Source organism: Phycisphaerales bacterium (assembly GCA_035627955.1).
Taxonomy (GTDB): Bacteria; Planctomycetota; Phycisphaerae; order Phycisphaerales; family UBA1924; genus JAEYTB01.
The window spans coordinates 1-57,671 of the sequence record DASPKU010000014.1 but is presented as its reverse complement, the minus strand read 5'-3'; the positions used below and the strand labels follow the sequence as shown (position 1 = coordinate 57,671).

The 57,671-nt window shown below is 67.6% G+C and carries 49 protein-coding genes and 1 tRNA gene (1 of these 50 running past the window's edge); 27 read left to right on the top strand and 23 right to left on the bottom strand.

The window, feature by feature from the left end:
- Positions 1–670, bottom strand: the 5' end (the start) of a protein-coding gene (locus VD997_12650; protein HYE62837.1) for a hypothetical protein. It extends 935 nt beyond the left edge of the window; the window shows 670 of its 1,605 coding nt (coding positions 1–670); it begins with the start codon at positions 668–670; the stop codon falls past the left edge of the window.
- A gap of 539 nt (positions 671–1,209) precedes the next feature.
- Positions 1,210–2,655, bottom strand: coding sequence for a kelch repeat-containing protein (locus tag VD997_12645; protein ID HYE62836.1), 1,446 nt, complete (start codon positions 2,653–2,655; stop codon positions 1,210–1,212).
- 271 nt (positions 2,656–2,926) lie between these two features.
- On the opposite strand from VD997_12645, the gene raiA reads away from it, so the two are divergent.
- The 5 genes from raiA (at position 2,927) to VD997_12620 (ending at position 5,464) form a co-directional block, all read left to right on the top strand.
- Positions 2,927–3,235 (top strand): ribosome-associated translation inhibitor RaiA, encoded by a 309-nt coding sequence (gene raiA / locus VD997_12640; protein HYE62835.1) that lies wholly within the window; start codon positions 2,927–2,929, stop codon positions 3,233–3,235.
- Positions 3,236–3,364: 129 nt separating this feature from the next.
- Entirely contained in the window at positions 3,365–3,841 is a 477-nt protein-coding gene (locus VD997_12635) for a PTS sugar transporter subunit IIA (GenBank protein HYE62834.1), read from the top strand.
- A 21-nt stretch (positions 3,842–3,862) separates the two neighbouring features.
- Positions 3,863–4,138, top strand: a complete 276-nt coding sequence (locus VD997_12630) for an HPr family phosphocarrier protein (protein HYE62833.1) — start codon at positions 3,863–3,865, stop codon at positions 4,136–4,138.
- A 33-nt stretch (positions 4,139–4,171) separates the two neighbouring features.
- Positions 4,172–4,897, top strand: coding sequence for a hypothetical protein (locus tag VD997_12625; protein HYE62832.1), 726 nt, complete (start codon positions 4,172–4,174; stop codon positions 4,895–4,897).
- A gap of 186 nt (positions 4,898–5,083) precedes the next feature.
- Positions 5,084–5,464, top strand: a complete 381-nt coding sequence (locus tag VD997_12620; protein HYE62831.1) for a DUF3606 domain-containing protein — start codon at positions 5,084–5,086, stop codon at positions 5,462–5,464.
- Between the two features lie 101 nt (positions 5,465–5,565).
- On the opposite strand, the gene VD997_12615 is transcribed toward VD997_12620, so the two are convergent.
- Positions 5,566–5,639, bottom strand: a tRNA-Ile gene (locus VD997_12615).
- A gap of 61 nt (positions 5,640–5,700) precedes the next feature.
- Positions 5,701–6,999 (bottom strand): MFS transporter, encoded by a 1,299-nt coding sequence (locus VD997_12610; protein ID HYE62830.1) that lies wholly within the window; start codon positions 6,997–6,999, stop codon positions 5,701–5,703.
- 49 nt (positions 7,000–7,048) lie between these two features.
- Between VD997_12610 and VD997_12605 the strand changes: the two genes are divergently transcribed.
- A complete protein-coding gene (locus VD997_12605) occupies positions 7,049–7,648 on the top strand; it encodes a hypothetical protein (protein ID HYE62829.1) in 600 nt (199 codons plus the stop codon).
- A 2-nt stretch (positions 7,649–7,650) separates the two neighbouring features.
- Here VD997_12605 and dut read toward each other — a convergent pair whose 3' ends face one another.
- From dut to VD997_12590, 3 genes are all read right to left on the bottom strand, one after another.
- Positions 7,651–8,154 (bottom strand): dUTP diphosphatase, encoded by a 504-nt coding sequence (dut, locus tag VD997_12600; protein ID HYE62828.1) that lies wholly within the window; start codon positions 8,152–8,154, stop codon positions 7,651–7,653.
- Between the two features lie 7 nt (positions 8,155–8,161).
- Positions 8,162–8,455 (bottom strand): hypothetical protein, encoded by a 294-nt coding sequence (locus tag VD997_12595; protein ID HYE62827.1) that lies wholly within the window; start codon positions 8,453–8,455, stop codon positions 8,162–8,164.
- A gap of 75 nt (positions 8,456–8,530) precedes the next feature.
- Positions 8,531–10,102 (bottom strand): polysaccharide biosynthesis protein, encoded by a 1,572-nt coding sequence (locus VD997_12590; protein HYE62826.1) that lies wholly within the window; start codon positions 10,100–10,102, stop codon positions 8,531–8,533.
- An 88-nt stretch (positions 10,103–10,190) separates the two neighbouring features.
- Between VD997_12590 and ruvA the strand changes: the two genes are divergently transcribed.
- On the top strand, positions 10,191–10,853 hold the full coding sequence (ruvA, locus tag VD997_12585) for a Holliday junction branch migration protein RuvA (protein HYE62825.1): 663 nt from the start codon (positions 10,191–10,193) through the stop codon (positions 10,851–10,853).
- 46 nt (positions 10,854–10,899) lie between these two features.
- Positions 10,900–12,066, top strand: coding sequence for a mannose-1-phosphate guanylyltransferase (locus tag VD997_12580; GenBank protein ID HYE62824.1), 1,167 nt, complete (start codon positions 10,900–10,902; stop codon positions 12,064–12,066).
- Between the two features lie 66 nt (positions 12,067–12,132).
- Here VD997_12580 and ftsH read toward each other — a convergent pair whose 3' ends face one another.
- The 3 genes from ftsH to bamD all read right to left on the bottom strand — a co-directional run bounded on the left by ftsH (position 12,133) and on the right by bamD (position 16,001).
- The gene (gene ftsH, locus VD997_12575) at positions 12,133–14,184 is read right to left on the bottom strand and encodes an ATP-dependent zinc metalloprotease FtsH (GenBank protein HYE62823.1); all 2,052 of its coding nucleotides are present in this window, start codon (positions 14,182–14,184) and stop codon (positions 12,133–12,135) included.
- 224 nt (positions 14,185–14,408) lie between these two features.
- The gene (gene lptE, locus VD997_12570; GenBank protein ID HYE62822.1) at positions 14,409–14,972 is read right to left on the bottom strand and encodes an LPS assembly lipoprotein LptE; all 564 of its coding nucleotides are present in this window, start codon (positions 14,970–14,972) and stop codon (positions 14,409–14,411) included.
- Between the two features lie 12 nt (positions 14,973–14,984).
- Complete coding sequence (bamD, locus tag VD997_12565; GenBank protein ID HYE62821.1) at positions 14,985–16,001, bottom strand: outer membrane protein assembly factor BamD; 1,017 nt, start codon at positions 15,999–16,001, stop codon at positions 14,985–14,987.
- A gap of 258 nt (positions 16,002–16,259) precedes the next feature.
- Between bamD and VD997_12560 the strand changes: the two genes are divergently transcribed.
- From VD997_12560 to VD997_12540, 5 genes are all read left to right on the top strand, one after another.
- The gene (locus tag VD997_12560) at positions 16,260–17,630 is read left to right on the top strand and encodes an efflux RND transporter periplasmic adaptor subunit (GenBank protein HYE62820.1); all 1,371 of its coding nucleotides are present in this window, start codon (positions 16,260–16,262) and stop codon (positions 17,628–17,630) included.
- Positions 17,627–18,331, top strand: coding sequence for an ABC transporter ATP-binding protein (locus VD997_12555; GenBank protein ID HYE62819.1), 705 nt, complete (start codon positions 17,627–17,629; stop codon positions 18,329–18,331). Before VD997_12560 ends, VD997_12555 begins: the two co-directional genes overlap by 4 nt.
- Positions 18,328–19,536, top strand: a complete 1,209-nt coding sequence (locus tag VD997_12550) for an ABC transporter permease (protein HYE62818.1) — start codon at positions 18,328–18,330, stop codon at positions 19,534–19,536. Before VD997_12555 ends, VD997_12550 begins: the two co-directional genes overlap by 4 nt.
- Positions 19,529–20,911, top strand: a complete 1,383-nt coding sequence (locus VD997_12545) for a TolC family protein (GenBank protein ID HYE62817.1) — start codon at positions 19,529–19,531, stop codon at positions 20,909–20,911. Before VD997_12550 ends, VD997_12545 begins: the two co-directional genes overlap by 8 nt.
- Positions 20,912–21,028: 117 nt before the next feature.
- Positions 21,029–21,721 carry a hypothetical protein gene (locus VD997_12540; protein ID HYE62816.1) on the top strand — a complete coding sequence of 231 codons (693 nt, stop codon included), beginning with the start codon at positions 21,029–21,031 and terminating at the stop codon, positions 21,719–21,721.
- 123 nt (positions 21,722–21,844) lie between these two features.
- On the opposite strand, the gene VD997_12535 is transcribed toward VD997_12540, so the two are convergent.
- Both VD997_12535 and VD997_12530 read right to left on the bottom strand, forming a co-directional pair.
- Positions 21,845–22,441 (bottom strand): hypothetical protein, encoded by a 597-nt coding sequence (locus VD997_12535; protein ID HYE62815.1) that lies wholly within the window; start codon positions 22,439–22,441, stop codon positions 21,845–21,847.
- Positions 22,442–22,480: 39 nt separating this feature from the next.
- Entirely contained in the window at positions 22,481–23,035 is a 555-nt protein-coding gene (locus VD997_12530; GenBank protein HYE62814.1) for a DUF1801 domain-containing protein, read from the bottom strand.
- A gap of 130 nt (positions 23,036–23,165) precedes the next feature.
- Here VD997_12530 and VD997_12525 point away from each other — a divergent pair, with 130 nt between their 5' ends.
- Positions 23,166–23,453 carry a hypothetical protein gene (locus VD997_12525; protein ID HYE62813.1) on the top strand — a complete coding sequence of 96 codons (288 nt, stop codon included), beginning with the start codon at positions 23,166–23,168 and terminating at the stop codon, positions 23,451–23,453.
- 102 nt (positions 23,454–23,555) lie between these two features.
- On the opposite strand, the gene VD997_12520 is transcribed toward VD997_12525, so the two are convergent.
- Entirely contained in the window at positions 23,556–24,176 is a 621-nt protein-coding gene (locus VD997_12520; GenBank protein ID HYE62812.1) for a DUF642 domain-containing protein, read from the bottom strand.
- 288 nt (positions 24,177–24,464) lie between these two features.
- On the opposite strand from VD997_12520, the gene VD997_12515 reads away from it, so the two are divergent.
- Together VD997_12515 and VD997_12510 are read left to right on the top strand one after the other, a co-directional pair.
- Positions 24,465–25,934, top strand: a complete 1,470-nt coding sequence (locus VD997_12515; GenBank protein HYE62811.1) for a hypothetical protein — start codon at positions 24,465–24,467, stop codon at positions 25,932–25,934.
- 154 nt (positions 25,935–26,088) lie between these two features.
- Positions 26,089–27,744, top strand: coding sequence for a hypothetical protein (locus tag VD997_12510; GenBank protein HYE62810.1), 1,656 nt, complete (start codon positions 26,089–26,091; stop codon positions 27,742–27,744).
- On the opposite strand, the gene VD997_12505 is transcribed toward VD997_12510, so the two are convergent.
- On the bottom strand, positions 27,718–28,086 hold the full coding sequence (locus tag VD997_12505; protein ID HYE62809.1) for a hypothetical protein: 369 nt from the start codon (positions 28,084–28,086) through the stop codon (positions 27,718–27,720). The genes VD997_12510 and VD997_12505 overlap by 27 nt on opposite strands.
- A 68-nt stretch (positions 28,087–28,154) precedes the next feature.
- On the opposite strand from VD997_12505, the gene VD997_12500 reads away from it, so the two are divergent.
- From VD997_12500 to VD997_12480, 5 genes are all read left to right on the top strand, one after another.
- On the top strand, positions 28,155–29,018 hold the full coding sequence (locus VD997_12500) for a site-specific DNA-methyltransferase (GenBank protein ID HYE62808.1): 864 nt from the start codon (positions 28,155–28,157) through the stop codon (positions 29,016–29,018).
- 185 nt (positions 29,019–29,203) lie between these two features.
- A complete protein-coding gene (locus VD997_12495; protein HYE62807.1) occupies positions 29,204–30,607 on the top strand; it encodes a S1 RNA-binding domain-containing protein in 1,404 nt (467 codons plus the stop codon).
- 146 nt (positions 30,608–30,753) lie between these two features.
- Entirely contained in the window at positions 30,754–31,749 is a 996-nt protein-coding gene (locus VD997_12490; protein ID HYE62806.1) for a hypothetical protein, read from the top strand.
- Positions 31,750–31,856: 107 nt separating this feature from the next.
- Entirely contained in the window at positions 31,857–33,200 is a 1,344-nt protein-coding gene (locus VD997_12485; protein HYE62805.1) for a glycosyltransferase, read from the top strand.
- 34 nt (positions 33,201–33,234) lie between these two features.
- Positions 33,235–34,434: a metallophosphoesterase gene (locus VD997_12480; GenBank protein HYE62804.1), complete on the top strand. Its 1,200-nt coding sequence runs from the start codon at positions 33,235–33,237 to the stop codon at positions 34,432–34,434.
- Positions 34,435–34,546: 112 nt separating this feature from the next.
- On the opposite strand, the gene VD997_12475 is transcribed toward VD997_12480, so the two are convergent.
- Both VD997_12475 and VD997_12470 read right to left on the bottom strand, forming a co-directional pair.
- Complete coding sequence (locus VD997_12475; GenBank protein HYE62803.1) at positions 34,547–34,870, bottom strand: hypothetical protein; 324 nt, start codon at positions 34,868–34,870, stop codon at positions 34,547–34,549.
- Positions 34,871–34,873: 3 nt separating this feature from the next.
- Entirely contained in the window at positions 34,874–35,842 is a 969-nt protein-coding gene (locus tag VD997_12470) for a hypothetical protein (GenBank protein ID HYE62802.1), read from the bottom strand.
- A gap of 107 nt (positions 35,843–35,949) precedes the next feature.
- Here VD997_12470 and VD997_12465 point away from each other — a divergent pair, with 107 nt between their 5' ends.
- Positions 35,950–36,210 (top strand): hypothetical protein, encoded by a 261-nt coding sequence (locus VD997_12465; protein HYE62801.1) that lies wholly within the window; start codon positions 35,950–35,952, stop codon positions 36,208–36,210.
- On the opposite strand, the gene VD997_12460 is transcribed toward VD997_12465, so the two are convergent.
- The 3 genes from VD997_12460 to VD997_12450 all read right to left on the bottom strand — a co-directional run bounded on the left by VD997_12460 (position 36,200) and on the right by VD997_12450 (position 38,420).
- On the bottom strand, positions 36,200–37,516 hold the full coding sequence (locus VD997_12460) for an amidohydrolase family protein (protein ID HYE62800.1): 1,317 nt from the start codon (positions 37,514–37,516) through the stop codon (positions 36,200–36,202). The two genes, VD997_12465 and VD997_12460, sit on opposite strands and share 11 nt — an antisense overlap.
- Positions 37,513–38,109: a hypothetical protein gene (locus tag VD997_12455; GenBank protein ID HYE62799.1), complete on the bottom strand. Its 597-nt coding sequence runs from the start codon at positions 38,107–38,109 to the stop codon at positions 37,513–37,515. The genes VD997_12460 and VD997_12455 overlap by 4 nt, the downstream gene beginning before the upstream one ends.
- A 188-nt stretch (positions 38,110–38,297) precedes the next feature.
- Positions 38,298–38,420, bottom strand: coding sequence for a hypothetical protein (locus tag VD997_12450; protein HYE62798.1), 123 nt, complete (start codon positions 38,418–38,420; stop codon positions 38,298–38,300).
- 419 nt (positions 38,421–38,839) lie between these two features.
- Between VD997_12450 and VD997_12445 the strand changes: the two genes are divergently transcribed.
- Positions 38,840–40,084: a pitrilysin family protein gene (locus tag VD997_12445; protein ID HYE62797.1), complete on the top strand. Its 1,245-nt coding sequence runs from the start codon at positions 38,840–38,842 to the stop codon at positions 40,082–40,084.
- Positions 40,085–40,122: 38 nt separating this feature from the next.
- Here VD997_12445 and VD997_12440 read toward each other — a convergent pair whose 3' ends face one another.
- Complete coding sequence (locus tag VD997_12440) at positions 40,123–42,603, bottom strand: serine/threonine-protein kinase (GenBank protein ID HYE62796.1); 2,481 nt, start codon at positions 42,601–42,603, stop codon at positions 40,123–40,125.
- 3 nt (positions 42,604–42,606) lie between these two features.
- Positions 42,607–43,242 (bottom strand): sigma-70 family RNA polymerase sigma factor, encoded by a 636-nt coding sequence (locus VD997_12435; protein ID HYE62795.1) that lies wholly within the window; start codon positions 43,240–43,242, stop codon positions 42,607–42,609.
- 215 nt (positions 43,243–43,457) lie between these two features.
- Between VD997_12435 and dnaB the strand changes: the two genes are divergently transcribed.
- The gene (dnaB, locus tag VD997_12430) at positions 43,458–45,209 is read left to right on the top strand and encodes a replicative DNA helicase (GenBank protein HYE62794.1); all 1,752 of its coding nucleotides are present in this window, start codon (positions 43,458–43,460) and stop codon (positions 45,207–45,209) included.
- Positions 45,210–45,331: 122 nt separating this feature from the next.
- Here dnaB and VD997_12425 read toward each other — a convergent pair whose 3' ends face one another.
- Positions 45,332–45,604, bottom strand: coding sequence for a hypothetical protein (locus VD997_12425; GenBank protein HYE62793.1), 273 nt, complete (start codon positions 45,602–45,604; stop codon positions 45,332–45,334).
- 139 nt (positions 45,605–45,743) lie between these two features.
- On the bottom strand, positions 45,744–46,295 hold the full coding sequence (locus VD997_12420) for a hypothetical protein (protein HYE62792.1): 552 nt from the start codon (positions 46,293–46,295) through the stop codon (positions 45,744–45,746).
- Between the two features lie 577 nt (positions 46,296–46,872).
- Between VD997_12420 and VD997_12415 the strand changes: the two genes are divergently transcribed.
- From VD997_12415 to VD997_12405, 3 genes are all read left to right on the top strand, one after another.
- Positions 46,873–49,974, top strand: coding sequence for a right-handed parallel beta-helix repeat-containing protein (locus VD997_12415; protein ID HYE62791.1), 3,102 nt, complete (start codon positions 46,873–46,875; stop codon positions 49,972–49,974).
- Positions 49,975–50,141: 167 nt separating this feature from the next.
- A complete protein-coding gene (locus tag VD997_12410; GenBank protein ID HYE62790.1) occupies positions 50,142–51,392 on the top strand; it encodes a DVUA0089 family protein in 1,251 nt (416 codons plus the stop codon).
- A 248-nt stretch (positions 51,393–51,640) separates the two neighbouring features.
- Positions 51,641–57,671: HAMP domain-containing protein (locus VD997_12405; GenBank protein HYE62789.1), on the top strand; the 6,031-nt coding region annotated here is incomplete at its 3' end.

The following is a 57,671-nucleotide window of genomic DNA, read 5'->3' as shown; positions in this document are numbered from 1 at the left end:
CCGAAGCCCCCAGCGGCGGGGCGAACTCGGTCATCGCCGCCCACGGGTACGAAATATCGCCGCCCACGTCCAGCCCCAGCCGCACGCCCAGCGCGCGCCCGGTGTTGTCGGCCATTGCGTAGTACTCGACGCTCTCCACCGCCCGCCCCTGCGAGGGGTCGCCCCGAAAGAAGGTCCCGCCCGGGGCGCCCTGCGCGTTGCTATGCATCCAGCCCCCCGAGGTGCTGGCCACCACCGCCATGAACCCGGTCCACAGGTTCATGTCTGTCCCGGGCAGCACCCATTGCTCCGCGATGGAGTTGGGGAACCGGTTCATCCACCCCGCCCCCGGGACAACCGCCCCCGGCGGCGTCGAGCTCCGCTGAACATCCTGGAGCCCCAGCATCACCTGCCCGATGCCGTCCTCGGTCATCACGTTGCTCTGGTTGCCCTCGAACGCCAAGGCCGCCCACTGCACGTCCCACTGGCGGAAGATCCCGCCCGGCACCCGGTGGCGGGCCCACGCGCTGCGGGAGTCGCCGTAGATGACGATCCCGACGGTCCCGGTCTGCGAGTGCGCAAGCAAGTCCTTGACGGCGTGGAGGTTAGCGTGCTCGGTTGGCTGCGCAGAGAGGGGCCGAGCAGCCACGCAGGCCGCAAGGCCGGACAAAACGAGATGGATGTGCTTCATGGCCGCACGTTACTGTTGCGGGCGGCGGTGGTTGCAAGTGCATCGAAATATCTTTTGAGTGTATTGTGGGCGTTTGTTCTCGGACGTGAAACAGTAGCGTGCGATTCCGCAGACTTCACTTGGGGCGCGCCTACGAGAGGCACTCTGGCCGCGGTCTCTCGGCGTCGCACTCAGTAGCTCGGCGATCGGCGGCGTCCCCACGCGAGAGCGTTCGAACTTCACGGTTGCACCCTCGCACGCTTGCGTCCGGGCGGGTCGGGCAGACGTGCCGTCCGCAGGACCGGCGAGCCCTGCCACCAGCGATACCCAATGCGCAGTACGCTCCTGTGATGCAGCGGCGCTCGCGTCAGAAAGGCTGGAGCGCCGCGGCGGCGCAGTGGCCGCTGCCTCCCGTGCGGTTATGACCGGGGCGGGCTCGCGGGTGCTTCGCGGGCGTGCCCGGAGTGCGGAGCGGTCACCCGCGCGGAGGCATAGCGACGAGGACGTCGCCATGGCACGCAAGGAAAGCCTCCGAGATGTCGCCATCTCCGTGGCACGGCTCAGCAGGGGTTGCCGCCCAGCACTCGGAAGAAGCTCTCGATGTCCTGGTCGGTGCCGGCGTCGCCGTCGTTGTTGAAGTCTGAGCCCCCGGGGTGGCAGGTGTCGCAGCAGGTGCCGCCCAGGCAGGCGAAGAAGGCCTCGATGTCCTGGTCGGTGCCGATGTCGCCGTCGCCGTTGTAGTCGGAGGTTCCGCAGGCGGGGACGATGGTGAGCACGGCCGCGGGGCTGGGCAGCGGACCGCAGGCGGTCATGGCAACGACGTCGTACACGCCCTGGTCGGCGGCGGTGACGGGGTCGATGAGGAGACTGCTGGAGGTGGCGCCGGAGACGCGGGCGTCGTTGCTGATGGGCGCGCCGTCGCGGCGCCACTGCCACCCGCTCACGGCGCCGCTGACGCTGGCGGTCAAGGTGACGGACAGGCCCTCGTTCACCTGCTGTGACCCGGGGCCGCTGGTGAAGGCCACGCCCGGGGCGAGCAGCCACGCCTCAGTGAGGAGGCCGCCTGAGGCTGCTGACCCGCCAGCCACGACGAAGCGGCCGAGCCCAGCGTGCCAGACCATGCAGCCGGCGCGGCGGGCGGGCGGGTTGCCTGTGGTCGCAGTCGTGCTCCAGCCTTGCGGGGTTAGCGCCGACGTGGTGGTGATAGGGCCCAGGCTGTCGAAGCCGCCGGTGAGCACGAGCCGCTGGGCCGCGGGCGACCACGCCATGGCTCCGCCGCTGCGGGCGGGCGGATTGCCGCTTGCCCCCGGGGGCACTTCGGTCCACGTGGTGCCGTCCCACGCCCATGTCATGGTCCCGTACTGAACGGGGTCGAGCCAGGTGGCGCCGCCGAAGAGGATGACCTTCTGGCGGCTGGGGTCGTAGGCGATGGAGTGCTGACAGCGGGCGCCAGCGCCGCCGGCGCTGCGCTGGGTCCACGTGACGCCGTTGTATTCCCAGGTGTCGGCGACAAGTCCATCGGCAGCGAGGCCCCCGTGCATGACGACGACCTGCCGCAGCGGGTCATAGGTCATGGCGTGCCACCGGCGCGCGGGAGGACTGGCGGGCGTGGGCACAACGCGCCACGTGGTGCCGTCAAACTCGTAGGTGGTGCTGCTGGGTGCTTGCGGCGCGCCGGTGAGGCCGCCGAAGAGGACGATCACGCCGCGGGTGGAGTCGTACGCCATCGCATGCCCCGTGCGCCGCGGCAGGGGTCCGGAGGGCGACTTGAGCTGCCATGCGGCGCCGTCGAACTCGATGGTGGCATTGGAGACGGTACCGTCGGCGAGGGTGCCCCCGACCAGAACCGCGCACCCTCGGCCGCTGTCGTAGGCCATGGCGGCGCCCGAACGAGGGCTGGGGAGGGGGGCGCCGATGGTCCACGCCCAGCCGCACTGCGCGGCCGCCGGCGCGCTCGCAATGAGCGGAATCACCAGCCCGACCATGCCTGCTGTCCACGCGTGCATCGCTCGTGCCCCTGGAGCCCGGACCTTTGGGGCACCAGCGTACAGGACGGGCGCTGCGTTTGGAAGGGGTTCTTCGGGATGTCCGTGAGCGGGTTCATCGCGGCAGGTGGCCGCTCTTTACGTGCTGCCGCAGCGAGCGGAGCGTGGCACTGTCCGGGCTTCGGTGCTGCGAATCAGGCGGAGTGACGGGCCCTACCATCGCCCGCCGGGGTGTGGGGACCCGTGGCGGGGCTGCTACTACGATGGCCCCGGTCCAAGGAGGGTTTACAGCATGCGGATCAACGTGGTCGGGAAGAACCTGGAAGTGACGGACGCGATCCGGCAGTACGCGGAGACCAAGGTCGACCGGCTGACGAAGTACTTTGACGGGGTGCAGCAGATCAACGTGACGCTGACGGGGGCCAACGGGCACGGCACCAACGAGTTCGGGGTGGAGTTCGTGGTCGATGTGGAGAAGCACGCGGACTTCGTGTCGCACGTCTCCGACAAGGACCTTTACGCGGGCATCGACCGGGCGATGGAGAAGGCCGAGCGGCAGCTGCGGGACTTCAAGGAAAAGCTGAAGCTGGGGAAGCATTGAGGCAATAGTGGCGAAGTGGCAGAGTGGCAAAGTGGCAGAGTGCGCAAGCGGCTTCGGACGCGTGCTTTCTCACTTTGCCACTCCGCCACTTTGCCACTTTGCCACTTTCTTCCGGAGGAGTTCGTCTTGGTGAAGCTGACGGAGATCGTCGCGGAGGGGGCCATCGTCCCCGTGCTCAAGGCCACCGACCGCGACGGGGTGATCCTGGAGCTGGTGGACGCGCTGGTGAGCAGCGGCTCGGCCCCCGCGTCCATCCGCGACGAGCTGGCCTCCAAGGTGCTCGAGCGCGAGAAGCGCGGCAGCACCGGGTTCGGGCGGGGCGTGGCGGTGCCGCACGTCAAGAGCCGCGGGGTCAGCAAGATGGCCGCGGCCATCGGGCTCTCGACCCGGGGTGTGGACTTCAACGCCCTGGACAAGCAGCCGGTGTACTCGATCGTGCTGCTGCTGAGCCCGGAGGACAAGCCCGAGGAGCACCTGCAGGCGATGGAGGTCATCTTCAAGAACCTCAGCAAGGACACCTTCCGGCGCTTCCTGCGGCAGGCGGGCAGCGTGCAGGAGGTGCGGACGCTGCTGCAGGAGGCCGACGGCCAGCACCTGCCCGGTTGAGCGGGCGAGAAGGAACCGCGGTTGTCGGACACCTGCACCATCAAGGTCATGATCGTGAACCGGCTGGGCCTGCACGCGCGGCCCGCGATGACGTTCGTTGACCTCGCGACAACCTTCCCCTGCGAGGTCAAGGTGCGCAAGGGCGACACCGAGGTCGACGGCAAGTCGATCATGCAGATGATGATGCTGGCCGCGAGCAAGGGCAGCGAGCTGGAGATCACCTGCACCGGCGAGCAGGCGGAAAAGGCGGGCGCCGCCCTCAAGGCCTTGGTAGACGGCGGGTTCGAGGAAGAGTGACCGGTTGCGGGCGCGGCGCGGTAGGCTGGGGCGATGGCGCGGCGGTCATCACGGGCGAAGATGCTGGTGTTCGTGGTGCTCGCGCTCGTTGCGGGCGCGTCGCTCACATGGATGATCGCGTGGGGGTGTGCGCTGTGGGCCCCGGCGCCGACGCTGGCGGCGGGTCCGGGTTTGCGCGTGCGGATCGGCGCCACCACGTCGGCCGAAGAGGTGTGGCCGGCGGGCTGGCCGGCGATGCCGTCGGGGAGCTACCTCGACAATGAGTGGCGGTGGGAAGCGGAGTACGCGGCCTTCCAATGGCAGGGTCCCGGCTACGCAGCCACGCGCACGTGCACACTCGAGGTGGAGCTGTACGGCTGGCCGCTGCGCACCATGCGCCGCGCCGTGGCAGCTGACACCGGGTGGGTGCCGACCGCGCCGCCTCCGCCACCACCGAACCTGCCGCCGCTGCTGCCCTCGCCTCCGCAGCCCCCGCCGCCGCCCGCGCCGGTGCCGTCCACACCGGTCATGCGCTCGCTGGCCGCGCCCGCGTGGCTGCGCCCATCGCCCGCGTGCACGGGGCTTCCCACAGATGTGCTGTGGGGGCCCTTCATTACCAGCAGCGTCGCGATCGGTGCAGTGGTGCTGATGCTTGGGGCTGTTGCGCTGGCGGGCGCACGCCGTGCCCTCCGCCACATGCAGCGCTGCCCGGGCTGCGGCTACGACCGCGCGGGGCTGGGCGCCGGCCCGGCGTGCCCCGGGTGCGGACGCGCAGCGTGAGGCGGGAGAACACGCGGTGAGCTGGTCCGAGCCGGTGCAAGCCGGTCAGCCGCCGTTGACGCGGGATTTCAGCCCCTTCCACACGGTGAGTGGATGATTGTCACATGCATTCTCCGCGCGAGGCGCTGGCACGGTTGGTGGGGTTTGAGCGGGCGGGCGAAGTGCTCGATGTGATGGAGCAGGCGGTTGGCCGCGGGGCCGACCGCGAGGACGCTTCAGTCGCTCTCGAATATCGAGCTGAGCGGGCTCGCAACCGTGCACGGGCTGAGCGTGAACAGCCCGGACCGGCGCGAGCTGCTCGACCGGCTGACTGACTGCGCGGGGGCGATGGCGGCACGACGCCGCCTGCGTATCGCACGTTACGGAAAGGAGCACGGCATGAGCGACGACCTGAGCAAACGCGGCCGGCAGGACCGCGAGCGGATCAACGTCAATGAAGAGCACGAGCTGCGCCGCTGGAGCGACCGCTACGGCGTCAGCCCCGACAAGCTGCGCGAGACCGTGCAGCGGGTGGGCCCGATGGCCAAGGACGTGGAGCAGGCCCTTGGGCGCGGCGGGGGCAGCTAGTTCTGGGAGCGCGGGGAGGGGTGACCGCCGCCTACCGCTGGATCGAACAGGGTGCAAAAACAACGCAGGCCGGGCAAGCTGCCCGGCCTTTGTCATGGGAATGGGCCCGATTGGAGTCGAACCAACGACCTCACCCTTATCAGGGGTGCGCTCTAGCCAACTGAGCTACGAGCCCGCTCAGCCCTCCAGACCTATCGGCCGGAGGCAGGGGTGAGTATAGGCGGCTGTCCCGGCAGTCAACGGGTGGCACCGGTCTCCCGACCGGTGCTGGAGGGAGCGTCCGGGTGCCGCACCCCCGCGCCCAGCACCACCGCGACCAGCAGAACAGCCCCGACCGCGACGAAGCTCCAGGTCAGCCCCGCCCGCAGGTAGAGCTGCTGGGCGAGGGCAGGGCCGATCGCGGCGATCGCCCACGCCCCGCCCATCATCAGGCCGCTGGCCAGGCTGGTGCGGTGGGGGAGCAGCCGCTGGGCCATCGAGATGGTGATGGGAACGACGCCGGCGTAGCCGATGCCGCCCAGGACGGAGAACACGAAGGCCATTGGCACGCCGCCCAGCGGGCCATCGAGGCTGGTGACGAACGGGAACGCGGCGATGCACGCGGCCCCGGCGGCGGGCATCCACACCAGCAGCGGCTTTTCCATGCGGGGCTTCACGATGAGGCCGACGACCACGCCGGCGATGAGCATGCCGATGGACATGGCCGCCTGGAGCGGGCCATTGATCTCGCTGGCCTCGTGCCGGAGATCGGGGGTGAGGGCCCCGGCCGCGTGGTCGGCGAGCACGCGGGCCTCGCTCCAGCGGATGAGCAGCTGCACCAGCATCATGTTGACGACGAAGCGCACGACGTTGCTGGCGTAGAGCAGGCCGATGTCGACCCAGCGGCGGCGGCGGACATCGGCGGGGAGCGCGCGGTGCTCATCGCGCGCGGTGGCGTGCCGGTGCGGCACCCCGTGGATCGCCCACGCCAGGCCGATGCACGTGAGCAGGCCGGGGATCATGAGCCATGCGACGTTCTTGAGGCCCAGGTGCGTGACGAACTGGGGCATGATGAACCCAGCCCCGATCGCGCCGAGCATGCCCGCGGAGTAGAACATCGCGACGCCGCGAGCGCGACGGGCGCCGGAGAGGTGCCCCACGGCCGCGGCGGCGACAGGGTGGAACGCGCCCACGCCCGCCGAGCCGATGCCCTGGAGCACGAGCAGCATCCAGAACTCATCGACGTAGCCGATGAGGGTCATGGCGATGGCGGCGACCGCGGCCCCGGCGGTGCCCAGCCAGCGGGTGTCGTGCTTGTCGCTCCACAGGGCGGTGAGGGGCTGGATGACGCCGCTGGCGATGGAGCCAAGCCCGAGCAGGAGCGCGTCTTCCTTCGGCGTGAAGTAAGCGCTGAGCTGCAGGACGGTCACCAGCGGGATGATGATGTACGAGAAGAAGTCGACGACGCAGTGGGCGATAGAGACCCACCAGAGGCGTGCACCAGCCTGTGGTACGCTCTGAAAATCAGCATTCGATCGCACGGAGGGTCTGGACAAGGGGGACAACCATAGTCCCTGTATCTTCGCCTTTGATGTGAGCAGTCGCGTGGGCAGCGGTCAGAACCTCAATCTCTCGATTGCGACTCGTGTGGATTCAGGACCGTTTCAGCTGCGCCATCGCGTCAGCCCGATGTCTCACCACCCTCCGCGTATTGAACAGCGGCCCGATGGAACTGTCGTTCTCAGCCGAACGCATGCGGGCCAGTACTTCGTGCAGTTGGTGGCCTGCAGTGCATTGTTCATCGCTGGCCTCGTGGTCATTCTGCTCGACCCCACCGCAAGGCGTTTCAGCACCATCGACCTCACGACCAAGCTGACCGCGGGTGCCGGACTGCTGCTGCTTTGGTACTGCCGATACTGGTTTAGGGTCTCGCGTGTGGTAGTTCAGGAGGGGAGAGCATGGTTCCCTCCCAGCGAGGAGCGGCTCCCCTATCGGCTGATCGCCCACGAAGTGACGTCGAGGTTTGGTTTGCGCCGGATCACAACGTCCGTCGTGGTTCTCTACACCGAAAAGGGACGGTTCGTGGTCGCGAATGGCGAAACGGGTGAGCAGCTCGGAGAGTGCTTCCGAGCTGTCGAGTTTCTTGCGACCGATGAGGTTGAAACAGGCGCTGATCTCTTGGAGCGATATGGTCCGCTGATCTAGCGTCAGTGCTTGCCCGTGGACCCAAACCCACCGCTGCCGCGGACCGTCTCGTCCAGTTCGTTCACCTCGACCACGCCCACCTGCACGACGGGGGCGATCACCATCTGGGCGATGCGCATGCCGTGGGTGATGGCGAAGGGCTCGCGACCGTGGTTGATCAGGGGGACGATGACCTCGCCGCGGTAGTCGCTGTCGATGGTGCCCGGTGAGTTCACCGGCGTGAGGCCGTGGGTGGAGGAGAGGCCCGAGCGGGCGCGGATCTGGGCCTCGTACCCCAGCGGCACCGCCATGGCGAAGCCCAGCGGCACCTTGACGATCTGGCGGGGCTCGATGGTGATCGAGGCGATGGCCTCGGGCAGGCAGGCCGAGAGGTCCATGCCCGCGGCGCCGACGGTCTGGTAGCGGGGCAGCACGGCCCGGGGGTCGAGGCGCTTGATCCGAAGCGGGACCGACCCGGCCGCGACGGAAGGGGCCGGGAGCTTGATTTCGATGGTGTCGGTCGTCATGTGGGGGTCATGCCCTGGCGGCTCCGGTCGCGAGCTGCCCGGGGCGGGTGATGACCTCGGCGGGTCCTTCGTACCCCTTCTCCAGCTGCGCGATGAGCCGCTCGTACGCGTCGATGGAGCGGCGGGTTTCGGCGATGGCGTTGTCCAGGCTGCTGGCGCCGGTCACCCGCTTGTACAGGTCGCCCTTGGGCGAGGGGGTGGACTCGATGGTCTTCTTGGACTCCAGAAGCGCGCCGAGGAGCGCGGCCGCCTTGTCGCGGGCGGCGAGAGTGTCCTGAAGCAGCCGTGCTCGGTCGGTCATGGCCAAGGACAAGTATAAGGAACGCGCGAAGGGCAGTCTGCCGCCCAGGACCCGAACCTGGGGGAGAAGGCGCGGTCAGGCGGCCTTGGTCCGAGAATCACCGCCTTGGGGCGATTCAGGTGCCATTTCGGGCACGTGCCGCCGGATGGCCGAGAGCACCGACGCCTTGTCCACATGGCTCCGCATGCCCGAGAACTCGGCGATCATGGTCGTGACGTCGAAGTCGGCCCCCACGCTCGAGGCCAGGGCCATGATGCCGGGGTAGGGGGTGGGCAGGAGGGCTTCGGAGCCGTAGCTGAGCTCCTCGTGCAGCTTCTCGCCGGGGCGGGCGCCGGTGAAGATGATGTCGATGGCGCTGCGCCCGGTGTCATCGGCGGGCGGGTGGTCGGGGAGGCGGGGCTGGTAGCCGCTGAGGTGCACAAAGCGGCGGGCGAGGTCCGCAATCTTGATGGGGCTGCCCATGTCGAGCACGTAGATGGAGGGTGCCTGAGCGCCCTGCGGCTCGATTGCGGAGGCCTGGATCACGAGGGTGGCCGCCTCGTTGATGGTCATGAAGTACCGCGTCATGCGCGGGTCGGTGACGGTTATCGGGCCGCCCTCGGCGAGCTGGTTGCTCCAGATCGGCAGGACAGAGCAGGCCGAGCCCAGGACGTTGCCGAAGCGGACCATGCTGAAGGAAGTGCCGGGGCGGCCGGCGCGGGTTGAGCCGTGGGACTGCACGCCCAGGTGCTGCACGTACATCTCGGCGAGGCGCTTGGTCGCGCCCATCACGCTGGTGGGGTTCACAGCCTTGTCGGAGGAGATCATCACGAAGCGCTCGGCCCCGACGGCGAGGGCGGCGTCGGCGATGCTCTTGGTGCCGAAGAGGTTGTTCGTGACGGCGTGGGAGGGGTGGTCCTCCATGAGCGGCACGTGCTTGTGGGCCGCGGCGTGGAAGATGGCGTGGGGTTTCAGGGCGACCAGGTGCCGCAGGGTCTGCTCCGCGTCGACGACGTCGTGGAGGATGGCCTTGCGCTTGACCTCGGGGAAGCGGCGCCCGATCTGACGGTCGATCTCGAAGAGGGCGTTCTCGGAACGCTCCATCATGATGATCATCTCGGGCCGGAAGGTGCAGGCGATGCGGCAGAGCTCGCTGCCGATGGAGCCGCCGGAGCCGGTGACGAGCACGCGTTTGCCCGCGAGCACGCGTTCCACGGCCCGCCGGTCGATGCCGTAGGGGGTGCGGCCGATGAGCTCGACGAGGTCGATGTCGCCGGCGTTGGCCTTGGAGGCGGTGGGGGAGGCGAGCATGTCGCCAAGGGTGGGCACGAAACGCTCAACGATACCGCAGGCGCGAAGGATGGAGCGGACCTTGAGGATCACGGCGCCCTCGTTGGCGGGCAGGCTGACGATGGCGACCGAGAAGGGGTCAATGGCCTGAAGCGTGGGGAGTGAGTCGAGTGTGCCGAGGCTGCGGACGGAATCCTCGCGGAGGTCGGGGTGGTCGGTGAAGAGGTAGCCGACGGGGGTGATGCCGAGGGCGGTGATCTGGTCCCACAGCAGCGGCAGGGTGGCGGCGGTGCCGATGAGGATGGGGCGACGCCAGAGCGACTGCTCGCTGAGGGTGCGGTCGTGGGTGGCAGTGGGGGTGGGCGCAGCGGGGGTCATCAGGTCCAAACGGGCCTCCTTCCCCTGTATCGGCCGGGGCCTGCGTGGCCCGTGCATGATCGTGTTCTGCTTCTGCTACCCTGCGGCCATGATCTGCCGGATTACGGGGACGCTGGAACACGTGGATGGGCTTGGGCTTCGCATCGCGCCGGCGGGGTCGCCGTTTGCGTACGAGGTGCTTGCGCCGGCGTTTCTGGCCGAGCGGCTGAGGGCGCAAGTCGGGAAGCCGGTGACGCTTACGACCTTCGAGTACCTGGAGAGCCAGGGGCAGGGGACGAGCTTTATCCCGCGGCTGATCGGGTTCCAGGGGGCGCCGGAGCGGGACTTTTTCGAGCTGTTCACGACGGTGAAGGGGATCGGGAACAAGAAAGCTCTGCGGGCGATGGCCTTGGAGCCCGCGGCCATCGCGCGGGCGATCGTCGCCAAGGACGCCAAGGCCCTGACCAAGCTTCCGGAGATCGGCAAGCGGATGGCCGAGACGATCATCGCCGAGCTGCACGGGAAGGTGGACGCGTTCCTGACCGAGACGGAGATCCAGGACCTGAACGCCGCGGCGGAGGGCAAGCCCACCCCCGGACAGGCGGACCCGATCATCGAGGAGGCGGTCGAGGCGCTGATCGCGCTGGGCGAGGCGCGGACGGACGCGGAGGCGATGGTGAGCAAGGCGACGTCCCGGGCCAGGCGCGAGGGGCGGCAGCTGGGGAGCGCGACCAGCGTGATCGAGGCGGTTTTCGGGGCGAGGTCCAGCTAGGTCGCGCCCGCTAACGTCCGGCGGGTTCCGCTATCCTGAACGGCACATGCGTTACGCGATGATCATGGCGGGGGGGGCGGGGACACGCCTGTGGCCAATGAGCCGCAAGGACAAGCCCAAGCAGCTGATCCAGTTCATCCAGCGCCCGGGGGACACCAAGCCGCGCTCGCTGCTGGAGCTGGCGGACCGGCGGCTGGAGGGGCTGATCGAGCCCGAGCAGCGGTACATCTGCACGGCGGAGCAGTACCGCGGGATCATCCGCGGGCAGCTGCGTGACTACAGCGATGAGCAGATCCTGGGTGAGCCTGCGGCGCGCGACACGGTGAACGCGGTGGGGTTCGCGGCCGCGGTGCTCGCGAAGGAGGACCCGGAGGCGATCTTCGCGGTTCTGACGGGCGATCACGTGATCGAGCCGGAGGAGACGTTCCGCGAGCGGATGGACCTTGGGTTCCGGCTGGTTGAGAACGACCCGCGCCGGTTCGTGACGTTTTCGATCAAGCCGACGTACCCGGCGACTGGCTTTGGGTACGTCGAGCGCGGGTCGCCGGTGCGCGACCGCAAGCAGGGCAAGAACCCGGGCGTCGACGGCAGCAAGGAGCACGCGTACCAGGTGGCGCGGTTCGTGGAGAAGCCGGACGCGGCGCGGGCGCAGGTGTACGTGCAGTCGGGTGACTTCGGGTGGAACAGCGGCATGTTTGTGTGGAAGGCCGCGACGTTCCTGGAGGCGCTGGAGAGGTTCAAGCCCGAGAGCCATGAGGGGCTGATGAAGATCCAGGGCGCGTGGGGCACGAAGAAGGCCAAGGGCGTGCTGGCGGAGGTGTACCCGACGCTGCCCAAGATCAGCGTGGACTACGCGGTGATGGAGCCGGCGGCTCGCGAGTTCCAGAAGGCCGAGAGCAAGGGGCAGGAATCACGCTTCAGCGTGTGCACGGTGCAGATGGACCTCAAGTGGCTGGATGTGGGCAGCTGGCCGAGCTTCGCGGAGACGGTCGCCGGCGACAAGGCCGGCAACCGCACGACCGGCGAGGGCACGAGCATTGTGCTGGGCGGGAAGAACAACCTCGCGGTAACGAGCGCGGGTCACACGATGGCGATGCTGGGGTGCGAGGACCTCATCGTGGTGCACACGCCGGACGCGACGCTGGTCATGCCGCGGGCGAAAGCGGAGGAGCTGAAGGCGCTGCATGAGCTGGTGGATGGGAAGCTGAAGTAAGCGTCAACGAAAAAGCCCAGGGATCATGATCCCTGGGCTTTGGATTGTCGTTCTCTGAGGACTACGTCAGGCAGGGCTCGGCACCGCCCCCGGCGGGAGGTCGGTCCCCGGCTCCTCCTTCACGATCGGCTCGAGGCCGCGCTTCTTCGCGGCGGCGTTGAGCATCTCGGTGACGGTGGGGCGGGTGAGGGCCTGGCCGGAGAGCAACCGGTCCACGTCGTCGCTGCTCAGGGTCTCGTGCTTGAGCAGGGCCTCGGCGACCACGACCACCTTGTCCCAGTTGGCTTCGAGCAGGCGCTTGGCATCGGCGTAGGCCTCCTCGACGAGGCGGCGGACCTCCTCGTCGATGAGCTTGGCGGTCTCCTCCGAGTAGTCCTTCTCGGGCATGAAGGTCTCGCGGGTGTCGACGGGGGCGTAGCGGACGAAGCCGAGCCGATCGCTCATGCCCCACTCCAGGATCATGGCGCGGGCGATGTTGGTCACCTGCATGATGTCCTGGCTGGCGCCGGTGCTGGTGTCGTTCATCGCCTTCTGCTCGGCGATGCGCCCGCCGCAGAGGATCTGCATGGTGGCCCGCAGCCACTTTAGGCTGTAGCCCATGCGGTCCTTCTCGGGGAGGCTGAAGGTCGCGCCGCCGGCGGCGCCGCGGGCGATGATGGTGACCTTGTGCAGCGGGTCGGCGTCCGGGAGCATGCGCTGGAGCACCGCGTGACCCGCCTCGTGGTAGGCGACAAGCTTGTTCTCGTCCTTCTCGCGGATGCGGCTCTTCTTGGCGCGCCCGAACTTCACTTTGTCGCGGGCCTCCTCGAGGTCCTCCTGCTCGACCGATTCCTTGTTGGCCATGGTGGCGGCGATCGCGGCCTCGTTGATGATGGCGGCGAGGTCGGCGCCGCTGAACATCGGGGTGCCGCGGGCGATGCGCTCGAGGTCAACAAAGGGCGAGAGCTTCACCTTCTTGGCGTGCACGCGCAGGATCTCGAGGCGGCCCTTGAGATCGGGCAGCGGCACCGTGACCTGGCGGTCGAAGCGGCCGGGGCGGATGAGGGCGGGGTCGAGCACGTCGGCGCGGTTGGTCGCGGCGATCACGATCACGCCGTCGGCGGCCTGGAAGCCGTCCATCTCGACAAGGATCGCGTTGAGGGTCTGCTCACGCTCGTCGTGCCCGCCGGTGGTGAAGCCGGAGCCGCGCCGCCGGCCCACCGCGTCGATCTCGTCCAGGAAGATGATGCAGGGCGAACTGTCCTTGGCCTGCTTGAAGAGGTCGCGCACCCGGCTGGCGCCCACGCCCACGAACATCTCGACGAAGTCCGAGCCGCTGATCGAGAAGAAGGGCACGTCCGCCTCGCCGGCGATGGCCTTAGCGAGCAGCGTCTTGCCGCAGCCGGGCTCGCCGACGAGGAGCACGCCGCGGGGGATGCGCCCGCCGAGCTTGGTGAACTTCTTGGGGTTCTTGAGGAACTCGATGATCTCGGTGACCTCTTCCTTGGCCTCGTCGATGCCGGCGACGTCGGCGAAGGTGATCCCGGTCATCTCCTTGTTCATGGTGCGGTGGCGGGACTTGCCGAAGGAGCCCAGCATGCCGCCGCCGGCGCCCGCGTTGCGCAGGCCGCGGCTGATGCCGTACCAGAGCAGCATGAGGAGCAGCACGGCGGGGGCGAAGAGGATGAGCAGCTGCACCCACTGGGCGCTGGGCTCGGTCTTGAAGTCGCCCTTGGTGATCTCGTTGACGAGGTCGAAGGCCTTCTCGCCGGTGCGGGCGTTGAGGGGGATGGTGACAGTGGTCTCGGCGTTGGAGTCCGGGCCCGCGACCCGCTTGGCGATCACGGCGTCGTCGCGCAGGACGACGCTGTTGATCTGACCGTTGTTCCACATGGTGCGGAAGTCGTCGAAGGTGATCTTCTCCCCATGGCCGGGGGAGTTGAACATCATGAAGATGAGGACGCAGAAGATCAGCATCGAGACGATGCCGAACAGGCCGCGGTTGGGGGCGGGCTTCTTGTCGCCGGGGCCACCCTGCCCGTTCCCAGGCCCGCCGGGGCCGCCCGGGCCTTCGGGGCCGCGGCGCTGGCGGGGCCCCTCGGCCATCAGGGTCCGCAGGCTGTGGATGGGGCGGGTCAAGCTCAACATGCGATTCGGCAAGGGGTTGTAACCTCTCTACAGGCCCGGTTCGGGGGCCCACTCGTTCTTTCGGCATCATCCCCGGCCAGATGCACCCGGACCCACCAGCCCCCGTGAAAAGGTAGGCCCGCTGCCCGCACAAACCCTTGGCAGCGGCCGAAGACCGGGGACCGGCTGAGTGCTGGCCGATTGACCTCTTATACGCCGCGGATGGGCGGGCAGGCTTACCAGCTGGCCCGCATTTCGGCCACCACATCCCGGGCAAGCCGCTGGATGGCGCCGTGCTGGGCCGTCTCGATCCGTTCGCCCGTGGGGCGGGCGGGCACGAAAGTGTCGGTGGCGGCGAAGTTCTTGCGCGACATCAGGACCTTGCCCGAGCGGGCGTCGCGCCACTCGAAGTCGATGGTCAGCTGGAACGCCTGCTCCTGCACCAGCCCCGTGGTCTTGTCCAGGGTGAGGCGGCGGAGCTGGGCATCAGTGATGGTGGCGATCAGGCGGGAGTCGGCGTTCGCGGCCGAGACCACCTTGAGGCCGCTGCTGGCCTGCACCTGCTTGATGACTGCTTCGGTGAGCTGGACCTCCAGGCCGGGGTAGTAGGTGCGGTTGTCGAACACGGGGATGGTGACGGTGCGCACGCCCTCGGGGTAGGTGGAGGCGAACGAGTAGCCCTTGGATGGGTTGGAGGAGCAACCGGTGAGCAGTAGCAGTGCGAGCAGCAGCACGTGCCACCGAGATGAGTTCATCTCGGTGGTTTTCTTCTCCGGTACTCGCACGTTCGGCTCAGTCATCGAGCGCTGTCCTTACTTCTTGGCCGTCTCGTCCACGATCACGTCCACCCGCGCCTCGGTCTTGACCCAGCCCTTGTCCTGCATGGTCTTGAGCCCCTCGGCCGCGGCGGCGGTCGCGGGGTGCTTCTGCACGAGGCGGGTGAGGGTGAGGCGTGCGGAGGGATCGTCGCCGCGCTTCATGTACCAGTTGGCGACAGTGAGCATCTGGGCCGCGGCGGACTCGTCGAGGCGAACGATGAGGGCGTCGGAGAGGCCGGCGTCATGAGCCTCGCGCGGGTACAGCTCCTGGTACGCCTTGATCTGGTACTGGGCCTCGATGAGTCCGGAGGCGTCGTACTTGGGGCCCTTGAACTGGGCGATGGTGGCGTAGATGCGCCGCTCCATGGCCTTCTGCCGCATCTCGCTCTTGGGGAAGAGGATCACGAAGCACTCGTAGGCGGTCGCGGCCATCTTGAGGTCGCGCTCGCGGTAGTAGTAGTCGGCGAGATCCATGAGGGCCTGCTCGGCGAGCCTGCTGCCGGGGAGGCGCTCGTTGATCCGGACAATGATCTCTTCCGCGATGTCCACGCCGGACTCGATCCGCAGGCCCCAGATCTTGCGCTTGAGGCCGTTGAGGTACTTGTTGGCGACTTCCAACTCGCGCTCGAGGGCGGTGGGGAAGGCGTCGCTGTAGGGGTGGTTGCGGGCGACCTCCTCGGTGTCGAAGAGGGCCTTGAACTCGTTGTGGCGGGCGATCTGGGCGGTGGCGCGGAGGACGTAGGCCTCGGGGAGCGCGGGGCTGTCGGAGGTTTCGTTCTCCTCAATCCAGGCGTTGACCTTCTCGTAGGCCTCGTCGAACTGCTCGCTGGCGATGTGGCGGCGGACCTCGGCCATCAGGGCGCGGTCGGGGTCCGTCTCGGCGATCACGACGGGCGTCACCTCGACGGGGCGGGCGGGCTGCGTGGTCGCGCCGGTCTGCGGATTCTGCGCGTTCTGGCCGTGGGCCATGCCGGCCAGGGCGAACGCGAGCAGGCATGAAGTCCATCTCATAGGGAGCGAGTCTATCGGGCGTCCCGCGTCGGTGCCTGAGGGCTGGGGGCGATGCCCGACGGGAACCCGCCGCCGGTATCATCCAATGAGAGGTCGGAGGGTGAGCCGGTGGAATCGGATTCACCCGGGCCGGCGAACCCCCTGCCGCTGTTCACGATCCGTTCTGCAATGACCCCGGGCCGGTCACGTTCATCCCTTCCTAGGCCCTGTTCGAGTCTCTGATCTTGTTCTGTCACGACGTTTGCACGATCGCTCCACATGAAGAAAGCACTCCTCATCCTGGTGGTTCTCCTCGCTCTCGGCGGGGGTGGCTGGTTCTATTGGAACAAGACCCGCGATAACGACAGCGCGGCCGAGCAGCCCGCCATGCAGACCGCGACGGTGGCCCGCGGCAACATCTTCCAGGCCGTGCCCAGCACCGGGCGGGTGGTGTCGAACCTCGATGTTGAGATCAAGGCGCGCGCGGGCGGGCAGGTGGTCAAGCTGCCCTTCGATATCAGCCAGGAGGTCAAGAAGGGCGACCTGCTGCTGCAGCTGGACCCGACGGAGCAGCAGCGCACGGTGTCGCAGCGCGAGGTGAGCCTGACCATCGTGCAGGCGCGCCTGGCCCAGGCGAAGCAGAACCTGGTGATCGCGGAGCAGGAGGTGGTGACCTCGCGCGACCGGGCGAACGCGGCCTTGGCGTCGGCGCAGGTGCGGGCCAAGGAGGCCGCGGACCGGGCGGAGCGGCGGCGGCAGCTGCTGGCGGAGAACCTGGGTTCGCAGGAGGACTATGACGCGGCCATGACCGCGGCCGCCTCAGCGGCGGCGGAGCTGGAGAACGCCAAGGTGCAGCTCCAGGAGATCAAGACCTCGGAGCTGGCCCTCGAGGTGCGGCGCGAGGATGTCAAGCTCGCCGAAGCCCAGGTTACGGACGCGCAGATCGCGCTGGACCTCGCGAAGACGCTGCTCGGGTACACCACGGTGACCGCACCGATCGACGGAGTGGTGGCGTCGCTAACGACGCAGACGGGCGCGATGATCGCGTCGGCCACCACCAACGTCGGCGGCGGCACGTCGATCATGATTCTGTCGGACCTCTCGCGGGTGTTCATCCTCGCGGCGGTTGACGAATCGGACATCGGGCAGGTGGAAGTCGGGCAGGATGTGGACATCACGCTGGACGCGTACCCCGGCAAGAAGTTCGAGGGCAAGGTGGTGCGCATCGCCACCAAGGGCGTGAGCACGAACAACGTCGTGACGTTTGAGGTGAAGATCGAGGTCGAGGGTCCGAACAAGAAGCTGCTCAAGCCGGAGATGACGGGCAACGTGCAGATCATCGCGGCTCAGAAGGCCGATGTGCTGACGATCCCCATGGCCGCGGTGCAGCGGAAGGAGCGGCAGCAGGTCGTGACGGTCGTCAACGAGGACGGCAGCACCACGGACGTACCGGTGAAGGTGGGGCTGAACGACGGCGAGAAGTACGAGGTGCTGGAGGGGCTGAAGGAAGGTCAGAAGATCCAGTACCGCGCCGGGGATGAGATGAGCCGCTGGCGCGCGGACCAGCAGAACCGGCCGCGCGGCATGGGCATGCCCGGCATGGGCTTCCCCGGTGGTGGTGGTCGCGGCGGCGGTGGGGGGCGGCGATGATCGTCGGTCGCGACCTCGTCCGCACGTACCGCCTCGGTGACAACGTCGTGCGGGCGCTCAACGGCGTGTCGCTGACGATCAACGCCGGTGAGATGGTGGCGATCCGCGGACCGTCGGGCTCGGGCAAGTCGACGCTGATGAATGTGCTGGGGTGCCTGGAGCGGCCGGACTCGGGCACGTACCTGCTGGAGGGGCAGGACACGTCGAAGCTGTCGAGCGACAAGCTGGCGGAGATCAGGAACAAGCGGATCGGCTTCGTGTTCCAGACGTTCAACCTGCTGCCGCGGATGACGGCGCTGGAGAACGTGGAGCTGCCGCTGCACTACGCGGCCCGGCACGATGCGAAGGAGCGGGCGCACGAGGCTTTGAAGGTTGTGGGGCTGGCAGACCGCACGCATCACGAGCCCAACCAGCTCTCGGGCGGTCAGCGGCAGAGGGTGGCGATCGCGCGGGCGATCGTGAGCGACCCGGCGATCCTGCTGTGCGACGAGCCGACCGGGGCGCTCGACTCGCGGACGGGCGAGGAGATTCTGAACCTGTTCAAGTCGGTCAACGCCCGCGGGCACACGGTGATCATCGTGACGCACGACCTGGGCGTCGCTCGCCACTGCCAGCGGGAGATCTACATCAAGGACGGGCAGATCACGATGCCGCCGGAAACCGTGGCGGGGACCCTTCACGAGGAGGTCGCCCTGCCATGATGCTGTGGATGATCGTGAAGGTGGCCCTCAAGAGCCTCGCGGCCAACAAGCTGCGGAGCGTGCTGGCGATGCTGGGCATCATCATCGGCGTTGGCGCGGTGATCTCCATGCTCGCCATTGGCGCGGGGGCCAAGAAGAGCATCATGGACCGCATGTCGGCCATGGGCACGAACCTCCTGATCGTCCGCCCCGGGCAGCGCGGCAGCATGGGCGTGATGTCGGGCACGCAGCAGAACCTCACGCTGGAGGACGCGGAGGCGCTGCTGGGGGTGGAGGGCGTGCACGCGATCGCCCCGGTGGTGGGGGGCAGCGGGCAGATCAAGTACCTGAACAAGAACACGCGGAGCAGCCTGGTCGGGACGACCCTGACGTACTTCACGCTGCGCGACTTCAAGATCGAGAAGGGGCAGAAGTTCACCGACCTGGACGCCGATCGCATGGCGCGGGTGGCGGTGATCGGGCCCGTCACGGCCACCAACCTGTTCGGCGACATCGACCCCATCGACAAGGTCATCAAGATCAACGGCATCAACTTCCGCGTGATCGGCGTGATGAAGAGCAAGGGCGACCAGGGGTGGTTCAACCCCGACGACCAGATCATCATCCCGCACACCACGGCGATGAAGCAGGTGCTGGGGCAGGACCGGCTGCGGGAGATCGCGATCCAGGCGGAGGAGGGCGGGGACCTCGCGAAGGTGCAGGAGGATATCGCGTCGCTGATCCGCAAACGTCACCGCGTGCAGCCGGGTATGCCCGACACGATCGACATCCGCAACCAGGCCGCGATGCTGGAAGAGGCCAACGCGATGAGCCGGACGTTCACAGTGCTGCTGGGGGGTATCGCTGGGATCTCGCTGCTGGTGGGCGGCATCGGGATCATGAACATCATGCTGGTAACGGTGACCGAGCGCACCCGCGAGATTGGCGTGCGTAAGGCGATCGGGGCCAAGAACAAGGACATCCTCAGCCAGTTCCTGCTCGAGTCGCTGCTGATGTCGGGCATCGGCGGGCTGCTGGGTGTGGCGATGGGCGTGGGCGGGGCGCGCCTGCTGCCGATGCTGCTGCCCGACTTCCAGTCGCTGGTGGAGCCCTTCAGCATTATCCTGGCCCTCAGTTTTTCCGCGGCCGTGGGCGTGTTCTTCGGCTTCTACCCTGCGTGGCGGGCCGCCAAGCTGGACCCCATCGAGGCCCTGCGTCATGAGTAAACCGATCCGTGCCACCGAGATGTCCTCATCTCGGTGGTTCATCGCCCCGGTGCTGATGCTCGGCTTGCTCGCCGGCTGCACCGTCAACCAACGCGCCGAGGTCGACACCTACCGCGCCGTCCTCGACGAGCACGCCCCGCGCGAGCGGGTGGAGGCCCCGAGCACCGAGCAGCCCCTCACCCTCCAGCACGCCCTCTACCTCGCCAACCAGAACGACGAGCAACTCTCGATCCGCGGGGAGCAGTACCTCCAGTCGCTCATCGCCCGCGCCCGCGCTGCCAACGTGTTCCTTCCAAGCGTGTCGGCGTCAGCCTCGCACAACCTCAACGTCAACGGCTCGACAGCGCGCAACTCCACCAGCGCGAGCGTCGGCGGGTCCATCCAAGTGTTCAACCTGCGGTCGATCCGCAACCTCGAGCAGGCGCGGGTGCTGAGTGAGGTTTCGCGCCTCGACCTTTTGGACCTCCAGCAGACGGTGCTGCTGGGGGTCGCGAACAGCTTCTACCAGGTGCTCACCGCCGAGGAGCAGGTGCGGGTGCTGCAGAACTCGCTCGCGCTGCGGGCCGAGCAGCTGCGCGACGTGGAGGCCCGCACGCGCTTGGGCATCGCCCGTCCGCTGGACCTGGCTCAGGCGCAGGCCGACGAGTCCTCCACGCGCGTGTCGCTGATGCAGGCCCAGAGCAACGCCCGCCAGGCACGCACCACGCTCGCGTTCCTGCTGGGGCTCGATTACATCGACAACCCGCTCGCGGACCAGTTCGCCCCGCCCACATCGCCCAGGCCCGCCATCGAGTTCGAGCAGGACGCGGTGGATCATCGGCTGGATCTGGCCGCGGCCCGCAGGTCGGTGGAGGTGGCGTCCATTGGCGTCAAGGGCGCATACGCCCAGTACTACCCGAGCGTGAACCTCAACACGTCCTTCCTGCTCTACTCGAGCGCGGGCAGCGGCAACCCGTGGTCGCTCACGGCGTCGCTGCTGCAGCCGGTGTTTGACGCCGCGCAGACCTACCAGGACGTCCGCGATGCGCTGTCGGGCCTGCGGCAGAGCGTGATGCAGCAGGACCGACTCGCCCGCCAGATCCACGAGGACGTAACGCTCGCGTACGAGGACTTCATCACCTCTACGAGCAAGCTGCGGGAGCTGGAGATCAGCGTCACCGCGGCGCAGCGGGCGTACGACCTGGCCGTGGCGCAATACCGGGTTGGCAACGCGAGCAACCTCGACCAGCTCACTGCGCAGGACCAGCTGCTGAGCGCGCAGCTGCAGCTGAGCAACGAGCGGTTCAACCAGAAGCTGTTCTACCTGAACCTGCTGCGGGTGACGGGGCGGTTCGGGCTGAACACGCCGAGCGAACTGGGCCTTGGCGGAACCTGAGCGGACGTGTAGGTCTTCTATGGCCTCGATGTCCTCTACAGAACGTGTCAGAGGCCTGCCCTTCGGCTGCTATCTTCCCCTGCCGCGGCTCACGCCGGGCGAGAGGAAGAGAGAGACATGCGTTACACGATTGCGCTTGCCGGCGCGCTGGCCGCGGCCTCGGCCGCTCACGCCAACTTGACCGTCTTCGACCCCACCATGGCCGACGCGGACTGGTCGCTGACCAAGGTGCACGACACCACGCCCATGGGCGATGCTCAAGGGACCGGCCTCGCGCAGGCGACGGGCGGCAACCCCGGCGGGTACCGCTTCGGGGTGCACAACTGGCAAATCGTGCCCTCGGGGGTCAGCATCGCGTTCGCCCACCTGAGGAGCGGGGCGGTGTGGATGCCGTCGGGCGCGGGCGCGATCACCAGCGTGAGCGTGTCGTTCGACGCGGCGTGCTTCCAGGCGCCGCTGGTGAACGCGGTGGCGCTGGGGCTGGTGTGCGTGCAGAACGGCGACTTCTACTTCGCCGTGACCTCGCCCAGCGCGGCCATCGCGGGCAACGGCTGGAGCACGTTCTCCGGCACGTTCACGCAGGCGAGCTTCCAACCGCTGGTGCCCGGGGCGCCGAACAACCTTGACTTCTCGAGCGCGGGAGCGCCGATCCAGTTCGGGTTCTACTCCGCGAACGGCGGCTCGGGGGCGAGCATGCGGAATGGTGCGACGTTCGGGGTTGACAACTTCAACCTGACAATCGTGCCGGCGCCGGGGGTGCTTGCCCTCGCGGGGCTGGGGGCGCTGGCTGCGGGTCGTCGCAGGCGGTGAAGGCCGCTCCGCGCAAGGGCCCCGAGGCTTCTTCAGCCTGAAAGGCTGGCGTTGAGTAGCCGTGGGCAATGCCCACGGTAGCCGACGCGACATGGCTCGCAGCCTGAATGGCTGCATACGCGACTACGCAGTCGCCGCCGCGCCCGCTCCACACTCGGGGCACGCCGCGCCATTTGAAAGCCCCGTGCGGGAATAACCACAAGCGCGGCAACCGGAGCGGGGACGTTTACGCCACGCACTCCGAAAGAGCCATGCCGAGGGAACGAGTGACGCCACGCACACCCACGCCATCGAGAAAGAAATGGAGAGCCCGCCCCCGAAGGTCGGAGGTCGAGGACTCACGATCTGCTGGATGTCGGCGGGTGTGAGGCTCGCCCAGGGATCGGTCGGCTTCGTGATGTAGGCGACGGGTCGATGCCAGCGCGACGAACGCGGTCCAGTGCCATTGAACACCTGCTGCACGGTGGCGGTGCCATCTTCGTGGTGAGTCACAATGATGCTGGTGGTCCAGGCGTCGTAGATCTGCAGCTTCGAGTCCTGGATCTCGCCGGTGCCCCAGAAAAACCAGACTCGTCCACGTGGGGCGATGGAGGACACGAGTCCCCACTTCGCAAGGAGCACTCTTCCAGCGGAATACTCGCACAGCACCGCCGTCAGCAGTGGGATCACGACGAACGCGACCGCCACCCACACCCGCCAGCTCCTGAGCATCCATCGCATGGGCTGCACTCCGGACCACACCCCGCCGGCGTGCCTCGATCAGCCCTTCTTCGCGGCCTTCTTCGCCGTTTTCTTGACCACCTTCGTGGCAGCCTTCTTGGCCGCAGGCTTGTCCGCCTTCGCGGGTCCGCGCGGCTTGCCCATTGCGGCGAGGGCGGCCTCGTAGTCGGCGATGTACTTCTTCGCCGGCAGCCGCTTCACCGCCCGGCCCACGACCTCGAGCGGGATGTCGTCGAGCTTTTTGAAGCGGATGCAGGACTTGCCCATGTCCAGCTTCTTGCCGGTCTTCTTCCAGTCCTCCACGAACTTCTCGCGCTCGCCCTCGTTGCCGTACACGCAGTTGAGGTAGAGCGAGACGTAGCCCTTTCGCGCGGCGATGCCGGCGAAGGGCAGCGGCTGCCTCGGGTCGCAGTGGTAGCCGGCCGGGTAGACCGAGTGCGGCACGCAGTAGCCGATCATGCCGTACTGGATGCCCTCGCTGTACTCCTTGTCGAGGTTGTCGAGGATGGTCTTCCGCACCGCCTCGACCGAGGCCCTCTCATCGGGGGAGAGCGTCGCGAGGTACTCCTTGACCGTGGTGGCTTTGTCGGGCATGCGGGCAGTCTACCGGCGGGAATCGTCAATGCGAATGGCAGTTCGAGCCGCCCGCAATCCGCCTTTCACGCGCCCCCAACCACCCCGGCGGTACGGTCCATCTGCACACCACCATCAAGGAGCACAGACCATGGCCGGTCGCAAGGCACCCGGAGCAAACTCCAACGCACGCATCACCAACGACAAGGTCACCCGCATCGGCGGCAGCGGGGGGCGGGCGATCGAGGGCGGGATTCCCGAGGCGGGACGCCCCGGGCGGGGCAGCGCGTTGCAGGGGCCGCGCCAGGACGCCAAGGGCGGGCCCGAGGGGGCTAACCAGGGCGGTGCGCCGCGCGGCGGCTCGCGCGTGGAGCCCAGCCACGCCCACGACATGCACCGCAAGGACCGGCAGCTGAGGTCCAAGCGCAAGGGCGACTAACGAGCCGATCGCGCGAGCGATCGTCACCCGGCGCGTCGTGAAGTGAACAAGGCCGCGGAACGGAAGCCCGCGGCCTTGTGTCCCCAATGTTCTGTCGTGAGATCAGGCGCGCCGGCGACGGCTCGCCATCAGGCACCCCATCGCCAGTCCAGCCACCCCTGCCGGAGCGGGCACCACGCGGATTGACACCGCATCGATGGCCACGCCCGCCGCGGCCGCGCCGCTCAGCCCTTGAAAACGCAGCCGATCCAGCCCCGTGCCCAGGACCGTGACGCTGTGGAGCGTCCAGCCCATATCGGCCCCGCTGCGACCGGCCGTGCTGTGGGAGAAGCTGCCCGCAAGGGCGTCGTTCCAGAGCACGTTGAGGTTCATTACCTGCGGCCCGGACCACACGTTGCCCGCCATGGCGAAGGTCACCTCATAGAGGGTGTTCGCCGCGGTGGTGACGTCCTGGTAGATGCCGCTGGGGGCACCGACGCCGGTGAGGTCGATCCAGTAGCTTCCCTCGTAGGCGGAGAACTCGAGGCCGGGCAGCTGCGCGTTGGGCGTGGCGTGCACGAACTCAATGCCGTTGGGGCCGGCGCAGGTCCAGCCGCCGAAGGTCTGGCCGGGGCTGACGGATTGGAACCCGGTCCCGGGCAGCTCGAAACCGCCGTTGATGATGGATGCGCTGGCGGAACCCGCGGCGCACACGCACAGACACACAGCCGCAATCAATCGCATGGTGATGCTCTCCTCCAGGGGCAGGAAAATAACCGTGAGAGCCGGGAATTCAAGGGGTTGCGGGGAATCTGCGCGACTTGTTTGGCGCTCAGACGGGCGATAAGAAAAATCGGTGCGAGGCGTGCCGGGTTGTTTCAGGTGCACGCCGAGCCGGGGCTATCTCAGTTCCCGGCGGGCCCGTGTGTGAAGCTGGGCAAGCCCATCAGTACCCACGGCGGCGCGCCGGAGGGTCGGGTGGGATTGCTTGCAGTTGAGACCCCGGGTCGCGCCGATGTAATCTGCACACTCATGGCCTATTTCCGCTCAACGTCACTCGCGCCGCTCTCGGTGGTGATCGCCTGCGCTCTCTCCGCCAGCGCGCGGGCGGACCTTGTCCGATGGATCAACCCCGCGGGTGGTTCGTTCGGCGAGGGCAGCAACTGGGAGGGTGGGCACCCGCCACTGGCGAGCGATACGGCCGTGTTCGACCTGCCCGCGACCTACACGGTGACCGTTGATGCCAACCGCACGATCGCGGACCTCATCGTCGGCGCGGGCGCGGTCGCCCTCGAGCTCAGCGAGACGGAGCTGACAACGCAGACGATCACCTGCACGCTGGGAACGGTACGGGTGAACAACGGCGTCGTGCACGGGCGGGCCAACGCCAACGGCGGTGTGATCCACGTGCTCGCCTCCGCCGAGTTCGATCGCGGCGGCACCGCCGGCAACGGCGGGCAGCTGCTGCTCGCGGGCACGCTCGGCAAGCAGGGGGACGGCGCTGGGTTTGTGTCCGTTGGCGCGGGTTCGACCCTCGTGGTGGCGTCGACGGGCGCCATCAGCTCGCGCTCGGTGACGGTCAACGGCACGCTGCGGGTGGAGGCCGGGCTGATCACGGCCGAGCTGCTGATGGTCGGGGGTTCGTTCGTGATGGACGGCGGGCGCGTGCAGGGTGAGCTTGGCCCGCTGCTGCTGCCGGGGAGCCAGACGCACTTTTTCAATGGAGCTGTGATCGTGCCTGGTACGGGCACAGACGCCCAGGGCTCGCTGCTGATCGAGGGCGAGGGCACCACGGCGGCGGTCGCGCGCGTGACCGGCGTCATGAGGCTCGGGGGAGGGGGCGAGGCGCACCCGATCTCGCCGGAGATGTCGGTTGCCGAGCAGGGGCGTGTGGAGGTCGGGGCGGGCGGTATGCTGAGTGGGCGGTTCTACCGCATGGACCAGGGCGTGCTGCGGCTGGAGCAGGGCTCGGTGGGGCCGACGGGCGGGTTCGAGTCCTTCGGACTGTACACCAACACGGCATTGGAACTGGTCATCGACGCGGCGGCGTCGCCGCGGTTTGTGGAGCGGTGGTTCCGTGCGGCGGCTTCTGCATTCGAGTGTGAGCTGGCCGGGTCGCTGACGATCGAGGTGCTGAACGGGAATGCGCTGCGGGCGGGCGACACGATCACGCTGCTCACGGCCAGCAGCCCGGTGATCAGCGGCGGGTTCAGCAGTCTGTCGGCGCCGCAACTGCCCGGCGGGCGGGCATTGCAGACGAGCGTGACGCCGACAGCGGTGGTGCTGGAGGTGGTGGCCGGTGGGGCGAACCCCTGCTGGACCGCGGACTTCAACGGCGACGGGAATGTCGGGACGGATCAGGACATTGAAACGTTCTTCGCGTGCATCGGCGGCCACTGCTGCGCGACGTGCGGCGACGCGGACTTCAACGCCGACGGTGACACCGCCACGGACCAGGACATCGAGGCGTTTTTCCGCGTGCTGGGCGGGGCGGCGTGCTGAAGAGAGCCGATCGCGCGAGCGATCGGCGTCTGGTTCGCCTCCCCTTAGAAAAGACAGGTCTCGATCGCTCGCGCGATCGGCTCTTTTGGGCTCAAGGCGCTCGTTGCCCGGCCCGATAAGCCTCTACCCGCCCACGCGGGCCTGGAGGCTTGTCATGCGCCGCTTTGCCTGTGCTATCGCCCTTGCCCTGGCCACCGCTGCGCTCTCGCAGACGCCCGCGGGCACCGCGTTCACCTATCAGGGCGAGCTGCGGATCGACCAGCAGCTGCGGACGTACGTCGCGGACCTGCGGTTCACGCTGTGGGACAGCAGCATCGCGGGCACGCAGGTGGGGTCCACGGTTGCACTCAACGAAGTGAGCGTGGTTGAAAACCGGTTTACGTGCGCGATGGACTTTGGGCCCGGGGTGTTCAACGGGCAGGCGCGATGGCTGCAGGTTGAGGTCCGCTCGCCACCCGGAACCGGGGTGTACCACACGATGCTGCCGCGTCAGCTGATCACGCCGACGCCGTACGCGCTGTACGCGCTGAACGCGCCGGCCGGGCAGCAGGGTCCGCCCGGCCCGCAGGGGCCGCAGGGCGCGACGGGGCCGATGGGGCTCACGGGTCCGCAGGGCCCGCAGGGGGCGACGGGTCCGCAGGGGCCTCAGGGCGCGGCGGGTCCGCAAGGACCGCAGGGGCTCCAAGGGCCGCCGGGCCCCGCGGGCAACTCGTCGTGGACCGTTGCAAACACTCAGCAGTACTCGGCCGTGAATCTTGTTGGCATCGGCACGCAGGCGCCGCAGTTCCCGCTGCACGTCTCGACAACGGCACGGGCCGGGTACTTCGTCGCCACCGCCACCAGCGGCGGCTCCTTCGGGGTGTGGGGGCAGAGCAGCAGCACCAGCGGCGTCGGCGCGGTGGGCTACAACAACGCCACGTCGGGCCAGGCGTACGGCGTGCAGGGTGAATCAGCCAGCACTACTGGGCGCGGCGTCTACGGCCTTGCATCGGCCACCAGCGGCGATTCCTACGGCGTCTTTGGCCTGACGAATAGCTCGGTGGGGACGGGTATCGCGGGCGAAGCGTCGGCGACCAGCGGTGCGACCACCGGTGTGCTCGGCGCGGTGCACAGCACCACGGACGACTCGGCGGGTGTGTACGGCGGGAATGACGCCGCGAGGGGGGCGACCATCGGCGTGTGGGGCGCGGTGCTCAGCAGCTCACCGGGTGCAACCGGTCTTTACGGCACGGCCCTGGCCAGCTCCGGGCAGGTGTTCGGCGTGTACGGCGCCTCGGCCAGCCCGCAGGGCTATGGCGTGTTCAGCGAGGGGCGCACGGGCGCGACGGGGACCAAGAGCTTCGTGATTGATCACCCGCTCGACCCGGCGAACAAGGTGTTGATGCACTACTCGGCGGAAGGACCAGAGCCGCTGCTGGTCTATCGCGGGAATGCAACGCTGGACGCCAGCGGCGAGGCCGAGGTGGAGCTGCCCGCGTACTTCGACGCGATCAACCGTGATGTGACGTACCAGCTCACAGCGATCGGTTCGCCCGCACCGAGGCTGCACGTATCTCACGAGGTGGCCAACAACCGCTTCCGCATCGCGGGTGGTGGGCCGAACCAGAAGGTCTCGTGGTCCGTGACCGGCGTCCGCAACGACGCGTTTGTCCGCACACACGGCGCGCCAGTCGAGGAGGACAAGGCGTTCAAGGGCCGGTACCTCTCGCCCGAGCTGCACGGGGGCGAGCCCGCGTTCCGGCGTATCGATACGCGCTTGACCCGCCCGCGCGCGGACACCGCGTCAATCCAGGAACCCGCTTCCCCGTAACCGCACAAGCATGCCCAGACCACCGAGGATGACGCCCGCGGCCACCGCCGGCCAGCCGCGCCGGCCCTTGCTTGCTTCGACGCCCATCACCCCGAGCACGATGGACGCGAGGGCGCAGTAGGGGAACAGCACTGCGGGCAGGGCAATCAGGAAGCCAACCACCGACGCCGCCTTCCCTGCGGTGTTCATGCCCTCCGCGGCCAGCTTGCGGGTGGCCTCCTCGTCCACATCGTGCCCCATCTTCTGGGCCAGCTTGATCGCGTGGTCAACCGTTGGTCCGCTGGCTTCGCCCTCGATGGGCGAGCCCTCCCGGTTCCGGATGACGATGGTGAACAGTGGCATGGCAACAGCATACCGGCCGCCCGAAGCACCTTTGCGCCTTTCCCGCCGGTTCAGCTAATCTCTGGCCTGTGAACCGCCTGATCCACGCCGACAGCCTCGCGGCCCTGCCCACGCTGCCTGCTGCGTGCGCCGCGCTGGTCTACATGGACCCGCCCTTCAACACTGGGGCTACGCAGAAGCGCCGGCGCATGACCGGGACTGCCAGCGATGACGGCAACCGTTCCGCCGGGTTCCACGGGCGGCGATACAAGGTCAAGCCACTGCCCAGCCCCACCTACGGCGACAACTTCGAGGATTACCTTGACTTCCTGATGCCGCGGATCGAGGCGAGCGTTCGCTGCATGACGCCGACGGGGTCGTTGTTCGTGCACCTGGACTTCCGCGAGGTGCACTATGTGAAAGTCGAGCTCGACCGCATGCTCGGACGCGACCGGTTCATGAACGAGATCATCTGGGCGTACGACTATGGCGGGCGGCCGAAGACGCGCTGGCCCTGCAAGCACGACACGATCCTGTGGTACGCGATGGACCCGTCGAGCTACACATTCAACTTCAATGCCATGGACCGCCTGCCGTACATGGCCCCCAAGCTAGTCACGCCCGAGAAGCGCGAGCGCGGCAAGACGCCGACGGACGTGTGGTGGCAGACAATCGTGCCCACCAACAGCCGCGAGAAGACGGGGTACCCGACGCAGAAGCCGCTGGCGATTCTGGAGCGAATCATCAAGGTGCACACGAATCCCGGCGACACGGTGCTGGACCCGTTCGCGGGCAGCGGTACGACCGGCGAGGCCGCGGCGAGGCACGGGCGGGGGTTCATCCTTATTGATGAGTCAACAGAGGCCCTGACAGTGATGCGGCGGCGGCTCGGAGCGCACCTTGAAGAGGCTGCTCCCCGCCTGCAAGCCCTTGCCGCGGGCGTGCCACGCTGAAATCCTTTGGTGAGTAACCACCAACCTGCACCCGAATCTCCCCCGTCCCGAGGACTGAACACCGGCTCAAAGGGTGGGTCCGCCCGGGTGGCGGGTGTACACTCTCCTTCCCCGGCGCGAAGGAAGGTCTTGGCCCGCCGGGGTCCCCAACAATTTTGGCCGACCTCGTTCCCGTGAAGAGCACCATGAACCTCCATCCTGATTCCCAGGCTCCCAACACCTCCGCTACCAGCCCCGCGACGGAGGGCCCCGGCATCACCGCCGAGATGAACGCGGAGATCGACGCCGCGATGAAGCAGATGGAGGCGATGGACGCGGCCGCGAAGCATCAACGCGAGGAGGCCGCCAAGGCCGCCCCCGCCGCGGCGCCCGTCGGTGGCCGGCCCGCCGGGATCAGGGGGCCGCGCGTGGTGCAGGCCGGGCGCGAGCACCGCACGGGCAAGGTCGTAACGGTCGGCCCGACCGATATCTTCGTGGAGTTCGGCCCCAAGGAGCTGGGCATCGTCCCGCGGATCCAGTTCCCAGAGGACCAGATGCCGCAGAAGGATCAGCAGCTCGAGGTGGTCATCGACAAGTTCGAGGCCAGCGAGGGCATCTTCCTGTGCTCGCGCCCAGGCTCGGTGCAGAAGGCCGACTGGGAGATGCTCGAGGTTGGGCAGGTGATCGAGGCCCGCGTGACGGGCGTGGTGAGCGGCAAGGACGGCAAGCAGGCGGGGCTCGAGCTCGAGGTCGCCGGCCATCGGGCGTTCATGCCCGCGGGCCAGGTGGGCGAGCGCGTGCCCGATCTGTCGATCTACGTTGGCGAGAAGATGAAGGCGGCGGTGTCCCGCGTGGAGCGGATGGGCAAGGGCAACATCGTGCTCTCGCGCCGCGACATCATCGACGCCGAGCGTCAGCAGAACGCGGAGAAGCTCAAGGGCAGCCTGGCCGAGGGCCAGACCGTCGAGGGCGTGGTCCGCAAGATCATGGAGTTCGGCGCGTTCGTCGACATCGGCGGCGTCGACGGCCTGGTGCACATCAGCGACCTGACCTACGACCGCATCGGCTTCGGCCAGAAGGCCGTTGCCAAGTACCTGAAGGAAGGTCAGAAGGTCACGGTGCGGATCCTGAAGCTCGACTGGGAGAACAACCGCATTTCCCTGGGCATGAAGCAGACCCAGAGCGACCCCTTCGCTACTGCGGTGAACGCGATCACCGAGGGCGCGGAGGTCACGGGCAAGGTGACCAAGATCATGGAGTTCGGCGCGTTCGTCGAGCTGGGGCCGGGCGTCGAGGGGCTCGTGCACATCAGCGAGCTGGACCACCGGCGCGTGGGCAACGTGAACGAGGTGGTGAAGGCCGACGAGATCGTGCGCTGCAAGGTGCTCAAGATCGACCCGCAGAACCGGCGCATCTCGCTCTCGATGAAGGCGCTCAAGCCGCTGCCCGAACTCAGCATCGGCGGCGGCGGTGGGGGCCCGGGCGGCGGCAAGAAGGGCAAGAAGGAGCCCATGGGCCGCTCCGCCGAGGAGATCCTCAAGGAGACGCCCGCCCTGCGCCGCCTGCGCGAGCAGAACCGCCAGATGAAGTTCAAGGGCGGTATCGCCTGATCGCTGGGGCAGCCAGCGGCGTTCGCAACGAGCCCCGAACGCAGTGAGGGGTATCGACTTCGGAGTAAAAACCACCGGGCCGACCCGGTGGTTTTTCGTTGGACCCTTGTGCAGCCGCGGTTACAGTGGATGCCCCGGAGGTGTGTATGAAGTGTGTTGCGATGCTTGCCTTGGCTGCTCTTCCGTTCGCTGCGCACGCTCAGGAGGTGCTGTGGGACAACGGCCCAATCGTGACCAACCCGACGGGCGGCACGGGCACTATTGCGGGGTTGCCGATCAGCAACTGCGACGGGTTCACCATGCCGGGGCAGACCTTCATCTTTTCCACGACGGGTGTCGGCGCGGCCGCGGCGTTCGACAATGCGCTCGCGGATGACTTCACCGTCGCCTGCGGGGAGACGTGGGTCCCCACGAGCCTGAAGCTCTACGCGTTCCGCAACTTCACGTCGGTGCCGGCAGTCACGGCCGTGAAGGTGAACCTGTGGAGTGCGCCGCCGTTCAACGCGAACTCGCCGCTGCCGCACCCGGATCCGTTGCCGGCTCCCATGCTGGCGCAGTCGATCACGGTGCCGGTCACGGCGGGTGCACTCATCTGCCACCGGCAGAGCGTCACCAGCACCTCGACGAACCGACCAGTGCACGAGTACGTGGTCGATGTCAGCGGCCTGCCGCAGCTTGCGTCGGGCACGTACTGGATCGAGTTCTCCTTCGTCACGCCGGCCCTCACGAGCGGGCAGAACATGCACGTGCCGCTGGTGTCGCCGCGCAGTGCGGTGGAGGGGCACAATGCCCGCCAGTACAGCGCGCTCGACGGCCAGCAGGCCAGCCCCCGCTCGTGGTTCGAGGGGCGCGAGGGGTATGTTGCCGGTGTTCAGGAGGGGCGAGCGTTCGAGCTGCCGTTCGTGCTCGAGGGCAGCCGCGTCGCTCCCTCGTGCTCCGGAAACCTGTGCGGGCCGCAGGACTTCAACGGCGATGGTGACTCGGGGACCGATCAGGACATCGAAGCCTTCTTCGCGTGCCTGGGCGGGAACTGCTGCTGCACCTGCTTCTGCCAGGGGAGCGACTTCAACGGGGACGGCGACTTCGGCACAGACCAGGACATCGAGGCATTCTTCCGAGTCCTGGGCGGCGGCGGCTGCTGAGCTCACCCGGTGCAGCTTGCGAACCGCCCGCCTGAGGGCTCGTACTTAAGGTGAACCCCCCACGCGGTAAAGGGGCCTGCAACCCGGGCTTCACCTATCCTCAACCTGTGCGGATCGTCCACTTCCTCAAGTCCATCGACCTCAAGGGCGGCGGTGTCACGCGGGCCGTGCTCGACCTGTGCACCGGGATGACCGAGCGGGGGCACGAGCTGGTGCTGCTCACCGGCGAGGACGACGACGTCGATGCTGCATGGAAGGTGCCGCGGGGCGGCGACGCGTGGGAGTTGGCGGCCAGGGGCACGCCGGCGTGCGTGCACATCCCGGTGCGCGACCTGCGACGCGAGCTCAAGGGGCACAAGGGCTACAAGCTGGGGCCTGACTTCCCCACGCACTACGTGCCTCGTGCCGGTCGCGAGGCCGCGCGTGCGGTGATCGAGCGCGCGGACGTCCTGCACCTGCACGGCCCCTGGGCCAGCCCCAACCTCCAGCTCGCACGCATCGCCCGCAAGGTGGGCGTGCCGTACGTGCTCACCGCCCACGGCATGCTCGACGACTGGTGCATGAACGAGCACGCCGCCCGCAAGAAGATCTACCACCGTTTGTTCAGCCGCTCGCTGCTCGAGAACGCGATCGCGGTGCACTGCACGGCGCAGGGGGAGGCGGAGCAGTCTTCAAAGCTGTTCCCGCGCGGGAGGGCAGCCGTGGTGCCGCTGCTGGTGGACATGTCGCCCTTTCGGGCGCTGCCCGGGCCAGAGCTTGCCCGCGCCCAGTTCCCGCAGCTAAACCTGCCCGGCGCGAAGCTGCTGTGCATTTCCCGCCTCAACAAGGTGAAGGGCCTGGAGCGCGTCCTGCGGGCCGCGGCCACGCTCAAGCAGAACGGGCAGGCGTTGCAGCTCATCTTCGCCGGTCCCGCCGACCCCGCGGACTACGCCGATGTGCTCCGCGCCCGGGCGAAGGAGCTTGGGCTGGGGGACAACCTGCACCTGCTAGGCATGGTGGGGGGCGTCGAAAAGATCTCGCTGTACCAGGCGGCCGATGTGTACGTGCAGCCGTCCATCCACGAGAACTTCGGGCTGTCGCTGGTCGAGTCACTCGCCGCCGGTACGCCGATCATCACCGCCAAGGGCGTGAACATCTGGCCCGAGCTACACGCGAGCGGCGGGGCGGTGATCGTGGAGAACTCGCTGAACCCCCAGCCCACCGATGATGAGGGTGAGTTGCGACTGGCGATCGCGAGCCTGCTCGCAGACCCGGCGCGCCGTGCCGCCATGGGCGCGGCGGGCCGCCGCTGGGCCCTTGAGCTACTGGACCAGGACCGCACCGTGGCTGCCTACGAGGCGATGTACCGCGGTGAGCCCGTTGGCACCCCCCCGCCATCGCCGATGCCGGCCCGCCGCACCGGTGTCTCCCTCAGCTCCGCCAAGGCGAAGTCCCAGGGCGAGCGGGCGTGAGCCGCGCGGCGACCCGCGCTAGCGTTCTTCCCTGATGTTCCGGTTCATCCTCTTCGCCATCCTCGCGGCCGACATTCTCTGGTGGTGGCGGGCCGACTACCTGGCCCGGCGTGCCGGGCGCGTGTGGCTGCGCGTGGCGGTCGCGGTGTTCATGGGCGTGCAGCTGGGCATGATCGGCTGGATCTTCGCCTCGCGCCTGATGGGCGCGGCCATGCCGCACCCGCCCACGCTCATTATGACCACGGTCTACCTGTGGCACCTGCTGATCCTGCCGGTGCTGATCGTGGTGATGGTGCCGTGGCACGCGGTGCGGAGGGTGGTGAAGGCGTATAGGAGCCATAGGACTCATAGGAGCGATAGGACTCAAACGGCGGAGCCGGAACAGGCCGGTGCGCTGCCGCCGCTCACGCGTCGCGGCTTCATTACTGCGGCGGTGGCCGCGCCGCCGCTGGCGACACTCGCGCTCACCGGCTACTCGCGGGCCCGGCTCCAGCACTTCCGCGTCCGGCCGATGACCATTGAGATCGCGTCGCTGCCGCGCGAGCTTGATGGCCTGACGATCGCCCACGTTTCCGATGTGCACGTCGGCACGTTCACCGACGATCGCCTGCTCCGCAAGATCGTCGAAGCCACCAACCAGCTCGCCCCCGACCTGATCCTGCTGCCCGGCGACCTCATCAACAACCGGCTGGCCGATTTACCCGCAGCCCTCGACGCCGTCACGGCCATGCAGCCGCGGCACGCGACACTCATGTGCGTGGGCAACCACGACCTCATTGAGAACGGCCAGGAGTTCATCCGCCGCACGAAGGAGCGGACGCCGCTGCTGGTCAATGAGTCCGCGGCCATCCGCATCAATGGTCGCGATGTGCAGGTCCTGGGCCTCCCGTGGCGCCGCAGCGACGACCAGATCAGTGAGTCGGTCGCCGACATTGCCCGCAAGGTGCAGCCGGGCGCGTTCCCGATCCTGCTCGCCCACCACCCGCACGCGTTCGATGAGGCGGCGCGGCAGGGCCTCCCGCTCACGCTCAGCGGCCACACGCACGGCGGGCAGCTGATGGCGAACGAGAACATCGGCTTTGGGCCGCTGATGTACCGCTACTGGACGGGGCTCTACCGCAAGCCCGAGCACGACAACGCGGCCCTGGTGGTCAGTAACGGCGTGGGCCACTGGTACCCGATCCGGCTGAGCGCTCCGGCGGAGATCATCCATATCACCCTGCGGTGTGTGTAAGAACCGCGACCGTAAGGGAGCGATACGCGGCGCCTCGCCGCGTGCGCGCCACCTTAGGGAAAGACAGCACAGCCGGGAGGCGCGGCTGTCCCCTTCCTGACGGTCGGGGCTCCTATTCGCCGTTGAGCAGCTTCTTCCACGCGGCTGCGGCGGTGGGGCCCATCTCGGTGAACTTCCCGCTCTCGGCGCGGTGGATCAGCGCCTCGACATCGGCCCGCGAGAAGACCCAGTTGAGGCCGCCGTGCGAGGGGCCGCGGACGCGCGCGGCCTTGCGCAGCGTGTCGAACGACTTGGGTGAGAGGTCGCACGCCTCCAGCAACTCGGCCTTGGTCCAGCCCTGCGCCTCGGGCTGACCGCCGATGCGGTCATCGGCGCCGGGGCGTGCGCCCCCGCCGTCGCGAGAAGTGGGTGGGAACGAATCGCGCCTGGGCCGCATCGGTTACCGCGCCCCCGCCAGCACCGGGCGGTGGCCCAGCACCTGCTCCGCGTACCTGTTCATCGCGTCACGCAGCTGCTCGAAGCTCTCCAGCACGTAGTAGATCGGCTGGTAGTGGTGGATCTCGAAGTCGGTGTTGCAGATGCGCTCGAGGTCAAAGGGCCGCCACTCGGCCACCGGCCGCTCGAGGCAGTCGGGCGCGGTCTGGCCCTTCTTCTCCCACTGACCCTTGAGGGCGTACTCGGCCTCGCCATGCGAGGAGACCAGGCCGCTGCCGTAGAGCTTGACCTCGCCGTTCTCGCGGATCAGCCCGAACTCGACGGTGAACCAGAAGAGCCGGCCGAGGCGCTTGACGTGCACCTCGTCCTCGCACTCCAGCGCAGCCTGCCCGTAGGTCTGCAGGAAGTCCGCGAACACCTCGAGGGTGTGCAGCGGCACGTGCCCGAAGACGTCGTGGAAAATGTCGGGTTCGGGCAGGTAGTCCATCACCTCGCGCGGGCGGATGAGCACGGTGGTGGGGAACTCGCGCTGCGCCAGGCACGCGAAGAACGCCTTGGCCGGCAGGTACCCGGGCACGCCGTAGCTCGCCCAGCGGCTCTGCGCTCTGAGGAACCTGTTCACGCCCTCGAGCTTCGTGCCCTTGGCAACCTTCACCCCGCCGGCGATCTCGATGTCGCGGTCGAGCACGAGGTCATCCAGCAGCGGCAGGCGGTCGCGCGAGAGCCGAAGGATCTTCATGCCGTCGATGAAGATCTTGCTGACCTGCTTCTCCAGCACCGTCCAGCGCCGGTCGAAGAGGTCGCGCCACACGTCGTGATCCTCGCGCGTGTAGAGGTGGTAGTTCTGTGTGATGTAGAACTGGTCCGCGCCGATTTCGGCCGCGGGAGTCTCGGGCGCCCGGTCCGCCGCCTCCTGCGCCAGGCGTGCCTCGTCGGAATCGATGATGTTGTTGTACCTGATGTCCTGACGCATGCCGAACACTCCCGGTCGAAGCGGTGGAGGTGGTCCCGCCCATCCATTATAGATGATGGATCGCCCCCCACCGGGCTGGTAGTCTGCCCGGGTCGGCCCATTCGGGCATGGAAGGGGGACTCATGGTCGTCGATCCCAGGTTTTACGAGAAGCACAGCGGCCGCAAGGGCGACCCCTACGAGCGGCTCGGGCAGGCGCTGGCCAAGTCCGACAAGCGCAAGCACGACCGCGAAGAGACGCTGCACAACCTCCAGATGGCGTCGCGCGTGCCGCGCCAATGGCGGATCTTCTTCCTGGAGCCCAAGGTCGCGATCGCCATCGTGATGGCGATCGTGGTGGTAGGGCTGGTGCTGATGTTCAAGAAGTGAGTGGGTACGCGGGGCGGAAGCAGGCCCATGCCTCTGCCTCGGTGATCGCATGCGCGGGGGCGATGGCCTCTCCCTCGCCCATGCCCTCGCGTCGCCGGTAGACCGCGGCATGGATGCTGTCCTCCGGGTCGGGCCGCACGACGGGGACGTCGCTGCCGAAGATGAGCGTGCGTCCGGGCTCCAGGCCGGCATCGATCAGCTCGCGGAGCGGCAGCACACGTTGGAGCCGGTGCGGGAAGTAGCGCCTAAGAGCCTCGATATCGGCCAGTAAGTGGCAGGGCTGCACGCTGGCGGTGACGCCAAGCTGCGCGAAGCGGGGCACGTCGGCTTCGTCGATCAGTTCGCAGTGCTCGATGCGGACGTGGCCTGCCCTGGCGCGCTCGTGCCCGAGGCGCCCGTGTCTCACATACGAACGGAGTGCTGACAGCGCGCCCTCCGCGGCATCGAGCACGCTCCGCACGGCGGCATCGCCGATGGCGTGCACGGCGAGCTGCATCCCCAGGCGAGCGGTTTCCTCGATGGCGCGCTGGAGGGTTGCAGTATCAGTGATAATGGTGCCGTGGGGGTGATCTGGGAGAGGGTCCGCGCAGGGCGTGAGCACGTGGGCGGTGCGGCTGTTGAGCGTTCCGTCTGCGAAGAGCTTGGCGCCAGCGAGCGACACGCGGTCCGTGGTCCACCCGCTGCGCTCGGCCAGTGCGCGGCCAAGCTCCGCGTATGGAACGAACAGCCGCACACTGAGCGGCAGTTCTCCGCGACGGTCAATGGCCGCGAGCATCGGCCCCAGCCATGCCGGGGCGAGCAGGTCGTGCACTTCCGTAAACCCATGCCTGGCAAGGTCCTGTAGTGCGAACGGGAGCAACCCACGCCACTGCTCCCTCGTCGGCTCCGGCGCGGACTGGAAGGCGCGCTGGGCCGCAGCTTCGAGCAGCACGCCCGAGGGTTGACCGCGATTGTCCGTGCACACCACGCCGCCGGCGGGCGTTGATTGGAGCACGCCCGAGAGATCGAGCGCCTTGGTGTTCGCCATCGCGCTGTGAAGGTCGAAGGACATCACCACGCACGGGTGACCGCCGCTCGCCTTGTTGAGCGCGGCCAAGGGTGGCCACGCACCCTCCTCCCACGCCTGCACACGTGCGGCAACCGCCATCAGCCATTCGTCGGGCGCGAGTGTCGCCGCCCGCGCAGCGAGCAGGTCCAGGCATTCGCCAGCGCTCGTGCAGGCGTCGAGCCGGACCATCGAGAGTGCGCGAGCGTGCCATGGGAGGTGGGCGTGGGCCTCGCGGAGGTTCGTCGGGCGCGCGCTCACGCGAACACCTCGAGCGTGCGGCGCCACGACGCCTCGTCCTCGTGCAGCTCGTCGAACTCAACTCGTACGGGCCCGAACTCGGCGCGGATGTCGAGGCCGTAGGGATCAACTCCGACAAGTCGGGGTTTTGTTGGGGTAACATTAGCTCTTTTCTGGCAAGCACTTACGAGCAGGTCGGGGTGTTGGTTGGCCCAGCGGCAGAGGGCCGGCTCGGCGCCGGCGAGCGGGTTCCTCACCAGCTCGTCCGCGTCCACCACCAGGTCGACGCTCTTGATGTGCTCGAGGTTGAGCGCGGCGAAGCGGCTCCAGCGCGGCTTGCCGAAGTAGAAGAGATACCGGTCGCACGCGGGATCGCGGAGCGGGTCGAGCTCCACAGGCGCGCCGGCCGCGTGCAGCGCCCCCGGCTCATCCTCGGGGATGTGGATGGTCAGCTGCTCGGCCTCGAGCACCCCCGGGCTGGCGGGGAACACCGGGCGCCTCGTCGCCGGGTCGATGACGAAGTTGGTCCGCTCGAAGCGCTCGTCGATGTTGAGCACGCCTTCGTAGAACCGGTGGAGCCGTCGCAGCGCGGCGTGGGTCTCGGTGGTGGTCATCAATGGATTGTTGGAGGCGATGGGCGAGGGCGGCACTCGGCGACCAAGACGAGCGTCTCGGAGCCCGCGCGGGCTCGGTGCGCGGCCAAAAACGAGCAAGGGGCCTTGCGGCCCCTTGTTCGTCGAGTTTTCGATTTTTCGCCTCGAAAACAGGCGTTTTCAGGGCGTCGACCTGCGACGCCCTCGCGTCATCGGGCCTTCTTCTTGGAAGCCTTCTTGGACGCCTTCTTCTTCGCCTTCTTCTTGGCAGCCTTCTTAGCCATGTCCGACTCCTTCGAATGCGAGAATCCGTCGAGTGAGCACCACAGCATCGCTCGCGCGATTCTCCGGATGTAGACAGATTATCGGAAGCGCGGGGTGTTGTGCTTGAGCGAACAGAAAAAATGTGGAGAAAGTGGCGCGAGGCGCGCGGAATTCTCGCGCGATGACCTCTTCGACCCTTCTTGAAGCGCTCCGATGAGCGGCGCGAGCGCATCCGAGGCGCGATTGGAACCGTTCCAACCTCTGCGCGCCGCGTCTCAAGCATCGCGCAGCGCGCGTCGATGCCGGATGCTGGACCATCATCGCGCGGTCGATCAGCCGCGCGCCCACGCAGCCCGCGCGTGAGCCATGCTCACATCCTCCACATCACCCGGCTTAATCCACGCGACCTCCGCACCCCAGTTTCACTCGGCAAAAACAGGGGTTTCCGCCCATGCAAGCCTCGGCGCATGTCCCTAAACTGCCCGCCATGACAACCACGATCACCACTCGCACGCTCCGCTGTGGCATGCCCCTCATCGTCGAGCCGATGAGCGGCGTCCGTTCCGCCGCGATGTGCTGGCTCCTCCCCGCCGGGTCGGCGTACGACCCGGCCGACAAGGAGGGGCTCTCCACCATGTGGGCCGAGCTCCTGCTCCGCGGCGCTGGCCCGCGCTCCAGCCGCGAGCACGCTGACGCCGCGGACCGCCTCGGCGCCAGCCGCGCGACCGAGCTGGGCACCTACACGATGCGTGTGGGCTCGACCATGCTCGGCGAGCGCTTCCTCGACACGCTCCCGCTGATCGTGGACATGGTGCTGAGGCCTCGCATGGATGAAGACGCGGTGGAGCCCTGCCGCGACCTCGCGCTCCAGTCGCTCGCGTCACTCAAGGATGATCCGCAGGAGCGCGCGATGCTCCTGGCCCGCTCGCGCCACCACGCGGCCCCGTTCAATCGCAGCGGGATGGGCACCGAGGAAGGCCTGAACTCCCTGTCCCGTGAGGACTTAGCAGATGGCTGGAGCAGCCTCGCCAAGCCCGGTCGCGCCATCTTCGCGGCCGCGGGTGCGGTCGATCCAGATGCCATCGAGCGGGCCCTCAATGACCTGCTCAACGGCTGGTCGGGCAACACCGAGGAGCCCAGGCCAACATCGCCGCCCACTCGCGGGTATGCCCATGAGACGGACGAGAGCAACCAGGTGCAGATCATCCTCGCCCACGATGCACCCCCCGAGCCGGCGCCCGAGTGCGTCCTTGAGCGCCTCGCAGTGAGTGTTCTCTCGGGCGGGATGTCGGGCCGGCTCTTCAGTGAGGTGCGCGAGAAGCGCGGGCTGTGCTACTCGGTCTCGGCCGGGTACCGCGCGGACCGCGACTACGGCGTGGTCACCGCGTACGTCGGCACCACGCCCGAGCGCGCTCAGGAGTCGCTCGATGTACTCGTTGGCGAGCTCAACCGCCTCAACGAGGGCGCGGGAGCGGTGACGCCCGACGAGTTCAAGCGCGCCAAGGTGGGGATGAAGTCGGGCCTGGTGTTCAGTGGGGAGTCGACGGGGTCCCGGGCGGTGGCCCTGGCCTCGGACCAGCGGAAGCTGGGCAGGCCCCGCTCCCTGGAGGAGCTGGCCCGCCAGATCGATGCCGTAACTCTTGATCAGCTCAATGGTTATCTTGCGACCAGGCGGCTGGGAAAAGTGACCATCCAGACCCTGGGGCCGCGAGAGCTGAAGTCGCCGGTCTGACCACTCAATCTATATAGATGCGGCTTGGGGGGCCCTGTTCAGCCGCCCATGGGCTTCAGGGCCGCGGCCTTTTCGGGGCGGTTCGTGCGCTCGTACAGGATCCGCAGTTCCTGCGTGACCAGGGCCCGCACCTCCTGCGCGGCCGGTAGGGTCTCGCTGAGGTTGGTGAGCGCCTCGATGTACAGCGGCTCGGCCTCCTCGTACTTCTTCTGACGCGTGAGCAGGCTCGCCAGCTGGTACTGCATCATCCACACGTCGACCTCGCCGGGTTCCACCTTCAGCTTGCGGATATCAACCGCGCGCCTCATCTGCTGCTCGGCCTTTGGGATGTCCCCGGCGGCGGCGTGCATGGCCGCGAGTGTGGCGATAGAGCGGGCGAACTGCGGGTGCGTCCCGCCCAGCACCCGCTCTTCGACGGCGTTGTTCTCTTCCATCAGGGCGATGCCCTGCCGCAGCAGCGCCTGATCGCCCTGGGCCCGCCCCTTCTTGGCCATCATGACCGCCAGATTGCCGCGGGCCTGGGCGACCATCGGGTGGTCCGCCGGCAGCAGCTCGCGCCGCAGCGCCAGTGCCCGCTGCATCATGCTGATCGCGCCTTCCAGGTCGTTACGGGCGGCGAGGACCGCCGAGAGGTTGTTGTAGCTCTCCGCTACCGCCTCGCGGGCGCCCGGGTCGGTCTCGGCGAGGCGCTCGCGTATCTGGAGGGCACGCCGGTGCGCCTGCTCGGCGTCCTCGACTTTGCCCTGAGCACGCAGCACGGCCCCGAGGTCGTTCCATACGCGGGCGGTGTCCTGGTTGTCCTCACCGCGGAGCCGTTCGTGAGTCGCCAGCGCCTGCCGCAGCAGTTCCTCGGCCCTGCCGTAGTCGTCCTTGATGTAGTAGAAGTGGGCAAGGTCGATTTTGCTCTCGGCGATGTCGTGGTGGCCCTCGGGGAGGTGCTGCTCCCGCAGGTTCATTCCGTAGCGGATGTGGTGCTCGGCCTTCTCGTACTTCCCGAGGCCCAGGTACGCCCGCCCGATGGTGCTCTGCACCGCCGCGAGGATGCGCGGGTTGCCCTGGAATGCGGCGAGCGAGCGGGAGGATGCGGATTCAAGGATGTCGGTGACTTTGACGTCGGCCGAGAGGGCATTGGCGTTGCCCGCATCGACCGCGCCCAGCACCTGCTGCATGAAGTCGGCGATGCGCTCGGCCTGATCGCGGGCGGCATAGGCCTCGTCGCGCTGGTGACGGATGAAGAAGAACGCCGCTACCGCGACCACCGCCGCCGCCGCGCCCACGCTCACGCCCCACGCGTTGCGCTTCACGAACTTGCCGACAAGGTACCCCGGAGTCTCCCGCCGGGCCGAAACCGGCAGGTCGGCCAGGTAGCGGCGGATGTCCAGGGCCAGCTGCTCCACCGAGGCGTAGCGGCGTGCCGGATCCTTCCGCAGCGCCATCATCACGATGTTGTCCAGATCGCCCTTGAGCCGCCGGCGCAGGCGGTCGGGCGAGCCCTCACGCACCTGGCTCACGGCCTCGGGGGTGATCTGCCGCTCGGGGGCACCGCCCGTGCTGAGGCGGGTCTGCACTTTGAGGACCGCGGTGCTGGGCGCGGGCGGGTCCTGCTCGCAGACGATGCGCTCGACTTCGGCGGTGGTGCGGGAGCGGAAGACGTAGGGCCTATGCCCGGTCAGCAGTTCGTACAGGATGACCCCCAGCGAGTAGACGTCACTGCTGGTGGTGATGGTCTGCCCCGCGACCTGCTCGGGGCTGGCGTACTCGGGGGTCAGCCGCCGCTCCTCAACAGTCGTCACGTCCGCGGGTGAGCCCTGGTTGAGCACCTTGGCGATGCCGAAGTCCAGCAGCTTGGGCACGCGCTCCTCGGTCACGAGGATGTTGCCGGGTTTGAGGTCGCGGTGCACCACCAGGTTCTGGTGCGCGTACCGCACCGCGTCGCACACCTTCAGGAACAGCTCCAGCCGCTCGTGCGTGTTCAGCGAGCGCTGATCGCAGTACTCGTCGATCGGCAGCCCCGGCACAAACTCCATGACCAGGTACGGCTGCCCGTCGGGTGTCATGCCGCCGTCGATCAGGCGCGCGATGTTGGGGTGGTCAAGGGCCGCGAGGGTGCGACGTTCAGCGCGGAAGCGGCGGACGATCTCCTCGCTGTCCATGCCGCGCTTGACGAGCTTGATGGCGACCTGCTGCTCGAACTCGGCGTCGGCCCGCAGGCCGCGGTAGACCGTGCCCATGCCGCCGGAAGCGATCCGCTCGTCGATGCGGAACTGCCCGACGACCTTGCCGGCCATGGCGTCGGGGCTGGCGTCGAGGGTGCCCAGCAGGCGGAAGTCGGTGCCCAGCGCCGGCTCTTCGAGGAACTCCTCGGCGGCGCCGGCGTGCGCGAGCAGCGATTCGACCTCCGCTCGCAGCTCTGTATCCGACCCGCACGCCCGCGCCACCGCGCCCGGGCGCTGATCCGCCGGCAGGCCCGCGACCTCGAAGTACACCTGCTCGGCGCGCTTGAGCCGCGTGGAGTCCATGGCTCAGTCGTCCTTCGTCAGCTCGCGGTGCAGCCACACCTTGGCGAACTGCCAGTCCCGCACCACCGTGCTCGGCGACACCCCGAGCACGGTCGCCGTCTGCTCGATCGACAGCCCGCCGAAGAACCGCAGTTCCACCACCCGCGACTTCTGCTCGTCGAGTTTGGCCAGCGCGGTCAGCGCCTCGTCAAGGCCGATCAGGTCATGCTGCTCGTCGTCCGCGGCAACATCCACGTTCTCCAGCGGTACGGCCTTCTTGCCCCCGCCGCGCTTGAGCCGGTCGCGGGTGCGGGCGTGGTCGGTCAGGATCCGCCGGATCGCCGTCGCCGCCGCACCGAAGAAGTGCGCCCGGCTCTCCCAGGACGCCTCGGGCCCCACCAGCCGCAGGTACGCCTCGTTCACCAGCGCGGTCGGCTGGAGGGTGTGGTTCCGCCGCTCCCCGGCCAGAAACCGCTCGGCGAGGTCCCGCAGCTCGCCGTACACCACCGGGAACAGCTCTTCCGTGGCCTTGCGGTCGCCTTTCTGGGCGCGCGACAGCAGGACCGTCACGTCGCCGCGGGACGTGTGTGGTGACGGGCCCGGGAATGTCGGGGTGTCGGGCATGCAGCGGTCAAGGCAGATGTCGACAAAGCACCCCATGCCGGGGGATCATGCGGAAGAAGTGTACACGAGACCTCACGAATTCCGGCTGTGAATCCCCCCGGCGCGGTGCAAGTTCTAAGTTGCGGCGTCGACGATGGTTCGGGCGAGCGTCCGGGAAGTTGCGTTCCATTCCGGACAGCCGGTGGATAGTCTGCAATCAGCTGGTAGAACCGCCAGGGAAGGGCGGCACCCCGGCAGACTGGGCCCCCCGCATGGACGCCACCGCCCCAACCAACGGCCGCTCCCGCCGCAACTTCAACCGCCTCGAGCAGGTCTCGGTGAAGGACCTGTTCGACCGCCAGCCGCCCCAGGCCCTTGAGGCCGAGATGTCGCTGCTGGGGTCGATCATCCTCGACCCGGGCGTCATCCCCGACGTGATCAGCCTGATCAAGGGGGCAGGCGACTTCTACAAGGTGCAGCACGCCGAGATCTATAAGGCGGTGCTCGACGTCTACGACCAGCGCAACACCGGCGACCTCGTGCAGATCGTGGACCTGCTCCGCGACCGCAACGTGCTCGATCAGGTCGGCGGCGCCGATTACCTCGTCGAGCTCGCCAACTGCGTGCCCACGGCGGTGAACGCCCCGCACTTCGCACGCATCGTTGCCGAGAAGGCCAAGCTCCGCCGCCTCATCGACGCCGCGGGGCAGATCCTCTACGACGCCTACCACGTCGGCGAGCTCGGGCCCGAGGGCGCCCGCGAGGTGCTGGACAAGGCCGAGATGGCGGTGTTCGAGATCGCGCAGGAGTCATCGACCGCCGACCCGCAGTCGCTGGCCGACCTGCTGCAGATCGAGATCGACCGCATCATGGTGGCCGAGCGCGACGGCTGGCCAATGACCGGCGTCAAGAGCGGCTACACCGACCTCGACGACCTGCTCCGCGGCTTCCAGCCCGGCGAGCTGATTATCCTGGCCGCCCGTCCCTCGATGGGCAAGACCGCGTTCTCGCTGAACCTCGCCGAGCAGATCGCCATGGGCGGCACCGCCGTCCTTGGCGCCCCGCCCACCAACTCCGTGCCGGTCGGGTTCTTCAGCCTGGAGATGTCCAAGAACGCCATCGTGCAGCGTCTCATCTCCGCGCGGTCGGGCGTGAGCAGCCAGCACCTGCGCGGCGGTCACTCCATCAGCAAGGCCGACCTCGACCGCCTGGGACAGGCCGCGGACGACCTCAAGCACGCGCCGATCTACATCGACGACATGCCGAGCATGACGGTGCTGACGCTGCGTGCACGGGCCCGCCGCATGGTGGCCCAGTATGGCGTCAAGGTCATCATGATCGACTACCTCCAGCTGATGACCGCGCCCGGCGCGGCCCGCGAGAGCCGGCAGGTGGAAGTGTCGACCATCTCACGCGGCGTCAAGGCCCTCGCCCGCGAGCTGAACGTGCCGGTTATCTGCCTCGCGCAGCTCAACCGCGCGAGCGAGCAGCGCGAGGGCAACCGCCCGCGCATGGCCGACCTCCGCGAGTCGGGCTCCATCGAGCAGGACGCCGACGTGATCCTGCTGCTGCACCGTGAGGACTACTACCACGTGCAGGACGAGCAGTGGAAGATCGAGAACCCCGACAAGGTCGGCGTGGCGGAGATCATCGTCGCCAAGCAGCGAAACGGCCCGACCGACATCGTGAAGCTCATGTGGGACAGCAAGACCACCCGCTTCAAGAACCTCGACCAGCACAGCCAGCCGCCGGGCGGGTACCCCTTCGACGATGTGGGCTACTCGTCCCCCTCACAGGCCGCGGCCAAGTTCCCCGCCGGCCCCGGCAAGGGCGCGATCGAGGCCAAGCCCTGGACCCAGGCGTTCACCCCGCCGCCATTCGACGCCGACCCCCCGCCCGCGCCCGCCGCCCCGCGCCCAAGCAGCGCGTTCGGCGCACGCCCCAAGACCGGCCCCGCGGAGAACCACCGCGACGGCGGCGGCTCGGACCAGCGCCCTGTGTTCGAGGAAGAAGAAGGTCTCTAAAGCGCCGCTCGCGCAAGCGATCGATCAGTCGTGTCAAAGAGCCGATCGCGCAAGCGATCGATTCTGACCATCGCCTTTCGTGCCCGCGAGAGCCGGGCCCGATCGCTCGCGCGATCGGCGCTTTACGTCAGGTCCATCAGCCCCATATACAACGTCGAAGTCGGCACCCCCGCGCAGTGCATCCCCACGGCCGTGGCGAGCGCCCGCAGCTCCTCATCGCTCAATATCCCGATCATCGTGCGCACCCGGTGCACGTTGCTCGACTGCGGGTTCAGGTGCGTGCACTCGGGCAGCTCGGGGAAGGCGCGGCGCGGGAAAAGTGTCGTCAACAGCTGCGGCGTGACGCGTGCGTGAACCTGTGATGGACGGATGCGGGGCGCGTGTGATTCGTGCACGTGAAAGAATCTCCTGCGAGGACGTGCGCACATCACCAGGGACGACCGGCGAGCATTTTGCCGGGTTCCACGCGCTTGGCAAGACCGAACGAGTCGTGAGACTCTGTTCACACAGCGGGGGGCGCAGTCGCTCAGAAGGTCACGGGCGCGGGTCGTTAATCCAACCAAACGGCCGCTCGCGCCAGTTCGTCGAGTTGCTCGTGTTCGTCGGCTCCACGCGGATCCATCGTCCCTTGCTGAGCGTGTAAAAGTCCCAGCAGTCCGTATCCGCCGCTTCTCGGACCTTCATCTGGCCGCCGCGGGAGAGGTTGAGCGGCTCCACGTGCCCCTCGACGTACGCGGCGAAGGCACTCTTGGTGTGATTCATGGCGGGCTGGTCGCTGCTGCCGAACCAGCCGTCGCGCACGTACTGGTTGAAGAAGTAAATCGACTCCTCCATATAGAGGGGCACACCGCTGAGCATCGTGAGGGCAGTGGTCGTCCCTGGCAGCGTCGGCGGTGGGGGAGTGTCGACGGCGTAGGTCTGGGGCGTGGTGAGTGCGGCCACCTTCGGGTTGGTGCCCAGGCGCAGGCCGTGGAAGCGGCCGAACATGGTGTAGTCGAACTCGAGCTTGTCGTCGGGGGTTTCCCACCACGAGCGCCAGGGCGGGCCAGCTCCGGGGTCGCCCCACGCCGCTTGCGGTTGGGGCACTCGGAGATCTCCGCAACGTTCCGCGTGTACTGGTAGAGCAGCCCGCGCCCGTACTTGAGCTCCCAGTCGAGCTCGTAGGCAGCGTGCGACCAGTCGTAGCCGTACCAGATCTGCTCCTTGTAATCGAGCGCGTAGGTGTTCGCAGACTTGACGATCTGCGACAGGTTGGACATGCACTTGACCGCCCGCCCCGCCTCCCTGGCCTGACCCAGGCCGGGCAGCAGGATCCCGATCAGCAGGGCGATGATGGCGATGACCACGAGCAGCTCGATGAGCGTGAAGGCGCGGCGGGCGTGCATGGCGAGAGTCCCGGCGTCGCACCCCTGCCGACGCTGGTTTCCATGCGCCACGCCGGTGCACAGTTGGTCAGCGCGCCATGGACTTCGCGCGTCCGGATCACCAATGGCGGTCGAGCAGGCCTCCCCCGAACGCTCCCCCCACAGGAGTGGTTGCGGACGAGTGTGCCGTCATGAGCCCCTGCTCATTCTGAGGCGCACTCAACCCGGGTGCCGCATGAGGAGTGGGGGTGTTTGACGGCGGCAGTACTCTTCCAGACGCGTCTTCAGGAGAGGTTCCCATGCGCACGGCCTTGCAGCGGGTGTTGGTGGCGGTCTCGGCAGCCTTGCTCGGCAGTGCGGCCATGGGCCAGGGCAGCGACAACTGCAACACCGCGCCGGCCATCACCGGCACCGGCTCCTTCAACTACGACACCCGCAGCGCCGGCCCCGAGCAGGAGGACATGGCCAACTGCTGGATCAAGCGAGACGTGTGGTTCCGGTGGACCGCGCCCCAGAGCGGCGAGGTCATCTTCACCACCTGTGGCAGCAACAGCCCGGCCGTGATCGCCGTGCACACCGCCTGCGGCGGCCCCTCGCTCGAGTGCAGCACCCGCGGAAACTGCACCTTCGGCGCGTCCATCTCCTTCCAGGCTAATGCCGGCAGCCAGTACCTCCTCCGCGTGGGCCATGGCGCCGGCACGTGGAGCGGCGTGCTCGGCAGCTTCAACCTGTTCTACAACAACCCGCCCGCGACCAACGACTCCTGCCAGTTCGCGCTCGCCCTCACCGGCAGCGGGCAGCTCAGCTTCAACACCAGCGCCGCGACAAGCTCGCTGGCCGATCCTCAGGGCTGCGAGATGATGGGGCGCGACCTCTGGTACAGCTTCTCGCCCAACGCCAACGGCACCATGACCGTCAACACCTGCGACCCCGCGACGCAGGTCGACACCGTGCTCGCGGTGTTCGGCGCGAACGCCTGCGACCCCGCCGCCCAGTACATCGACTGCAACAACAACATCGGCTGGGACTGCAACAACGGTCTCGCCAGCCAGCTCATCTTCAACGTGACCGCCGGTCAGACCTACAAGTTGCGGCTCGGCAGCCCTGAGAACACCGTTGGCGGCGCGGGCGTGCTCAAGTGGGTTTTCACACCCCAGGTCACTAACGACGAGTGCACCACCGCGACATCCATCAGCGGGCCCGGCTGGTTCAACTACCACAACGCCTCCGCCACCGACAGCGTCGTCGCGAGCGACCCGCACAACTACTGCGGCAAGGACGTGTGGTTCCGCTGGACCGCGACCGCCTCGGGCCCCGCGTACATCACGACCTGCGGGCGGGCAGACATGAACGCATTCATCGCGCTGTTCCCCAATGAGTGCCCCACCGGCAACCCCATCGCCCAGAACGATGACAACCCCTCGTGCAACGGCGAGCCGCGCGTTGACTTCCAGGCCGTGGCCGGGCAGCAGTACCTCATCCGCATCGGCAGCGTGTGGGGCATGTCCTACACCACCGACGGCCAGTTCTTCATCGCCAACCAGGAACAGACCCAGACCGGTGGTGAGACCATCACCGTGACTATGACCGGCGACCACGTGGACTTCGGCGGTTTCCAGCAGGTCGCCGATCTGCCCGGACCCGACGGGGAGGTCAGCATGCGCGAGGCCGTGGCCGCGGCCAACAACACGCCGGGCGGGCAGACGATCAACTTCGCCTGTGACCCCATGTTCTGGACGTACCCCATGGGGCCGCAGGGTGGGCGCGCCCAGATCATCGTGGACTTCTACCCGTTCATCCTGACCGACGATGGGACCATCATCGACGGCGCCAGCCAGACGGCGGCGTACGGCGACACCGATCCGAGCGGGCCGGACGTGGGCTTCTTCGGCTGGCAGGCCGAGAACACCGCCGCGCTCTACATCCACGGCAACAACTGCGAGGTCCGCAACTTGAACGGGGCGGGCATGTGTGGGCGGGCCATCCAGATTTACGGCGACAACTGCAAGGTCGTCGACTGCATCTTCTTGGGCGGCCTGGTGCACAACATTATCCTGGACGGCGCCAGCAACACCGTGATCGGCGAGCCCGGGCACGGAAACAAACTCGGCGGCCACAACAGCGGCCTGGAGATCAACGGCGGCTCCAACAACCGGGTTCAGAGCAACATCATCAACGGCGGCTTCAACGGCGTGCTCGTCCGCGGCGGGGCCGTGAACACCCTGATCGGCGGCCCGACGGTGGCCGAGCGGAACGTCGTGAACAGTGTGGGTCGTCGCAGCAGCGAGGGGTTCCCGCAAGGGACCTACATCAACATCGGCGCCTCCACCGGCACCATCGTCGAGAACAACACTGTGGCCCTCGCGGAGGACGGCGTCACTCTCGCGCGTGGTGTGGCGACTACGGGCATCGGCATCACCGGAGCCATGAGCGCCCAGGTCCGCAACAACACCGTCGCGGGCATCCGCGTGCAGGGCACGAACCACTACGCCAACCGCGTTTACGGCACCGGAATCTACCTCTCGGGGAGCTCCGACAACGTGGTGATCACCGGCAACACCATCGGCACGGACGTGACCCGCACCACGCAGTACCCCTGCCTTGAAGGGTTCAAGGCCTACCCCAACTACGTCGACGGCAGCACGCCCAACCGCGCCCTCTTCGGTGGGCTCGAGGACGGCGACGCCAACCTCGTCGTCAACAGCGAGCGCACCGGCGTCGTGATCGGCGCGGGCTCCATCACCGTCTCGGGCAACTCGATCTACAACAACGGCCTCCTTGGCATCGACCTCCTCGCCGTCGTCGACCCCATCTTCGGCGCGGTCTACGGCCACACGCCCAATGATTCGGGCGACGGCGACACCGGCCCCAACGAGCTCCAGAACTTCCCCGATGTCGCCAGCGCCACCTCGGATGGTTCATTCATCCTTGTTTCCGGCACGCTCAACTCTCACCCGAGCGAGCAGTTCCGCGTCGAGTTCTTTGGCAACGACGCCTGCGACGAGACCGGCTATGGCGAGGGGCAGCGGTTCCTGGGCGCTGAAATCATCACGACGGATACCTCCGGCACCGCGGCCTTCAGCGCCCGTCTCGCCCTCACCCAGAGCGCGGGCCAGTACGTCACCGGCACCGCGACCCGTCTGTCCACGGGCGACACTTCGGAGTTCTCCGCGTGCGTGACGGTGGGCTCGGGTTCCACCCAGCTGTGCGGCACCTCCGACTTCAACGGCGACGGGGACTCGGGCACCGATCAGGACATCGAGGCCTTCTTCGCCTGCATTGGCGGCCACTGCTGCCCCACCTGCTACAGCGGCGGGGCCGACTTCAACGCCGATGGCGATGCGGGAACGGATCAGGACATCGAGAGCTTCTTCCGCGTCCTGGGCGGCGGCCCCTGCTGAGTAGGAACCACGACCGTCAGGGAGTGACACAGCCGCGTTCTCGCGGCTGTGCCGCTTTTTGCCAAGCCTGCACTTTCCCTTTGGCATGAGGCCTCTTGCCGGTATGCTGACCCCAGCTGCCCCGCTGCTGGTCCGGCGCGGGCGGCAGACGCCAACGGGAGGTCCCCATGCGTACGCCCACCGTCGTTGCCGGTCTCGCCCTCGCCCTCGCATCTGCCGCCTACGCCCAGCCCGTCCCCATCGAGCTCGGCGACATCTCCGCGGCCCCGACGACCTCCTGGTCCTACGGCGTAAGCAGCGGCACGCTGGCCTGGTTCAGCTTCACCGTCCCCGAGGTCAGCCGCTGCGCTCCCACCTACCTCGACATTTACACGGAGAACTTCGGCGGCTTCGACTCGGAGATCGCCATCTACGACAGCACGGGCAGGCGCCTCTTCAACGACGACGATGACGGCGCCGGCCACAACTCGGCGATGTCATTCGGCTCCAGCACACCCGTGCGCTCCTATTCCAATGGCGGCACGGTCGGCGATGGGCGCGACGGCCCGCTCCCGGCGGGCACTTACTACGTGGTGGCCACGCCGTTCAACTCGTACTTCCTCGATACCGACTGGAACGTGATCCCCGACGCCGAGGGGAACCAGGGCGGCGGGCAGATCGTGTTCCAATGGGGCAGCGGCGACGGGATAGAGCCGCCGGCGGGCGTGGCCTACGAAAGCTACTGCGCCGGCGATGCTGGCCATTCAATCGCGACCGCGGCGACGGACCTGCGCGGGAGCGGCGCCCTCACTGAGATCCGCGGCTATACCCAGTACCGCGAGGACATCGACATCTACAAGATCTGCATCACCGACGCCGCGAACTTCTCAGCCGACACCTTTCTGTCGCTGCAGATGGACACCCAGCTCTACCTGTTCGACGCAAACGGGCGCGGCGTCACCCTCAATGATGACATTGTTGAGAGCGTCCAGTCTCGGATTACCTCGAGCGTCGTCGCGGCCCTGGGGAACGGCGAGTACTACATCGCGGTGACCCCCAGCTCCTGCCGCCCGCAGGACGCCAGTGGGCAGAACCTCTGGGGCGACACGGCCTCGGGCGAGCGACTGGCAGACGGCCCCGGGGCCGCGAACCCGCTGGCCCAGTGGGAGAGCTTCGTCGTCAACGACAACACCTGGTACATCCTGCGGTTGACGGGGGCTTCATTCTGCGAGAACGGGCCGGTGTGCGGGCCTCAAGACTTCAACGGCGACGGGGACTCGGGCACCGATCAGGACATCGAAGCGTTCTTTGCGTGTTTGGGTGGCAGCTGCTGCCCGACCTGCTGGTCGGGCGGTGCCGACTTCAACGGCGACGGGGACACTGGCACCGACCAGGACATCGAGGCGTTCTTCCGGGTGCTGGGCGGCAACCCCTGCTGAGGACGCTTTCTTGAGGGCGTAAGTCTGGCTGACACATGGGTCTGCGCGCGGGCTGCCGCGTCTGCGCGCGCTCACGGTTCACCGCTGTCCACACCCGGTGCACAGGCGGACAAAGCCCGCATAGCGCCCGATGCACTGCCGTTTCATGAGGCATTAACCCGGTCCCTCTATCACCTGTGTCTCATCATGTGTTAGGGCTGGGTGGGTTTTCGAACAATCAAAGGACGTAGCCGCTCATGGAACCAGAGGTGAAGTCTGTTCCTCGCCGTGCCGCCGCCGCTGTTAAGGAAACCCTGAAGGACGGACAGGTGGAGCATCACCACGAGCCCTCGTCCAACGGCGAGGTTGTGGACGCGTTCTCACGCGAACTGCTGGAGGCGATGCTCGCCTTCCGCTCCGGCGACTTCAGCGTCCGTATGCCCAGCGACCAGACGGGCCTGCGCGGCAAGATCGCCGACGCGTTCAACGACATCCTGGCCGTCTCCGAGCGCCGGGCCCAGGAGACAGCCCGCGTGTCCCGCGTGGTGGGCAAGGAAGGCAAGCTCAAGCAGCGCATGAGCGTGCCCGGCGTCGCCGGCGAGTGGGCCGATGAGATCAACGCCATCAACACCTTGATCGACGACCTCGTGTGGCCCACGACCGAAGTGACGCGGGCCGTGGGCGCCGTGGCCAAGGGCGACCTCGACCAGTCCATGGCCCTGGAAGTGGACGGGCGTCCGCTGGAGGGCGAGTTCCTCCGCTCGGCCAAGCTCGTGAACCGAATGATCGACCAGCTGTCGGTGTTCACCTCGGAAGTGACGCGCGTGGCCCGCGAAGTAGGTACCGAGGGCAAGCTCGGCGGCCAGGCCCAGGTGAAGGGCGTGTCGGGCGTGTGGAAGGACCTCACCGAGTCGGTGAACCAGATGGCCGGCAACCTCACGGCCCAGGTGCGCAACATCGCCGACGTGACCATCGCCGTGGCCAACGGCGACCTTTCCAAGAAGATCACGGTGGACGTCCGCGGCGAAATCCTCCAGTTGAAGGAAGCCATCAACACGATGGTGGACCAGCTGCGTTCGTTCGCCGCCGAAGTGACCCGCGTGGCCCGCGAAGTGGGTACTGAAGGAAAGCTGGGTGGTCAGGCCGTGGTGCCCGGCGTGGCGGGTACGTGGAAGGACCTGACCGACTCGGTGAACGCCATGGCGTCGAACCTGACCGCCCAGGTGCGCAACATCGCGGGTGTGACCACCGCCGTGGCCCGCGGCGACCTTTCCCGCAAGATCACGGTGGACGTGAAGGGCGAGATCCTGGAGCTCAAGAACACCATCAACACGATGGTGGACCAGCTGAACGGCTTCGCGTCGGAAGTGTCGCGCGTGGCCCGCGAAGTGGGCACGGAAGGCAAGCTCGGCGGCCAGGCCATGGTGCCGGGCGTCGCGGGTACCTGGAAGGACCTCACCGACAACGTCAACTCAATGGCGTCGAACCTGACGGCCCAGGTCCGCAACATCGCGGAAGTGACGACGGCCGTGGCGAAGGGCGACCTCTCGCGCAAGATCACGGTGGACGTGAAGGGAGAAATCCTCGAGCTCAAGAACACCATCAACACGATGGTGGACCAGCTCAACGGCTTCGCGTCGGAAGTGTCGCGCGTGGCCCGCGAGGTGGGTACGGAAGGAAAGCTCGGTGGTCAGGCCGAAGTGCCCGGCGTGGCCGGCACGTGGAAGAACCTCACCGATAACGTGAACTCGATGGCGTCGAACCTGACGGGTCAGGTGCGCAACATCGCCGACGTGACCCTGGCCGTGGCGAAGGGCGACCTTTCGCGCAAGATCACCGTGGACGTGAAGGGCGAGATTCTGGAGCTCAAGAACACCATCAACACGATGGTGGACCAGCTGAACGGCTTCGCGTCGGAAGTGTCGCGCGTGGCCCGCGAGGTGGGTACGGAAGGAAAGCTCGGTGGTCAGGCGCAGGTGCCCGGCGTGGCCGGTACCTGGAAGGACCTCACCGACAACGTGAACTCGATGGCGTCGAACCTCACGTCGCAGGTGCGCAACATCGCCGACGTGGCCACCGCCATCGCCAACGGCGACCTCAGCCGCAAGATCACGGTGGACGTGAAGGGCGAGATTCTCGAACTGAAGAACACCATCAACACGATGGTGGACCAGCTCAACGGCTTCGCCTCGGAAGTGTCGCGCGTGGCCCGCGAAGTGGGTACCGAAGGCAAGCTCGGCGGTCAGGCCGAGGTGGAAGGCGTGGCGGGTACGTGGAAGGACCTCACGGACAACGTGAACTCCATGGCCAACAACCTGACCACGCAGGTGCGCAACATCGCCGAAGTGGCCACCGCCGTGGCCAACGGCGACCTTTCCAAGAAGATCACGGTGGACGTGAAGGGCGAGGTGCTCGAGCTCAAGAACACCATGAACACCATGGTGGACCAGCTCAACGCTTTCGCGAGCGAAGTGACCCGCGTAGCCCGCGAAGTGGGAACCGAAGGCCGCCTCGGCGGTCAGGCCCAGGTGCGCGGCGTGGCCGGCACGTGGAAGGACCTCACCGACAACGTGAACTCGATGGCCGGCAACCTCACGTCGCAGGTGCGCAACATCGCCGAAGTGGCCACCGCCGTGGCCAAGGGCGACTTGTCGCGCAAGATCACGGTGGACGTGAAGGGCGAGATCCTCGAGCTCAAGAACACCATCAACACGATGGTGGACCAGCTCAACGGCTTCGCTTCGGAAGTCTCGCGCGTGGCCCGCGAAGTGGGCACGGAAGGCAAGCTGGGCGCCCAGGCGCAGGTGTCGGGTGTGGCCGGCACGTGGAAGGACCTCACCGACAACGTCAACTCGATGGCATCCAACCTCACAGGTCAGGTGCGCAACATCGCCGACGTGGCAACCGCCGTGGCCCGTGGCGACCTCTCGCGCAAGATCACGGTGGACGTGAAGGGCGAAATCCTCGAGCTCAAGAACACCATCAACACGATGGTGGACCAGCTCAACGGCTTCGCGTCGGAAGTGTCGCGCGTGGCCCGCGAGGTGGGCACCGAAGGCCGCCTCGGCGGCCAGGCGCAGGTGAAGGGCGTGTCGGGCGTGTGGAAGGACCTCACCGATAACGTCAACCAGATGGCCGGCAACCTCACTGCTCAGGTGCGCAACATCGCTGAAGTGACCATCGCCGTGGCCAACGGCGACCTCTCCAAGAAGATCACCGTGGACGTCCGCGGCGAGATCCTTCAGCTGAAGGAAACCATCAACACGATGGTGGACCAGCTGCGAAGCTTCGCCGCGGAAGTGACCCGTGTGGCCCGAGAAGTGGGCACCGAAGGCAAGCTCGGTGGTCAGGCCGAAGTGCCCGGCGTGGCCGGCACGTGGAAGGACCTCACCGACAACGTCAACTCGATGGCATCGAACCTCACGGGTCAGGTGCGCAACATCGCCGACGTGGCGACCGCTATTGCCCGCGGCGACCTCTCGCGCAAGATCACCGTGGACGTGAAGGGCGAAATCCTGGAGCTCAAGAACACCATCAACACGATGGTGGACCAGCTCAACTCCTTCGCGTCGGAAGTGTCCCGCGTGGCCCGCGAAGTGGGCACCGAGGGCAAGCTCGGTGGTCAGGCGCAGGTGCCAGGCGTGGCCGGCACCTGGAAGGACCTCACCGACAACGTCAACTCGATGGCCTCCAACCTCACCGGCCAGGTGCGCAACATCGCCGAGGTGACCATCGCCGTGGCCAACGGCGACCTTTCCAAGAAGATCACCGTGGACGTCCGCGGCGAGATTCTGCAGCTCAAGGAAACCATCAACACGATGGTGGACCAGCTCCGCTCGTTCGCCTCCGAAGTGACCCGCGTGGCCCGCGAAGTGGGCACCGAAGGCAAGCTCGGTGGCCAGGCCCTCGTGGCCGGCGTGGCCGGCACATGGAAGGACCTCACCGACTCCGTGAACGCCATGGCGTCCAACCTCACCGGTCAGGTGCGCAACATCGCCGAAGTGACCACCGCCGTGGCCCGTGGCGACCTCTCGCGCAAGATCACGGTGGACGTGAAGGGTGAAATTCTGGAGCTCAAGAACACCATCAACACCATGGTGGACCAGCTCAACTCCTTCGCCTCGGAAGTGTCCCGTGTGGCCCGCGAGGTGGGTACGGAAGGCAAGCTCGGTGGTCAGGCCCTCGTGCCCGGCGTGGCCGGCACCTGGAAGGACCTCACCGACAACGTGAACTCGATGGCGTCCAACCTCACCGGCCAGGTGCGCAACATCGCCGAGGTGACTATCGCCGTGGCCAACGGCGACCTTTCCAAGAAGATCACCGTGGACGTGCGCGGCGAAATCCTTCAGCTGAAGGAAGCCATCAACACCATGGTGGAGCAGCTCCGCTCGTTCGCGTCGGAAGTGACCCGCGTGGCCCGCGAAGTGGGCACCGAAGGCCGCCTGGGCGTGCAGGCGGTGGTGCTCGGCGTCGCCGGAACATGGAAGGACCTCACCGACTCCGTCAACGCCATGGGCGCCAACCTCACCGGCCAGGTCCGCAACATCGCCGAGGTGACCACCGCCGTGGCCCGAGGCGACCTCTCCCGAAAGATCACGGTGGACGTGAAGGGCGAGATCCTCGAGCTCAAGAACACCATCAACACCATGGTGGACCAGCTCCGCTCGTTCGCGGCCGAAGTGACCCGCGTGGCCCGCGAGGTGGGTACCGAAGGCAAGCTCGGCGGTCAGGCGGCGGTGCCCGGAGTCGCGGGCACCTGGAAGGACCTCACCGACTCGGTGAACGTCATGGCCGCCAACCTCACGGACCAGGTGCGCGGCATCGTGAAGGTGGTGACCGCCGTCGCCAACGGCAACCTCCGCCAGAAGCTGACGGTGGAAGCCAAGGGCGAGGTGGCCGCGCTGGCCGAGACCATCAACAACATGACCGACACGCTGGCGACCTTCGCCGAGCAGGTGACCAACGTGGCCCGCGACGTGGGCGTGGAAGGCCGCCTGGGTGGTCAGGCCAACGTGCCCGGCGCCGCCGGCACGTGGAAGGACCTCACCAGCAACGTGAACCTGCTCGCCGCCAACCTCACCAACCAGGTGCGCGCCATCGCCGAAGTGGCGACCGCCGTGACCAAGGGCGACCTTACCCGCTCAATCCAGGTGGAAGCCCGCGGCGAGGTGGCGGAGCTCAAGGACAACATCAACACGATGATCGACAACCTCCGTGGCACCACGGAGCGCAACCAGGAGCAGGACTGGCTCAAGACAAACCTCGCCAAGTTCACCCGCATGCTCCAGGGCCAGCGAGACCTCGTTACCGTGGGTCAGATCCTGCTGTCCGAGCTCACCCCGCTGGTCAACGCCCAGCAGGGCACCGTCTACCAGATGGAATCGGGCGACGCCACCGTTGAGAGCGACACCGGCCCCTGGCTGCGCCTGCTCGCCGGCTACGCCCAGCGCAAGGACCAGCCGCTCCGCATCGACATGGGCAAGGGCCTCGTGGGCCAGTGCGCCCAGGAGAAGCTGCGCATCCTCCTCACCGAGGTGCCGCCGGACTACACGATGATCCACTCGAGCCTGGGCGAGGCCGTGCCCGCCAACATCGTCGTGCTGCCCGTGCTCTTCGAGGGTGAGACCAAGGCGGTGATCGAGCTGGCCTCGCTGCGGCCCTTCACCCAGACGCACCTCACGTTCCTCGAGCAGCTGACGCAGTCGATCGGCGTGGTGCTCAACACCATCGAAGCGACGATGCGTACCGAGAACCTGCTGGAGCAGAGCCAGCAGCTCACCATGGAGCTCCAGACGCGCCAGGCCGAGCTCCAGCAGACAAACGAGGAGCTCGCCACCAAGGCCAAGCAGCTGGCCGAGCAGAACGTGGAAGTGGAACGCAAGAACAAGGAAGTGGAGCAGGCCCGCCGAGCCCTGGAAGAGAAGGCCGCGGAGCTCGCCCTCACCTCCAAGTACAAGTCCGAGTTCCTCGCCAACATGTCGCACGAGCTGCGCACGCCGCTCAATTCGCTGCTGATCCTCTCGAAGCTGCTCGCCGACAATCCGCAGGGCAATCTCAACGACAAGCAGACCGAGTTCGCGCGGACGATCCACTCGGCGGGCTCGGACCTTCTGAGCCTGATCAACGACATCCTCGATCTTTCGAAGATCGAGTCGGGCACCGTCTCGATCGAGGTCGGCGAGATGCCGCTCTCCGGCCTCAAGCAGCATATGGAGCGGACCTTCCGCCAGCTCGCCGCCGACAAGCAGCTCGAGTTCAACGTCGAGTTCGACGAGAGCCTGCCGGCGGCAATCCGCACCG

Bases quoted from the DNA above. Each gene is read 5' to 3' on its own strand.
- VD997_12645 (HYE62836.1), bottom strand. From the start codon at position 2,655: ATGCACGCGTGGACAGCAGGCATGGTCGGGCTGGTGATTCCGCTCATT.
- raiA (HYE62835.1), top strand. From the start codon at position 2,927: ATGCGGATCAACGTGGTCGGGAAGAACCTGGAAGTGACGGACGCGATC.
- VD997_12625 (HYE62832.1), top strand. From the start codon at position 4,172: ATGGCGCGGCGGTCATCACGGGCGAAGATGCTGGTGTTCGTGGTGCTC.
- dut (HYE62828.1), bottom strand. From the start codon at position 8,154: ATGACGACCGACACCATCGAAATCAAGCTCCCGGCCCCTTCCGTCGCG.
- VD997_12595 (HYE62827.1), bottom strand. From the start codon at position 8,455: ATGACCGACCGAGCACGGCTGCTTCAGGACACTCTCGCCGCCCGCGAC.
- VD997_12590 (HYE62826.1), bottom strand. From the start codon at position 10,102: ATGACCCCCGCTGCGCCCACCCCCACTGCCACCCACGACCGCACCCTC.
- ruvA (HYE62825.1), top strand. From the start codon at position 10,191: ATGATCTGCCGGATTACGGGGACGCTGGAACACGTGGATGGGCTTGGG.
- VD997_12580 (HYE62824.1), top strand. From the start codon at position 10,900: ATGCGTTACGCGATGATCATGGCGGGGGGGGCGGGGACACGCCTGTGG.
- lptE (HYE62822.1), bottom strand. From the start codon at position 14,972: ATGACTGAGCCGAACGTGCGAGTACCGGAGAAGAAAACCACCGAGATG.
- bamD (HYE62821.1), bottom strand. From the start codon at position 16,001: ATGAGATGGACTTCATGCCTGCTCGCGTTCGCCCTGGCCGGCATGGCC.
- VD997_12560 (HYE62820.1), top strand. From the start codon at position 16,260: ATGAAGAAAGCACTCCTCATCCTGGTGGTTCTCCTCGCTCTCGGCGGG.
- VD997_12555 (HYE62819.1), top strand. From the start codon at position 17,627: ATGATCGTCGGTCGCGACCTCGTCCGCACGTACCGCCTCGGTGACAAC.
- VD997_12550 (HYE62818.1), top strand. From the start codon at position 18,328: ATGATGCTGTGGATGATCGTGAAGGTGGCCCTCAAGAGCCTCGCGGCC.
- VD997_12545 (HYE62817.1), top strand. From the start codon at position 19,529: ATGAGTAAACCGATCCGTGCCACCGAGATGTCCTCATCTCGGTGGTTC.
- VD997_12540 (HYE62816.1), top strand. From the start codon at position 21,029: ATGCGTTACACGATTGCGCTTGCCGGCGCGCTGGCCGCGGCCTCGGCC.
- VD997_12535 (HYE62815.1), bottom strand. From the start codon at position 22,441: ATGCGATGGATGCTCAGGAGCTGGCGGGTGTGGGTGGCGGTCGCGTTC.
- VD997_12530 (HYE62814.1), bottom strand. From the start codon at position 23,035: ATGCCCGACAAAGCCACCACGGTCAAGGAGTACCTCGCGACGCTCTCC.
- VD997_12525 (HYE62813.1), top strand. From the start codon at position 23,166: ATGGCCGGTCGCAAGGCACCCGGAGCAAACTCCAACGCACGCATCACC.
- VD997_12520 (HYE62812.1), bottom strand. From the start codon at position 24,176: ATGCGATTGATTGCGGCTGTGTGTCTGTGCGTGTGCGCCGCGGGTTCC.
- VD997_12515 (HYE62811.1), top strand. From the start codon at position 24,465: ATGGCCTATTTCCGCTCAACGTCACTCGCGCCGCTCTCGGTGGTGATC.
- VD997_12510 (HYE62810.1), top strand. From the start codon at position 26,089: ATGCGCCGCTTTGCCTGTGCTATCGCCCTTGCCCTGGCCACCGCTGCG.
- VD997_12505 (HYE62809.1), bottom strand. From the start codon at position 28,086: ATGCCACTGTTCACCATCGTCATCCGGAACCGGGAGGGCTCGCCCATC.
- VD997_12495 (HYE62807.1), top strand. From the start codon at position 29,204: ATGAACCTCCATCCTGATTCCCAGGCTCCCAACACCTCCGCTACCAGC.
- VD997_12490 (HYE62806.1), top strand. From the start codon at position 30,754: ATGAAGTGTGTTGCGATGCTTGCCTTGGCTGCTCTTCCGTTCGCTGCG.
- VD997_12480 (HYE62804.1), top strand. From the start codon at position 33,235: ATGTTCCGGTTCATCCTCTTCGCCATCCTCGCGGCCGACATTCTCTGG.
- VD997_12475 (HYE62803.1), bottom strand. From the start codon at position 34,870: ATGCGGCCCAGGCGCGATTCGTTCCCACCCACTTCTCGCGACGGCGGG.
- VD997_12470 (HYE62802.1), bottom strand. From the start codon at position 35,842: ATGCGTCAGGACATCAGGTACAACAACATCATCGATTCCGACGAGGCA.
- VD997_12465 (HYE62801.1), top strand. From the start codon at position 35,950: ATGGAAGGGGGACTCATGGTCGTCGATCCCAGGTTTTACGAGAAGCAC.
- VD997_12455 (HYE62799.1), bottom strand. From the start codon at position 38,109: ATGACCACCACCGAGACCCACGCCGCGCTGCGACGGCTCCACCGGTTC.
- VD997_12450 (HYE62798.1), bottom strand. From the start codon at position 38,420: ATGCTGTGGTGCTCACTCGACGGATTCTCGCATTCGAAGGAGTCGGAC.
- VD997_12445 (HYE62797.1), top strand. From the start codon at position 38,840: ATGACAACCACGATCACCACTCGCACGCTCCGCTGTGGCATGCCCCTC.
- VD997_12440 (HYE62796.1), bottom strand. From the start codon at position 42,603: ATGGACTCCACGCGGCTCAAGCGCGCCGAGCAGGTGTACTTCGAGGTC.
- VD997_12435 (HYE62795.1), bottom strand. From the start codon at position 43,242: ATGGGGTGCTTTGTCGACATCTGCCTTGACCGCTGCATGCCCGACACC.
- dnaB (HYE62794.1), top strand. From the start codon at position 43,458: ATGGACGCCACCGCCCCAACCAACGGCCGCTCCCGCCGCAACTTCAAC.
- VD997_12415 (HYE62791.1), top strand. From the start codon at position 46,873: ATGCGCACGGCCTTGCAGCGGGTGTTGGTGGCGGTCTCGGCAGCCTTG.
- VD997_12410 (HYE62790.1), top strand. From the start codon at position 50,142: ATGCGTACGCCCACCGTCGTTGCCGGTCTCGCCCTCGCCCTCGCATCT.